Genomic DNA, 57,671 nt, shown 5'->3' on the forward strand with positions numbered 1-57,671 from the left:
CAAAGATCTTATGGTGGTTTTGCCAAGGGTGTTCACCTCTTCCCATTCCGAACAGAGAAGTTAAGCCCCTTATGGCCGATGGTACTGCACTATCATGCGGGAGAGTAGGTAGCTGCCATATTTATTAGGAAAAGCCCTGATGTTCATACATCAGGGCTTTTTTGTTTTTATATCTTCCTACCCGGTGACTGCAACACCCCAAAAAAATAACCCACCGAAAAATTGCTTTCCCGGTGGGCATCTATCTACTTAAAGTAAAAATCAAAAGATTATCTCCGCTTTCTGTCTTTCTTAAAATCATCATACCAGTGGGCAATATTGATGGAGGCGCCCATGGTAAATACTACCTGTTGAAAATAATCATTCATCCTTTCGTAACTGTTCAGATTATCGTTCAGCGGTACGGAAAACAGCAGCTGTGACTGGAACTTGACATATTTATATCCCACGCGGACAGTAAAAGCAGGTTCGTAAAACGCAGTAGGTTTAGCTGCCACATTTTGAAAATCAGCTTTCGCCGTAGCATCATTTGCATAGGCTTTCGGACCCATGTAGGAATCATAAAAATTTACAAAGGAAAAGCGGCTGCTGAAAGCGGCTTCCACAATAGGATGTACAAAACCAATGCTAGGCTGAATAAAGAACTTGGAAAACCGGTTGCTTAAACGGTAATCTTCCCGGTTAACCCCCTGCTCATTACCATAAGGGGCCAATGTTCTGAAGCCACCTGCGCCCCCGCCTGCATACACGTCCAGCACCATTTTTTTCTTAGGGTCCAGTGGTTGAAAAAAGCCAATGGCGCCTTCCACCACACCGCCGCGAAGCGCATGATTGGTGAAGAGGTCATTATCTGTATTGTTGTTATTGTAATCATTATCCGGCGCGTCTATCTTATAGACATACTGTCCGTTGGCCATTATCGCGATATGGTTGGTGACCGCGAAAGCCGCCTGTAGATTGTAGGGAGAGATGCTTGCTTTGAATTCATTTTTCTCCTTCAGCAACGGTGCATTGGCCGCATTGGGAGAATAGATATGCCTGGCACAGGATGTTAGGCCCAATATGCCTGACAGGGCGATGCCTGCGAGATAATGGTGTTTCATAAAGTTGTAGGTTATATCACTGGTTGATGTTAAAATTACTGTTTTTGAAGCATGGTTGATTCCCGCTGGATAAGTTCTACCGGGAAAACAAAGTTTTTGGTGACCTTACTGTTCTCTTCATGGTTGATCAGCTTCACAATTGTCTCCACCGCCTTTTGTCCCATGTTATAGCCCGATTGCTCGATCGTAGTGAGCGAAGGGGAGATAATGCGGGAGGAGAGGTCATTCGAGTATCCTACCACCTTTATTTGCCCTGGAACGGCTATGTTCCGTTTGTTGGCCTCCTGAATGAAAGCAACAGCAGAACTGTCATTGGCCGCAAACAACCCGTCGGGCAGATCACCTTTATCAAATAGTTCCCTCGCGGCCTGACCGGCAGCATCCATGGTAAGGTTATGGATGTATACCAGTTGTTCATCATAAGGGATGTTGTATTTGGCAAGCGCTTCTTTGTATCCTGAAAGCCTTTGCTGGTAAAGATTGCAGGTAAGCAGACCAGAGAAGTGCGCAATCCTTTTACAGCCCTGTTTGATCAGGTGTTCTGTAGCCAGGAAGCCGCCTTTAAAGTCATCCCCGGTGATGCTGTAGCCTGGAAAGTCTACCGGTACACGATCGTAGAATACAAGGGGAATATTATTTTTTATAAAAGGACTGAAGTGGTCGAAGTTGGTGGTGAACATGGAGGCTACTGCCAGCAGGCCATCTACCCTGAGGGAGTAGAAGGTGTGTGCCAGTTCTTTTTCCATGGCCACTGTTTCATCGGATTGGCCGATCACGATGCTAAAGCCGTATTTATGTGCTTCGTGCTGGATACCGCTGATGGCGGTACTTTGGAAGTACATGGAAGTACGGGGTACAATCAGCCCTATGATGTTGGAACGTTTTTTACGCAGGCTGGAAGCTATCCAGTTGGGCACGTAACCCATGTCCATGGCCGTTGCCTGAATTTTCTCCCGGGTTTCCTCGTTGATCAGCGGATTGTTTTGCAAAGCACGTGATACGGTGGAAGCGGATAAGTTCAGTTTTTGAGCAATGTCGTATATCGTTATTTTATTAGTACGCTCTTTCACTTTTGAGGCTGTATTTAAATTAAAGGTAAAGCTATATTAAGCAATTTCCGCAATAATATAAACAGGTGCCCCGGGTGCGTAAAATGAAAAGTCCCCTTCCATCTTCCGGAAGGGGACTTGATAATTTTTCGTATATACTTCTCCGTTATTTAGGGTCCAGTGCTTTAGAAATACGGGCGATGAGGTCCTGGTAGTGATTGCGGGTCATTGCATCACCGGAGCCGGCCGCAGCGCGGAGGTCATTTCTGAGCATGGAGAGTTGTGCACGGGCGATACCGGCAGCATCTGAGCGGGATGCATCAGGCGCGCCAAAACTAGGTATCGGGCTTGGTGCAGCTGGTGCCAGCATACCGGTCAGGTTGTCAACATAAGTACGTTGCAGGTTGCGGCGGTAGTTATCCACTGCCTGGTGTGCATATACTTCTGTGAAGATGGCTTTTTTCAGATCGTTGAGCATCTCCAGTGGCTGATAGGCGGCGGCGCCCTGAGCAGCTTCGGCCGCGCTCAGTTTATTGAGTGTGTTAACAGACACCAGTCTGCCGAGTACAGGTACTTGTGTAGACATGACCAGCGCAGTACCATCACCACCGATGCGGCTGAGCAGGTCCTGGTTAACCAACCATTTAGGCGTGGTAAACAGCTGCTGGGAGAGGAACTGGATAGCTTCTTTCTGCGTGGCTTTTGGAACGTATTCGTATACAGCGCCTTCCTGTTCTACGGTTTTAGGTGTTTCGTAGATACCGCCCACATTTTTGGTAACATGGCCCATATAGCGGCCAAACTGAGATACGATTTCTTTATACAGTTCAGAGAGGTTGGTGTATCCTTCGTTGTTTACACGTGTCCAGGCGAGGAGGTTAGGCATGATGCGCTGCAGGTTTTTGATACCGTAAGTGCTGGCCTTCATGGCATTGTCGCCGAGGTCTTCGTTCTGGGAGCGGGGATCGTTAGGATTGGACTCCGTACCGAACCAATATTTTTTATCCTTCAGTTTTTCCACTGTCATTTTATTGAGGATAGGTGTTTCTGCTTCCGGTGTTTTAGCATCGGACAGCAGCTGATATCCCCATTGGATAGCCCATTTATCATAGAAGTTGATACGTGGGTAGAGATCGGCTCCGGAGATGCCATCACCTGGTTGCGCCACGTAGTTGAAGCGGGCGTAGTCCATGATAGAAGCAGCGTGACCATTCTTTTTCACCCATTCTTTATCGCGCAGTTTTTCCACTGGATAAGTAGAGCTGGAGCCGAAGTTATGACGGAGGCCGAGGGTATGTCCTACTTCATGGGAAGAAACGAAGCGGATGAGATCGCCCATGAGTTCATCGCTGAATTGCATGTTGCGGGCACGGGCGTCGTTAGGGGAGGCCTGTACAAAGTACCAGTTACGCAGCAGTCGCATTACGTTGTGGTACCAGTTGATATGGCTTTCCAGGATTTCGCCGGAGCGGGGATCGTGTACGTGAGGGCCGCTGGCGTTGGGCACATCAGATGGTTTGTACACGATAGCGGAGAAGCGGGCGTCTTCGATGGACCAGGTAGAGTCTTCCGCTTTGGTGGGGGCCATTTTAGCGATGATGGCATTTTTAAAGCCCGCTTCTTCGAAGGCAGACTGCCAGTCATTGACACCCATGATAAGATATTTGCGCCATTTAGCAGGAGTCGCCGGATCAATATAGAACACGATAGGTTTCTGTGGTTCCACGAGTTCACCGCGCTTATATTTCTCCATGTCTTCCGGTTTGGGTTCGAGGCGCCAGCGGGTGATCATCTGGAGTCTTTTTACACCTTGTGGGTCAGCGTCGAAGTCGGTGACACCGGTAGTGAAAAAGCCTACACGCGGATCGAAGTAGCGTGGTTTCATGGGAACAGCGGGGAGCAGTACCATGGAGCTGTTGAGCTCAACGGTAGCGAAGCCTCCTGGTGCTGGCGGGGCGCCTGGCATAGAGGGGCCTCCCATGCGGGAATATGTTTTAACGGTTTTGATTTCGGTGTTCATGGGATAGGACCTTACATCGGAGATGTAGGATTTATCCGGTTGAGCGCCACCGAGTTTCAGCATACTTTTTATGGTGCCATCGAAGAAGAGCACGTCGTTATCACCGGCGATATATTCGGTGAGATCGATTACGCTACCGTTGCCTGATTTAGAGAATGCTTTGATATCGAAGGCAGCTACAATAGGCTGGAGGTTGGAGTTCATCACAGCGGTGAACATGGGCTGTGTAGAGTCTTTCGATACTTCCGAGTAGGAGATATTTTTAAGGAAGATGCGGTTGTTGGGTCCTTTTTCGAAGCGGATCACGTTTTCGCCGATGATGTCTCCGGAGAAGCCCATCATTTGTGCGCGCAGTCCGGCGGCGGATTTAGAGATCCTGTTGACAACGAGGACATCTCTACCGAGGAGGGAGTCAGCTATTTCAAAGAAGTAGCGGTCATCCTGTTTGTATACATTGAACAGTCCGGAATCTGCAGTGGCTTTATCGTTGATAACTTCCGCGAAGGGTTTGACAGCAGGTTTAGGGCCCGGTTTGATCATGGGAGGTTTAGCGGTCGTGTCTTTAGCCGGGGCTGTAGTAGCTGGCGGTGTGGCGTTTTTCTTTTTCCGCTGTGCAGCAGCGGGGGTAGAAACGGATGTGCTGAGGCAGGCGATACCGGCCGCTGCGAGCATCAGTTTCAAGTGGCGTGGTTTGTACATTTGATCGATTGGTTTTTGTGTAACGTTCGTTTTTTTTTAAATGGGATTGCAATTACGTACATAAAGTATTAACTTATGAGGAAAATCCATAAGCGTGGGAAAGGGCGTAGGAATGGAAAAAAGGCGGGTTAAAGGCAGTGACGGAAGTTTGAACAGTAGTTGTCATACCAACCTTTTTATGTAATCATTTATTGTTATAGCATATAATATTTTTATATAGCATTTAACGGAGTGGGCAGAAGATACGCCGCTACAGTGTTGGGTTTGAAGAGGGGATGTATAAAAAAGTGTGCAGGCGGGTAAGCTAAAACCAATTAGCGGAGCCTCAAAGCGTTGACTGGCGCGGGAATAAATAAGTTCTCAGATTTGTAAGATTTCTGTTGGAACATTTGAATTTTTTCTTAAATTGTGCGTCCAACTTTGAAAAAAATTAAACGCTTTCAAATTTTTGGGACAGTAACAAATTAAGAGGACTGCATATTATTGGTTATTTGCTGACGTAAGTGTTCGCTCAAAACAAAAAACAAGTGGTTGAAAAGCCCTGTGGTAGGGCTTTTGTGGTGTAAGGTTAATTTTTGTGGGTTTTTTTGGGCTGCACTTGTTTTTTTGGGCCAACCTTATAACTTTGCGAATCGCTCATTAAAGAGTAAATTAAAGAGTAAATTGAGTGCTGGGAAGCATTCCACAATGAGAATTTGTAAATCGTAACTTCTAACAAACAATAGTTTAATTTTTAACACTAAAATTTCAATCAACATGGCTGAGACTAAAACAACTGTGACTGCAGCTACAGCTAAGGCTTCTTCTCATCAACCTAAAAAGTCGTCCAACCTGTTCGCGGCGTTGGCTGTGCCTATCTGTTTAGTGATAGGATTTCTGTTTTTCTTCTTTGTATTAGGTAATCCAGCCAACTTCCAAGGTAATAATCCAGATGGTCACCCAATTGATTCTGGTATTGGCAAGTGGTTTGGTACTGTTTACAAAGGTGGATTGGTAGTACCGGTATTGATTTCTGTATTGCTCGTTTGTCTGACTTTCGTAATCGAGCGTTTCCTGTATCTGTCTAAAGCTAAAGGTAAGTTCAGCGGTTCTGAGCTGGTACGTAAAGTACAATATCACCTGGCTAACAAAAATGTTGACGCAGCTTTAGCTGAGTGCGACAAACAGAAAGGTTCTGTTGGTAACGTACTGAAAGCTGGTCTGAAAAAGTACAAAGAGATGATGAGCAATTCTGAGCTGGACACAGATCAGAAAATCCTGACCATCAAAAACGAAGTTGAAGAAACTACTGCGCTGGAACTGCCAATGATGGAAAAGAACCTGGTGTTCCTGTCTACCATTGCTTCCGTAGCAACCCTGCTGGGTCTGTTCGGTACAGTATTGGGTATGATTAAAGCGTTCTCTGCGATGTCTTCCGGTGGTGCACCAGACTCTGCACAGCTGGCGTTAGGTATCTCCGAGGCGTTGATCAACACCGCTCTGGGTATCGGTACTTCCGCTATCGCGATCATCATGTATAACTACTTTACTACCAACATCGATGGCATCACTTATGCTATTGACGAGTCCGGCTTTACTTTAACTCAGAGCTTTGCTGCCAACCACAAATAATTTTTTGTGGAATTTAAGCGGTTTTGAATCTATTTAAAGTAAACCATAAAAAAAGTAAAGATGCCTAAAGTTAAAATGCCCAGGAAAAGCACGGCTATTGACATGACAGCAATGTGTGATGTGGCTTTTCTGCTCTTAACTTTCTTTATGCTGGCGACGAAGTTCAAACCGGACGAGCCGGTAACGGTAGTTACCCCGTCTTCTATCAACACTACTCTTTTACCTGATTCTGATGTGTTATTGTTCACAGTAGATAAGGACGGCAGGGTGTTTTTCAGCATGGACGGCCAGCCCAAAAGAAAAAAAATGATCGATGACCTGGACTCACAGTTCAAGCTTGGTCTGAGTGATAAAGAAAAGAAAAGCTTTATCACAGGAGCAAGCGTTGGTACGCCGATCAAGGACCTGAAAAATTACCTGTCTCTTTCTGAAGACGAGCGTAAGAAACAGGGTCTGGATAAAGGAATCCCTACTGATTCCGCTAACAATGAATTAAAGACCTGGATTGAGTATGGCATGGCTGCACAGGAAGGTAGCATCAACAAAGTGAAGTACTGTATCAAAGCAGACAACGCCACTCCTTATCCTAAGATCAAGGAAATTCTGGAAACGTTCAAAAAGCAACACATCCAGAAGCTCAACCTGGTAACAAATCTGAAAGCAGCCCCTCAAGGTACCGCCGCATGGCAGGAAGAGCAGGCTGGTGGTAAGAAAAAAGAGTAGTAAACGGCAGCAATGACTTCCTGACCTGGAAGGCTGCTGATTTAAAAACGAAAAAAAGAGCTACTATGGCAGAAATGGATACCAGCAGTAGTGGTGGTGGGAAGAAACACGGTGGAACGAAATCGAAGAAACAATCTACCCGCGTAGACATGACTCCGATGGTGGACCTGGGTTTTCTTCTGATTACCTTCTTCATGCTTACCACGACTATGAGCAAGCCCAAAACCATGGACTTGATCATGCCAAAAGATACCAAGGATGAGAAGGAGCAGAACAAAGTAAAAGAAAGTACTGCGTTGACCATCCTGTTGGGAAAAGATAACAGAGTATACTATTACGAAGGTTTGGCACAGGACCCGAATGCATCTGCAAATCCTGATTTCTTCAAAGCGACTTCCTTTGCCAACAAAGGTGGTATCCGCGATGAGATCATCAAGAAAAGGGATGAAGTGTCCAAATTCAGGAATGCAAAAGGAGAACCGGAAGATGTGGTAGTCATTATCAAAGCTGATGACGACGCCACCTACGCCAACTTCGTGGACATTCTGGACGAAATGGCGATCAACCGCATACAACGTTATGCAACCGTTGACATCAGCGACCAGGATAAAACATGGATCAAGCAGACAGAAGCTGCTAACGGTGTTAAATAGCTTTTGTGGAATTAATCAAATTTTTGCATCCATATAAAAATTACAATTAACAATGGATTCAGCTAAAGTCTTAAAGTCCGATTTTCTTGATATCCTGTTTGAAGGCAGGAACAAGGAGTATGGGGCTTATGATCTGAGGAGACAGTATAACAAGCGGGTGCGGAATGCCATTCTGGGTACCGTGTCTTTGTTCGTCGTGTTCTTCCTGGCTTATATCATCACCAACTATGTAAAAGCTTCTGAAGGTGAAAACAACAAGAAGCCGGTGATCCAGGAGATCAAGATGGAGGACGTGAAACTTCCGGATGATCCGAAAACACCGCCACCGCCTCCTCCTCCGCCGGCACCACCACCGCCGGTTAAACCTTCAGTGCAGTTCACTCCTCCGGTAATCAAGAAAGATAACGAAGTACCACCGGACGAAGAACCGCCAAAACAGGCAGATATTAAAGAAAAATCCATCAGCACTAAAACTGTGGAAGGTGACCCGAACGGTATCGATGCGGGCCTGCTGGAAGACAGTAAAGGTACTGGTGTGGTAGAAGCGCCTCCTGCTCCTGCAAAAGAAGAGATCTTCACTTTCGTAGAGCAGCCTCCTACCTTCCCTGGTGGTGAGGAAGCGCTGGCCAAATACCTGAGCAAAAACATCCGTTACCCACGCGTTGCGCAGGAAAACGGTATCTCCGGTACTGTATTCGTACAGTTCGTAGTTGACTCAGAAGGTAACATCAAAGATGTGAAAACAGTAGGCGCTGCAAAAGGTGGCGGTCTGGAAGAAGAAGCTGTTCGCGTGGTAAGAACCATGCCTAAATGGAAAGCTGGTAAGCAAAACGGCCGCCAGGTTTCTGTACAGTTCAACCTCCCGATCCGCTTTACACTGCAAGAGTAGTACTGCCCGAGATATTACACAAAAGCCCCGTTTCAAGCTCATTGAAACGGGGCTTTTGATTTTTAGTACCTTTGCCTTTCGTAAAAAAAATTCGTACCGGTATGCTGGGAAAACTAACAGGATTTGATGACACCATTGTTGCAGTCGCCACCGCACCAGGACTTGGCGCTATCGCCGTGATCAGGCTTAGCGGCAGCCAGGCATTTCCCATCTGCAACACCCTCTTTCCCGGTAAAGACCTGCTACAGCAGGCCAGTCACACCCTCCATTTCGGCAGCCTCGTACACAACGGTCACGTGATCGACGAAGTGGTGGTAAGCCTCTATAAAGGGCCCCGTTCCTATACCGGCGAAGATGTCATCGAGATCTCCTGTCACGGTTCCCCCTACATACAGCAACAAATCATAGAAGCCACCATCGCAGCAGGCGCCCGCCTCGCCAAACCCGGTGAGTTCACCCAACGCGCCTTCCTCAACGGAAAACTGGACCTGACACAGGCCGAGTCTGTAGCCGATCTGATCGCCAGCAACTCCGCCGCCTCCCATCAGACAGCCATGCAACAGATGCGCGGCGGCTTCTCTAAAGAACTGCACACCCTCCGCGAACAACTCATCACCTTCTCCGCCCTCATAGAACTGGAGCTGGATTTCAGCCAGGAAGATGTAGAGTTCGCCGACAGGACCCGCCTGTATGAATTGGTGACCAACGCTACCACCACTATCCGGCACCTCATAGACTCCTTCCGTATGGGCAACGTCATTAAAAATGGCGTCAATACTGCTATCGTAGGAAAGCCTAACGCCGGCAAATCCACCCTGCTCAATACCCTCCTCAATGAAAACAGGGCCATCGTCAGCGATATCGCCGGCACTACCCGTGATACTATTGAGGAAGTCCTCAATATCGATGGTATCCTCTTCCGCCTCATCGATACCGCCGGTATCCGCGACAGCGCCGATACCATCGAAACCATCGGTGTACAGAAAACCATGGAGAAAATACGCGAAGCCGGTGTGGTAGTCTACCTCTTCGATGTCAATGAACTGTCCGCCGAAGACATCCGGCAACAGGTTCAGTCGTTTGAAGCAGACAACATCAATTTCCTCCTTGTCGGCAATAAAACCGATGTCACCGGAGAAGCCGCTACCCGCACCAAATTCGACGGATTACCCATACTTTTTATCTCCGCCAAAAATCATGAACATATCCAGGACCTGAAAGATAGACTGGTACAGAAAGTCATGGCCGGCGATATCAATACAGAAGATACCATCATCACCAATGCCCGTCACTATGCAGCATTGCAGGAAGTGCAGCAGTCACTGCTCGACGTAAAAAACGGGATGGACAACGGTTTGCCAGGAGATTTACTGGCACTGGATATACGGCGCAGCCTTCATTATCTTGGTGAGATCACCGGTGAAGTGACGAATGAAGATAGGTTGGATTATATTTTTAGTAAGTTTTGTATCGGGAAGTAAGGTGGCATAAACAACACAAAACATTCATAGCGAAATAGGAGGAAAGCCCCGTCAATGGGGCTTTTTCTATGTCTGGTGGCTTTGCTTTGTTGGGGTTGTTTCGCGTTGTTTTGGGGCATTTTTGTACCTTATTTGTACCTCGAAGCATTGAAATGTTTTCGTAAATTTAAAAGGTGAGATAATGCACCATACAGCACCATACAGCACCACATAGCCCCATGCTGCACCATTACTGAACTGTCAGTGTAAAACATTGGTAGATACAGTTGGTGAAAGACTGCGTAGTCATGGTTATGAAATCGAGCGTAAGACGGCCGGGATGCTTGTCTGCCTTGAAAAATAATGTTTTGTTCTGTGTTACATATGCTACATGAAGGCATACGAAAACGCACATGCATCAGAACAAAATAAGCTGAAGAGACAGCAGCTGGAACAAATCATCAGATTCAGAGACCATATTAGTGCTTTGAATAGGAGCACCAGGAAGAAATAACATATTTTCCGGAACACTCGTGGAGTCAAATTGATAATTAGATTCTTGCCAGTTTATCAAAATAGTTGAAAACTGATTCAGGATCATGCCCAGTTTCTAATGGGCATGGTCCGTTTTTTTTGACGCCTCCCGTAGTGCCAGGTACACAGACCATATTAATGGTTCTATTTTGATAAAAATTAATTCTATATTGACCTCTTTCTAAAAAAAATGCTTGAAAATTACGCTACGTAAAAAACTTTATATAGGTTTGAGAAAGAAGAAAAAGAGCATTAGGAGCAAAAGAAAAGGTGATTCACTTTTTTTTTAAATCGATAGCTAAAACGTTTTACTAAAAGCAGTTTAACATATTTCGTCCAGCGAAAAGCAACCTACAACAATTTACTTCCTAAACTATAAACTCAATCAAGATCAGCAGGAATTGGAAAGATTGGATTGTCTTTAAGTAATCAACCAGAATTTCACTAACAATCAGACTTTTTTTATCAATCAATTTATTATTCGTAGGTATATGCACGTTAAAATGTTTCTATCGTCAAGTGGCGTTGGCGAACAACAAGTGATGTCTTTCAAGCAGGACGCCTTTATTCCGTTTTAATAAATCAAGACAGCTGAACTTTGTTTTTTGTGTTATTGAAATAGCGCAATAGCTACTGCTTTTTCAAAAAAGTACGAAACCAAAAGAATGAGCACAGAATAAACAAAATGACATCCATGTAAATCCAGCTATTATCAGTAGCAGTGATTGAAACGGGTGTGGAAGAATGGTCGTAGATGTAAACGGCCTACGACATAAAGGATTCCAATTCGAAATACTATACCAAAATCAGTTCTATTCAATTGTAAAAATTAAAGAAAATGCAGTCAACCAAAAGATGTCTTTTGCTTTTTATGCTTTTTTGCATAGGAAGCATGTTTGCCTACGGGCAAGGGAAAATGACGGTTTCAGGTACGATCAAGGACGCAACCGGCAACGTTCTTGAAGGAGCCACCGTGAGTGAAAAAGGCACCTCCAATTGGGTGCCGACCGGTAAGGGAGGTAGCTTTACCATCAATGTAAAACCAGATGCAAGACTGGTTGTTTCTTATGTGGGGTTTGTAACCCAGGAATTGCCTGCCACATCTTCTATGCAGATAACACTGGTCCCTAATGTTCGAACTACGGAAGAGGTAGTTGTTACGGCCTTGGGTATCAAAAAACAAGCTAAAGCATTGGGCTATGCGGTGTCTAAAATTGATAACGAGCGGATTATGGCCAGCGGTACACCCTCCAATCCTTTACAGGCACTTTATGGGGCTGCACCTGGCGTGCAGGTGGGAGCTACAGCAGCTGGTCCTACTGCCGGGATGAAAATCAATATTCGTAATGCGGTGTCTTTCGACCAAAATTCCACCACACGTCCGCTGATCGTGGTAGATGGTGTTCCCATTCACGACCAGAATACGCAAATGGGTTACGGCGCTACTGATCGTGATAACGGAACAGGTATCAACGATATCAATCCTGATGACATTGCCTCTATGGAAATTTTGAAAGGGGCTAAAGCATCTGTGCTGTACGGTAGCGAAGGTGCCAACGGTGTGCTGTTGATTACCACCAAAAGCGGTGCTAAAGGCAAAGGACTGGGAGTGTCAGCATCTTTTACCACTTCATGGGACCGCGCAGCGTTCCTGCCTAAATTACAAAATGAATATGGAACAGGTTCCAGCCCCAGCAACTCCAGGAATGACGCTCAGGGATATTATCTTGATGCGAATGGAAAGAGAGCGCTGGCTACTACATTGGGTGATGGTTTTGGTGCAGCTGCATTTGGACCAAAATTCGACCCAAGCGTGAAGCTGTTGTGGTGGGATGGTGTAGAAAGACCATGGGTGGCACAAACCAAGAACATCTATAATGATCTTTATCAAACCGGACATCAAAACACTACCAATGTGGCTTTAAGTGGCGGTAATGATCAGGGACAGATCCGTTTTTCATACACTAATTCAAATATGACCCCCATCAGGCCAGGGTCAAGGTTTGACAAAAATACGTTTAGCCTTAACTCGTCTTACAAGTTAAACAATAACATCACCCTTAAATATACCGGCAACTTTTTTATTTCCAAAAACCTGAATGCTGCCAACCTGAATACTATGAACGGAGAAGGTCAGCAGTCTGAGATTGGAGCATTTAGTGCCGATATCAATGTGGGCTTGTTAAAATCACATTTGCTGACACCTGATGGATATAATTACTTTGCCAACCCAAGCCTGAGGAACTTAATCTCCAATGGCCGGAAGGGAGTAGTAGGTTTTCTCTGGGACCAGCTCGAGAATCAGTCTATTTTCACAAGATTGCATAATATCCAGTCTTTATCTGCTGATATAAAACTCACCAATATATTTAGTGCCACATTAATGGGCGGTCTGGATTACAGTACGGAGAGGAATGAGTATAAAGGTAAATTATTGGACCCCCAGTTAATAGGGCCTAATAGTGGTTTCATGTACAGCGATGTAACAAATACCTACAAGACTACCTACGGGCAGGGCATGTTGAACTTTGATACCAAAATAAATTCTGATTTTGATTTATCTGGTTTTGTGGGTGGGGTAATCAGAAAGAATTACACAGAAGGAAAAGGTGCATCTGTGAATGGTTATGGACAGCTTGTTATTCCTAACTATTTCTCATTTAATAACTTACCATTAGGAATACAGCCTCAGTACCAGTTTACAAACGGACAGGACCTGTTATACAGTTTAATCGGGTCAGCACAGTTGGCATGGAGAAACCAGGTGTATATCGAAGCTCAGGGAAGACAAGACTGGTCATCTATTTTACCTCCGGGGTATAATCATTATTTCTATCCTGGTATAAGTGCAGCATGGATCTTAAGCGAAAGCTTTAAATTGCCGGCAGTATTTGAATATGCCAAAGTAAGGGGGTCATTTGCGACAGTAGGTCGTCCGGGCCCACGCTATTTCAGTAACGTGAACTATACTACCTCTCAAACCGGCGGTGGTTATGTGTTGACGCCTCCGTCTGATCTTCCTCCAATGGATGCCAATGGTAAGCCAAACTTAAAACCTGAGCGTAAACGTGAATTCGAATTAGGCTTTGAAACTTACCTGCTCCCAAACAAAAGAATTGGTGTAGACTTTTCTTATTATAGATCCCATATCTACGACCAGATCATGGCGGTAGCTGCACCTCCGGGCATGGGCGTTAAAAATGTTCGTATGAACGCCGGTGACGTGATGAGCACTGGATGGGAGCTGGCTATTAAAACAAAACCAGTAGTATCGAAGAATTTTGAATGGGATGTAAACCTGACGTTTGCACGCGGTAAAACTGTTGTTGAAAAACTGGATGGTAAACTGCAGTCTCTTACCTTGTGGAATTCTTTCGGTGCAGTAAATACGGTGGCTAACGTGGGCCAGGAATATGGTCAGATTTACCTGACTAAGTCAACCTACACTTATAACAATCCTAATGATGCAAACGATCCAAGCAATGGAAAGAGAGTTGTGAATGCTGCCGGATCAGCCTATGACTATACCAGCACAGCGAAATTGATCGGCAAAACAATTCCTGATGTAACAGGAGGATTTTTCACTTCTTTTGCCTACAAAAATATACGCCTTATTGCAAATATAGATTACCAGTTTGGCGCTACTTTCTTGTCCGGCTCAGAAACTTATATGATGGCTGCCGGCGCGTTAAACGAAACATTGAAATATAGAGATGAGGCACACGGCGGTGCAGCTTACTATTTAGATGCGAGTTCTAAAAAAGTTGCGGGTACAAATCCTAATGGCGGTCCAACCTTCCATGATGGTGTGATATTGGATGGTGTTGGTACTGATGGTAAGCCAAACACAAAAGTGGTGTCGGCTGATAACTATTACTACGATTCTTATTTTTCTAATGGCTTCTTCCCTGAAGACAGGATCTTTAAAAGTGATTACGTAGCACTGCGTAACGTAGCTATCGACTACACTTTGAGCCCGAGGATTGCTCACAAGGTACGTATGAGCAACCTGGTTGTATCGGTTTTTGCAAACAATGTGGGTTACCTCTACAAAGCTGCTCCGAATTCAATACCTGAATCAACTAACGGGACAGGCTGGGGAGTAGGTTCCTATGGAACAACTGCATTGCCCGCTCAGCGTTCAATAGGTATTTCTATCAAAACTAAATTCTAAAAACAACTAAGATGAAATACATCAAATTAAAATCATTTTTCGTACTTACGTTGTTACTATCTTCTGTAGCATGTAAGAAGAAGCTGGAAGATTTATACCAGAATCCTGATGGATATTCAAAAGACATGGCTGATAAGTCAGGGGTAAGCGTTATCTCCGGATTTTTCACATCTCAGTTAACCCAGGGGTTCTTCCTGAGCGGTGATTATGGTTCCGTTTACCACCAGGTGAGAAGTGGACAGCGGGTTATGGCAAATGCCATCCAGGTTTATAACACGACTACGGAAGGGGGGCCTTACGCGCTCAAAGATGTTGAGCATGACTGGGGCACCGGCGGTTTTAACGAATCTATTTTTAACTTTGTTAATACACAATGGATTACGCCCATACTCTGGGCACAACGTGAATACAATAACACACCGCAAGCTAAACGGACCAATTTAGATAGCCTGTACATCACCTTAATGCATGTTTTAAAAGGGTATGCTTACCAGAGAGCAACCGACATGTACGATAAGGTCCCGTACATAGAAACAGGATCGGCAGGCGGACTTGATGGTGTTAAAGCAAAATACCTGGGCCAATCAGATATCTATCCGAAAATAATCAGCGATTTCAAAGCTGCCGACAATGCATTGTCAACGATGACGCTGACTCCTACTCAACAGGCAGCATTCAACCAACAAGACATCCTTTTTGGCGGAAGTATCCTGAAATGGCGTAAGTATGTTAATTCATTAAGATTACGTTGTGCGATGAATGTAAGCGAAGTTACTCCTACGCTTACCCGGCAGGTGCTGACAGAGTTGCAAGGCAAGCCTTTAATGAGCGACTATAACGACGTGGCTGGTGTAGCCGACATAGCTGTTATTGCACTGAATCGTATTTGTAATGAATTAGGTATTACACGTGCTTTCAGGGAAAGAGGGGAGGATTGCCGTGGCGGAAAGAAATTCCTGCAGGACGTGATGTATTGTCAGCCAACTATAGGCAGTAAAGTGATAAACGGACAAACGTTATCCTATTTTAGCGGTGATAATTCCGCAACAGGTTTATCGAATGGTACTGTTGACCCACGTGTTGCTTATATCTTCGCTCCGGACTGGAGTGGCAGATACCTGGGAGTTGATACAAAATGGGATGGCAATACTGATCCAAATAGTTATTTAAATCAGGTTTTGCGTGGCTACTACATCAACGATCCTATTTTGACTGATATTTCAAAAACAACCTTTTATTATGGCGTAAATAAGTCAATCCAATTGGATGCAGCGTCAAAAGCAGATCTGAGCAAACGAGAGTCATTCCTGTTAAATGCACTTCGCAGCGCCGTTGCCAATGGCGATGACCATGATGGGAACATAGGTACAGCAAACAACCTGGTTGCAGAGTACAATGTTCGCCCGCAATTCAACTTTGCACTAAAATATCCAACCATCCATGCGGTTGAAACAGAGCTTTCACTGGCAGAAGCGGCAGTAAGAGGTTTCGGTCAGCTGAATGGTGCTGCCCGCGATCACTACAAGAATGCGATTATCTTATCCTGCAAGTATTGGTATGAACTGAATAACTCAAATCAATATTCCAAGACAACTTTGCCGGCCATGCCAACAACTATGGATGATTCGAGAATCAATGCCAAGCCTGCAATGGAATATAATGCAAGTGTTTATGCGGAGAATGCAGCGCAGAAATTTGATGCTATGTCATCCACTCAACAAGTTCAGGCAATTTTTAATCAGCTTCAGCTGCATTACAACATGATTAACTTTGAAGTGCCATATACTGCTGCCCGCAGATTAATCAGATACCTGGGTACAAATCCGGCTTCCATGTATGACGTATACAAGTGGAAAGAAAGAATGACTTATCCAAGTAGCGTTCAGGCTTCCGATCCAGAGGGTTGGTCCATTATTAGCGCTTCTAATAATCCGGATCTTCCTGTATGGTTTACGGGCCGTACTGCCAAATGGAAGAATGTATTGGAATAAGCATGTGTAGTCTTAAAACACATAAAAAGAGGATGTCCTAAAAATAGAATGTGTAGTGCATTCCAAAGTTTGGACGGCTTTTTTGATTAAGCGGCTTGAGTTCGATATTATATTGGACTCAAGCCGTTTAGTTTTAATTTGGTCCTGAATGATCTTTTCTTGTTCAGATGCTCATTTCAAACGTATTTCTTAACCCAGGTTCATCCACCCAGGACTATTTGTCCGCTAATTTTGCGGCAGAAAAAATGATAATATATGATAGCCCAATATCTCTGGGAGACTGGTTCGGTCATTATAGGTCTGGCGGGCCTTTCTCATATCCGCGCTACGCTGGGTACCAATAAATTGTTTCCCCGCAACGAAAAGCTGATAGAAGACATGAAAAGTTCCCCGTTGCAGATGACAGAACAATTGACGATGTGGAAGTCATGGATAGGGTTTAACGCCACGCATGGTAGTGGCGCCGCTTTTATTGGGATCATCAATTTTTATCTGGCGCTGCACAATTTTTCCCTTTTGATGTCCAGCCAGTTTTTGCTTCTATTAACGCTGCTTACCATGGGGTTTTATGTTTGGGTAGCCCGAAAGTATTGGTTTAAGCCGGTGTTTGTGATAATTACGGTTGCATGGGTGTGTTTTATTGCTTCCTATATTTTGTTGATGATATAAGAGGGGGTAGAAAATACCCCTATTTTGACTGTTGGATCAAGAGTTTTAATTAATTGATTTTGAGTGAGATAAAACTTTGATCTCACTTTGTCTGTACTTTGTTCTGCCTTTTGAGCCCGTTTAATTTGACCCTCCCCACTCACCATTCTATTTTGCGTGGAAACGATTGAGTTTAAGTCAGCCTCAATTTCTACGTATATGAAAAAACTAACTGCCTGCTGTGGTGAACAGCGATCAAATCCCTATGGAATTATTTTTCCACGAATGAAGATGTACAAGCTCTTTAGCCTTGTATTACTCCTGTTAACATTTTCTGCAAGCGCACAGGAACCTCCCGTAGTAGTAAAGGGAGTTGTCGTTTCAGAACAAAATGAGCCGGTGCCTGGCGCCACTGTGATGGAAGACGGGACCTCCAACGGAACAGCCACTGATGTCAATGGACAGTTTACTATCAGGATAACCAGGGACCCATCAGGTCTGATCATCCGGAGTACAGGATTTACAGACTACAAGGTGGCTGTGGGGAGGCAGCAGACCTCGGTGAGGGTGGTATTGACTAGCACCTCCAGGCAACTGCAGGACATCGTGGTGATCGGTTACAGCGCACAGAAGAAAGCCAACCTGATAGGCGCAGTATCCTCTGTCAACACGAAGGATGTCTCCAAAATGGCGGTTACCGGCGTGGCCAGCCTGTTACAGGGGCGCGCCGCTGGTGTGCAGGTGACCAACGGAAGCGGTGACCCCCGATCTTCCGGCACAATAGTGATCAGGGGAGTAGGAAATATCCGTGGCATGTCACCATTATACGTGGTGGATGGTGTGCCGGCTATTGGTAACACCGGCTTTAATCTGAATCCCCGGGATATTGAAAGCATACAGGTGCTCCGGGACGCTTCTTCAGCCGCTATCTATGGCGCAAGAGCAGCTGGTGGGGTTATCCTTGTGACCACCAAAAAAGGTTCCCGGAAAGAAAAGATGAATGTGGATATCTCGATGAACCAAGGGTTCAGCCAGGGTACCTTTTTACCTAAATTATTGGGAACGCCCGATTATAAGCGTGCCTGGGCTGCCATCAAGCCAGGTGCCCCCAACTGGGATGAATCGGTCAATACAGACTGGGTCGACTACCTATACCGCACAGGAAAGGAGCAAAACTATAACGTTTCCATCAGCGGTGGCAGCGCTAAACAAAACTATTATGTCTCCGCCGGATACAGGCGGGCTGACGGCATTATGATCAATTCCTGGTCGGAACGATACAGCCTGCGTGTAAATAGTGACTATGATCTGGGAAAGCGCGTAAAAGTGGGAGAACGATTAAGCTTGTATTCCTATTCAGAGAATCCGCCGGCGATAACCGGTAACCAGGTTGGCGCTTATGCACTGCCGTTCAGATCATCACCGCTGATGCGGATTAAAAATGACGATGGCTCCTGGGGCGGCCTGCCTGCATCCGGGAACTACGACGGGGGAAACTGGGCCGCTGCTGTTAATACAATCGACAGGAGATACAATGCTCCGGAGGTAGAGGGAAGTCTGTATATAGATGTAGAGCCTATAAACGGGTTGCATGTACGTGCCACCGGTGGCGGAAACTTTGTAACCACCATGGCCCGTCAATTTGAGCCTAAATGGTATGTATCCGGGCAGATCAACCAACAGAAGGATAATCTCAGGAAACAAAGCAGTCTGTCGATGGCTTATGTGGGAAACATTGTCGCTTCATACGACAAGAAGATCGGTGACCACGAGTTTAAAGCTTTGGCAGGGATGGAAGGAAGAAGATCTTCCATTGATAATCTTTCCGGCTCCATCTATGCGATCAATTCGGGCTATACTATGCCACTCATTCCCGATGCCTTCCCGGTTGGATTCTCTGAGTCCTCTGCATTGAGTAATGTACCTGCCAACACAAGCGGGCGTTCATCAGATATGGACTATAGTATCTCCCGTATGCTCAGCTATTTCGGAAGAGTAAGTTATACCTACAGAGATAAATATCTTTTCGAGGCCAATCTCCGTCAGGACAGAAGTGACCGGTTTGCCCCGAAATACAGGAAAGGAAATTTCCCTTCTGCGGCAGCTGGCTGGAGGATCTCAGAAGAAAGTTTCCTGAAAAACAGGTTCAGTCAATTATCTGATCTCAAACTGAGAGTTTCTTACGGAAGCCTGGGTAACGATGGCGTGGGCAACTATGTCTACATTCAATCGCTTGCTAACTATGATAAAACACAGTTCAATGAATTACCCGGAACGGCTGCTGTAAACGGCTGGGGCATAGGGCGCCTGGCGAATGAGGTTATCCGTTGGGAAACTGTCACTACCGCTAATATCGGCGCAGATGTTGGACTGTTTAAAAACAAATTGAACCTGACACTGGACTATTACATCCGGGACACTAAAGATATGTTGTATCAGCGCAACCTGCCGCCCAGTTCAGGAATGGCCAACGGCCACATTTCTTCAGATACCTATGTGCTGGATATGAATTTGGGCAAGATGAGGAATAAAGGTTTCGAGGTAACAGTCAACTCCAAAGATAATTTTGGAAAACTGGGGGTGGAACTTGGATTTAATGCCGCGTTCAATCGCAATAAAATATTATCATTTGGAGAGGAAAGCGTGCCCATAGATGCCGGTTCTGCCGGAGAATACAGGGGAACGGTTACCCGTACACAACTGAACTGGCCTGTTTCACAATTTTATGGATTTAAAACAAAAGGGCTGATACCAGATCAGAAGACGATGGATGAGCTGAATGCGAAAGCAAAAAGCTCCGGTGCAGCCTGGTGGTATCCAAATGGAGCAGGAGCATCTGGTCCCGGGGATATCTGGTATGAAGACCTGAATGGTGATAATACGATCAATGACCTTGACAAAACCGTCATCGGTAGCCCGCTGCCTAAAATGACTTATGGCTTTAATATTGGCCTGTCTTACCGGAATTTTGACCTGGCCTGTTTCTTCAACGGCGTATATGGCAACGATGTCTATAATGGGATGAATGGCTACTTCTATAGCATCTTCAATGACTATAATACCACCGCTCAGGTGTTCAACAGTTCCTTTACCTATGGAAATGGCCTGACAGACCAGCCGAGATTCGGATATATGAACAATGGGACCTTCCGGTATGATCCTAACGGGAACTACCAGAGAATCTCGGATTATCATATACAGAAAGGATCGTTCCTGCGGTTACAGAATCTGCAAATCGGTTATAGTCTCCCGGAACATTTATTGAACCGCTTTAAAATAAGGCAGTTCAGGATTTATTACAGCGGACAAAATCTGTTTGTGATATCAAAAGTGAAGAATGCCGATCCCGAAGCTGGTTTTGCCGGCGCTAACTCAAGCGCGCTCGCTCAGGGGATTATATCGGTTGAAGCCTACCCGAGAACAAGAATCCATTCCTTTGGAATTGAAATCGGATTCTGATTCATTTTATCAAGCCAAAAATGATTATTCATGAAACACAATCTTATAAAACTCGCCTTATTCCTCGGTTTAAGTGTATTCGTGTGGGGATGTAACAAGGATTTTGTAGACGAATCCAAACCGTATAATGCATTAAACCCTGATGTTTTCCCTAAGAATATTTTCTGCAAGTAGTTTCGTGTAGCCGTTGGGATGAGGCAGGCGGGGCCAGCCAGAGAAATATAGCTTTCGACAACCCCACTTGATATTATGACTGGAGGTTCAACGTTGTTTTTTAATCATTTTATACAATTTTCTCAGTGCGCTGTAGTACCTGGATTTTATGGTCCCTAATGGAATGTTTAATTCTTTGGCTATTGCTTCCAGAGTATACTCCTGGAAAAAGAATAATTCTATTGGTATTCTCTGTTTCTCTTTCAGGGACGATACTGCTTTTCGTAATCCCATTTCGTCTTTAAACTCCGGCATGACAACCGGTATTATTAATGCATTTTCAATACTCAATAGCTCGTTCTTCTTGTTGTTTTTATTGTTTTTGCGACGAACTGCATCCAGCGCAGTGTTGTGAGCGATCCGATGAAGCCACGTGTATAGGCTGCCTTTCCTGGCATCATATTGCTCCATAGACTTCCAAACTTTTACAAATACATCCTGTAGCGTTTCCTCCGCCAAGTGCGTGTCTTTTACGATAACTAATATTGCCTTAAAAATGGCCCCTGAATATTGGGCGTAATGGGATTTAAATACCTCGTATCTCTCTTTACTTTCAAGGAAAGCAAATGGATGTTGTTCGGATGTGTTAGTCAAGTTTTTCAACGTATTAAGACAACGGGATAAAACAATGAAAAAAGAAGATACCTGGGCTACTTACAATCATCTACATTCGATTGTAACATCTCTTTTGTCTGTTTTTTGCATTGGATCTTCATCTTTGATAACGGTTGATTTCAGGTTTGGTAGTAAAATGATTGGTATTTTCATAATTTAAAATTCTTGTCAATATTTTAAATGGTATACTAGATACGTGATGTTTAATTGGAAAGTTTAATTAGAAGAATTTTTTTTTCAACTTGTAAATGTCTACCTATTAATGGATAAAAGTTGGGATAGAAATGATTAACTAATCGATAACATGTTTTTTGACAGATAAAGCGTATACCATTTTGGTAGAAATCCTAATCAGTTGTTCGAAATAAAAAAGAGAGAGGGGTTTTTTACCCTCTCTCTCTTTTTTATTGTACCATTATTGAAAATGGTTATCCCTTTTTCATCACTCCGGGATATACCATCCCTTCTGCTTCTTTCAATGATATCCCCAATAATTTAGCTACTAACGGCGCAACGTCTGTCAGCTCCATTACCGGAACGGTAATATTCTCTGCGAGTCCTGCGCCGTAGGCTACGAAGCCTGTCTGTATTTCCCGGAAATCGGGGAAATATCCATGTGCGCCACCATTGGCTTTTTTCACAGCTTCTCCTTCCCGGTTACCGGAGAACGCGATACCCTGAACGGCGGTGAGTGCGAGCACGGCGTCGGGATCGGCGCCGGTCTGCGACAGTGCGGGTTGTTCTATCACGCGGAACTGTTTACGGATGCCTTCCGGCAGTTCGTTGAGGATAGTTTTCACCTGCTGCAGTGTTTTGGTATCGTTTTTATCTTTCAGCTTCAGGAAGGTGGAACCGCCGCCGCTATGGAATAAGGCTTTCCAGCTGGCTGGATTTGTTTTGGTACCTGCCAGTCCTTTCTGGGCGAGCCATACGTTGGGCGCCAGGGAGGTATGGATGTCCACGAAGCCATGGTCACCGGTGATGATGACAGCGGTGCTGTCGCTGATGCCGGCTTTTTCTATGGCTTCGAGGATGGTACCGATGCCGTGGTCGGCGGAAGCTACAGCGGTGGCTACGGCATTACCTTCCCGCCCTTCGCGGTGCTGTACTTCATCGGTGCAGGGCAGGTGTACGGTCAGCAGGTTGGGCTTATAGCGGCGGATGAGGTATGCGGCCATGCGGCTGAGTGTTTCGTTCATGCCGAGGTAGCGGAGATTCAGGTCGGTGGACTGTAACTCACCGGTGGCATTGTGCTGTATCTCTTCAAAGAGGCCTTTGGGCGTGGACTGCTCGCTGGTAGGTGCTCTGCGGTCGCCGGGGTTGCTGAGGGAGAATGTCTCCGGGATGTTATAGGTCACCGGAGCGCCTACTGATACCGGCCAGGATACCGAAGCAGATATTAAGCCTGCTTTGCCGACGGCATCCCACAGTGTTTCGGCTTTGATATGGCTGGTCTCTGAATACCAGCGGCCGCTGGCCCCTTCCGGTTCGAAAGGGGTGTTGTAGCAGACGCCATGTTTGGCCGGTTTTACACCGGTGATCAGGGTAGTATGGGATGGATAGGTGATAGTCGGGAAGATGCCTTTTACCCCGGTGGCATGTACGCCTTTCTCTTTGATGCGTTGCATATTGGGTGCGGGCCAGGAGCGGTCGAGATAAAAATCAGGGCGGAACCCGTCGATGCTGATGAGTACCACATATTTAGCCTGTTGCGCCATGGCGCCAACAGATAATAACAGTAATGTATATACGGAAAAGAATAATTTTTTCATGACAACAGCCTTTAATTAGTGAACGGGAAAATTTCTTTAGCATGTTTGTTCTTCACCAGCACGGCATTCATATCGTATTTCATGGTCACCACGCCATTGGTTTTGTCGTAGGTGAAATCATCCATGCCACGGCTCAGCGGGATAAAGGCCGGGATCTGTGCTTTCAGGTGCTCCGGTTTTACGTTCGGATTATTGAGCTGTTCTGTTTGTGAAACAGGGAATTTGATGCCCAGGTCTGTCATGCGTCTGCCTTCTGCCATAAATATTTCCTGGCGAAGACGGTAGAGGATGTATAACAGCTGATCTTCTGTGACAGCAGCGTCGAGATCGTTATCAGTAACCAGCGTGCCGGATACCGTATATACTTTGACGTTACCTGCCTGTCTGTCCAGCACATAGTTGCTGCGCAGGGTGTCGTTGGCATCGAATTTTACTTTTACGGCTTTCAGCGGATAATCGGTGCGATTGCCGCCATTACGTGTTTCTTTTTTATCATCTACCATCACAGACGGACGGTTGGCCACCAGCTGCAACAGCTGTTTCAGCGTGTTGTGGCCTTCGGTAAGGTTACCACCGGCGATCTGTGTTTCTGCAAGGATCAACCAGCCTTCTTCTGCTTTCGCAATGGTAACGGGCTTCTGGTCATTGGCAGCGAGACCGGTATGGAAGTACTTCGGATCGAGGAAATCGAGCCGTGGCAACGGTGCAAACTCATTATTGGTAGAAGAGAAGAGGTATGTCTGCATGTCGTTGGGCACGTTGTTCACCCCGTCATATTTTACCTGGCGGAGCAAAGTGCCATTATTGTTAGTAACTGCTGCGGCAAATTTGGCGGCATTGGCGGCATCTCCGAGTGCATAATAGGCGCGAGCTTTGAGCAGCGTATAGGCGGCGGTTTCTGCAGCATTTTTACTCAGGGCAATGGCCTGGTCCAGTTGACGGACAGCTTTCTGCAGGTGTTCTGCGGATGTAAGCACTGGTCCGCTGGCACTGCCGGGAAGACCGACGAACAATTCACCGCTGAGCATATGTGCATAAGCGCTGCTGAAATACACCTCAGCGGAATCTGCTGCGGTAGCGGCAGGATCGGCGGGCAATACCTTGTTAAGGCCATATTCGGACATTTCCCGCAGGCGCTGTACCTGTATCTGGAGGTTGTTGACATCCAGATCATAATAATCGATCTGGGGAATGTCAAATACTTTACTGCTCAGGGTGCGGTTGTTGTAATAGTTGTCAGACACCAGTTCGGTGGAGACCACCACCTGGTTCATGGTCAGCGCCAGCTGCCGGCGAAGGCCGGTAACCCAGCTGGCGGCGGCATTCGGATTCTCCAGGAATACCGGCTCGGTGACATTCGGATTTAATACGGAACAGCTGTCCATGGCGAGCATACCTGCAAAGAGGACAGCGGTGATATATCTTTTTTTCATGATTGACAGGTTTAGAAGTTTAAACGTAAAGTGCCTAAGAACTGCCGCGGTGCGGAATAAGTGGCATAGGAGATACCGCCGGTGGTGGCGCCTCCCTGGCCCTGCGCACTGCCGCTGATGGTAGCTTCCGGATCAAAGGAGGAAGCGGCGAAATTCAGTGGGTTTACGGCGGAGAAGCTTACGGTGGCATTTTTGATCACTTTGTTGAACATGCCCGGTTTCCAGCTGTAGCTGCAACCAATTACCCTGATCTTCAGGTAATCCGTTTTTTCGGTGAACATGTTCGTGAAGTTCAGCCAGTTGGTACGCTTGTTTTTATCGATTTCTCCCTGTGGAATACCCTCGTTGCTGGCGCCATAGTTAAACCGGAACTGACGGTCGAAAGAGTTGGCATAAGCACCTTTCTGATAGTCGCCATTGACGAAGAAATTAAATTGTTTGTAACGCAGGTTCAGCCCCAGGCTACCGAAGAGATTCGGAATGGTAGTGCCCAGGTTCTGCTGTGCGGTAGTGCTCTGTAATACGCCGTCGGGGCCGAATACACCGTAGTTGCCGCGCAGGAAACCGATAGGATATCCTTCCTGTACAACCGTCTGAATAGTACGGGCACTGAAACCGTTGATGTTAAAAGGAGCCACGCCGCCAGCGCTTTCTACATTATTGTACATGGTGTTGGCGGAGGCATTCAGTCGAAGGGTAAAATCTTTGGTATCTACCGGGATGGCGGTAATGCTCAGTTCCCAGCCACGGTTCAATATCTTGCCGACGTTGTACAACTGTGACAATGCCTGACCGGTGGATGGTGTAGGCGGTACATAGAAGAGCGCATCTTTGGTAACGGCATTATAATAACCTGCTGATATCAACAGCCTGTCTTTCAGAAAACCCAGGTCTATACCGGCTTCCAGCGTTTGTGTCTTTTCTGGTTTCAGGTTGTCGTTGCCAGGTTGACCGAAAAACGCTGCCTGGTCGTTGTTATAACCCTGAAATGCAATCGTTCTTTCATTGGCGAAGGCGGTGGGCAGATTACCTGCTATACCAAAGCCGCCGCGTACTTTAGCGGAAGACAATACCTGCTCAAAGCTTGCAAACCAGGGCTCTGCGCTGGGAATATAAGAGAAGCCTACTTTAGGATAATACTGGATACCGATGTTGCGACCGAAGGCGGGGTTGCCATCACCACGCAGACCGAGGTCAAGGAACAGTTTGTTTTTGAACCCGATGTTTTCCTGTACATAGATACCATAGTTCACTACTTCCAGGTAGTATTCATCACTGGTTTTAGAGGCAGCGTCTTTGATATTTCTGGCGCCATCGCGGATGTTGCTGCCATTGTAGGCGATCTGCTGGTCTTCGTTGCGGAAGAACTGTGTACCCACGGTGGTAACGAAGGAAAACTGATCTGTTTTCCACTCATGCTGCCCGTTCAGTTCCAGCGTAATGCCCAGGTATTTACGGTCGTTGTTGGTAATGCTGCCCTGATCTTTCACCGGATTGCCGGTGGTGAAAGACAGGTATTTGTTGGTGGTGATGACCTGGTTTTTCTGTACACGGTAATCGATACCACCGGTAGCTTTAAACACAAGATTTTTCAGCGGCCGGTATTTGAAAGACTGTGATGTTTGGAAGCGGTTAACCGTGATATCATTGTCTTGCAGCCGTTCTGCTTCGCGGACATAATCTTTCATCCTTTGAAATTCAGTGTCGGAGAGATTGTCGATATCCGGATTGAATTTAGGGCCGGTAATAGCGGAAGCGCCACTCTCGGTAAACCATAATCCCGTATAGCCGCCCTGGTTACCATTGCGGTTACGTTTGTATTTATTGTTGACGTAGGTGAACGAGCTCTCGTAAGTCACCTTTTCTCCCAGGCCAGCCCGGAAACCGGTACTGAAGTCGATTTTGCGGTTGCTATTCTGATTGAATATTTCAGTGCCCTGTGAATTGAGATAATTACCGGAGAAACTGTACCCGAATTTATCCTGACCACCATTGAGGCCGATATGATGTTTCTGGAAGAAACCATTCTGCATCAACAGCTCTTTGGTACGTTTGAAGTGAAGGAAATCGGCGGTGGGTGTTTCAATACCCATCTGTGTTTCAGCGTTGACTGCTACATTACCGGCGCCACCTTTTTTGGTGAAGATCTGGATAACGCCATTGGCCGCATCGGAGCCGTAGAGGGTGGTGGCAGCGCCGCCGTTGATGTATTCTATCTTCTCGATATTTTCCATCGGGATATCAGCGATGGCGCTGATAGCGGCGCCCTGTGCGCTACCGCCGCCCAGTGCTGACACGGTATTGAGGTTGTCCATACGTACACCATCCACGTAGATGATGGGGGTGGAGTTCACGAATGCCGAGTTAACGCCTCTGGCGCGTATGATGGAGGTGGCGCCTGCCTGGCCGCCGGTGAGTTTGATCTGTGCATTGGGCAAACGGGACTGCAACAGCTGGTCCAGCCTTGCTGCCGGTGCATCTTCAATATCCCGTGCGCCGATGCTGACAACGTTGGAAGACAATCTGCGGCGGGCGATGTCTACACCCTGACCTGTCACCACTACTTCATCGAGGCCCAGCCTGTCTTCTTCCAGCTGAATATTTAATCCGGTAGCGTTTTCTCTCTTCAGCACGATTTCCTTCTTCTTAAAACCTACGAAGTAAACGGACAGCGTCACTTCCTCTTTACCAGCCGGGAATCCCAGTGAAAAGCGGCCATCGATGTCTGTCTGCGTGCCGGAGGAGCTGCCTTTGATACTGATGCTGACGCCGGGTAAAGGCTCATGGGTTTTACCGTCGGTAATGCGGCCGCTGATTTTTACCACTTGTTGCTGACCGTTCGGCTGAATCAGGAGGTACTTATCATTCACCTGTACGATGTTGACGGGGAAGGAGCTTAACAGTTCCCTTAACACCACCGCCACGGTTTTGCCGTTGGCCGTATAGTTGACCTTACTTTCAGCAGGGATGGCACTGATATCATACCCGATGGTAAGCGATGATTGTTTTTCAATCATCTGCAATACTTTTTTCATCGGTAGTTCTTTGGCCTGGATGTCCACCCTGATCTTTTCCATCGACTGACCTTCTATGTGCGCGGCGGAAGCCATAGAGGTGGAAAGGAATGCGAAAAAGAGTGCTAGTCTCATTTTTAAGGAAAAAAGAGTTTTGACCGGCTTGACGCAACCGGCGTAAAAATTTCTCATTTTTGTCATGTTTTTAATGTGATTCGTTAAAAATGCTGTGCCCTCCTACAGGCGCAGGGACTAAAACCGGGGGTGTTGGTAGCACTTCCGGTTTTTTTGTTGATTACTGATTAGTGTGCATAAGTTTTAGTGTAAATAATGATTTGTTCATTTTCATGTTTATAGGTGATGCCGGTAAGACCGGCCAATACATCGAGGATATTATGAATGTCTTCCCGCCGGAAACTGATGTTGTAGTGAGCGGTGTCCGCAGGTGTTGCATATAGTTGAATGCGGACCGGATATTGTCGTTGCAGTTCCGCCACCATACCCGTCAGCGTGTACCCGTTAAAGTCCAGCATGGCATGTTGCCATTGGCCTATCAGCGCGGTATCTTCATGGCCTTTTACTGCGAGGCCATTCAGACTGTTGTATTGCAGCGTTTCATTGCCTTCCAGGATATAGTTTTCCCGGGCTGTGGCTACCTGTACTTTCCCGCTGGCAACAGCAACTTTTGTATTTTCTTCACCGGGCCTGGAGCGGATATTAAAAGCCGTGCCCAGTACCGTGGTGGTCAGTTGCCCGTGTTGTACGCTGAAAGGATGTGCAGCGTCAGGGTGTACCACAAAGAAGGCTTCTCCATCCAATATTACCTTTCTGTCATGCTGACCGAAGTGTGCTGTGAGCTGTAGCGTAGTGCCTGCGTTGAGCGTAACGATACTGCTGTCCGGCAGAACGATCTGCCTGGTGGAACCCACGCCTGTCTGCACTATCATGGGATGTGCCGGTTGGTAGTGGGAGTACATCCATCCGCCTAACCCGGCCATCAGCGCTACAGCGGCGGCATACCGCAGCCATTTGCGGCGATAGAGCGGCCTTACGGGCGCTGTCTGACGAGTGATATGTTGTAATATTGACTGTTGCAATATCGCCCGCTCTTCGGGAGATAAGGGAGATTGCGCGGGGTTATGAAGGGTACTGTACCAGTACTCCACCTGCTCCTTCTCTTCAGGAGAGGCATTACCCTGCAGGTATCGTTTCAGCAGCGCTTTTGCGCCGCCCTGATGTTGTTGCGGATGGTCCATACAAGGAGAGAATCTCTCCGGAGGACGGTAAGTACCGCTAATCTGTGTTACGGAATTATTAAGTTGTTATAAGAGGGAATAGCTGCCAGTAAAAGTATAGTGCTGAGATAATGTTCATTTTTGTGCAGGCGTGAACGCAGGATACGCAGTGCCAGTGTGATATTGTTCTTGACGGTTTGTTCGGAAAGAGACATCTTCAGCGCGATGTCTTTCAGGCTGAGATTATCTTCCCGGCTAAGCAGGTAGGGCGTTTTGAGGCGGTCCGGCAGCTGTTCCACTTCCTGCCGGATATGATGTTCCAGCTCTTTCAGGTATAGCCGGGCTTCGGAATTATTTTCCATTTGTCCGTCAGCCGCGGCTTCCAGTAACATATCGTTGTAAATAGTAACCCCTGGTCTGGAAAAGTAATCGATGATGGCATACCGGGCAGCCTGATAAAGGTAGGCGGTAAGGCACCCGTTTTCGCCGGTATACAGGTGTGCACGGTTGTTCCAGCAACTGATGAAAATATCCTGTACAATATCCTGAGCATCTGCCCCTTGTCTTATACGCGATTTCGTATAGGTATAAATTTCCTCCCAGTAGCGATTCACAAAGGTGGTGAAAGCTGTGTGATTCCCCTGCTGAATCAGTAATAACAACCGATGGTCCGTTAGCTTTTCCATATCCGGAAGCAAACTTAGACAGCAGATGTGAACTGAATATTAAGAATGGCTTTTAGTATTCACTAAAAGCCATTCAATAATGTTTTTTGATAATGTCTATTTTATTTTCTCCATGAAATCTTCACTGAGAAATCCTTTTTCTTCCAGTTTCATCTTATCAATTTTTTCCATGCCTTTCTGAAAGTCTTTTTGGTAGGCAGGATCAAACTGCATCGCTTTGTGCCACAGTAATATCTGCGTTTCGTAGAAGGGATTCAGCGCACTTTTGTCTTCAATCGGGGAGATTGTTTTCATGGTGGTTTTGATATGCTGTAATCCTTCCTTTAGCTGTGGTAGGTCCTGCGCGGTTTCATAACAACGGTATGCCAGGCTGTTGTGCGCATTGCGTAAGGCCGCCCGGATGGGCGTATATTCTTCCAGGTAATCCCAAAGCGAGAGTTTCCCCAGTTCGGCAATGGTCTTCCGGCATACGTCCAGCGAAGCTTCCTGCTGACCGGCTTCATAAAGGGCATAACGCTGATGGTCCCATACCTGTGCCCACAGCCACATTTCGGTGCATTGTGCATCTTGCAGCTGTTTTTCTGCTTGTGCCAGCAGGTCCAGCGCCAGCGGATAGTTATTGCTTTCAATCAACAAGCCGGCTTCGCGCATATTGTGGCTAAAATCATCGCGACTGAATTCGTACACATCACCAACAGGCGGCAGCTGGAAGCTGTCATAAGGGAATGTCAGCCAGTATTCCTTTTCTATCTTCTGTGTTTTGGCTGTATCCTGTGCCTGGCGCCAGTATTCAGTGGCCTGTTTGCTGTCGCCCTCCAGGTGATAGCTCCATCCGGTATAATACAACGCCTGATGCACATAATGATCGCGTACTGCTGCCGATTTTTTCACTGCCAGCAGTTGTGTGCGGGCATCGGTATATTGCTGCTGGTGAATCAGGCCAAGACCCAGATTGACCAGTATCATATCCTCATAAAGACGTGCTTTGTGTTTTTGGAGCAGGGTGCTGAAGACAGCCGCATAATGCTCATAAGGGACGAATTTAAGATAGGAGCTGTTGCTCAGGACAACCTGCAGGCAGCGCTGCTCCGTACGCTGCGCCAGTGGCATAAAGCGGATGTTTTCCGCATCGCGTCCGAGCGCCAGGCTGCATACCTTTTCCGTGCGCATGGCCAGCGGCACATATTCCAGCGCTGTGCCATAATCCTGCGAACAAGCTGTTTCACACATGGCCTGCGTTACAAACTGCTTCGGCACAAACTGAAAATCGTAGGAATTGCGCTTAACGGCAATGTCACAGATTTTCTGCGTGAGATATTGCGGTGGCACGCCGTAAATCCGTTCGCTGGCATTCGGCTCGTGGGCCGTGAGTGCACCGATGATGAAGTCCTCATCCCAGAAACATGCCCATACTTTACCAAAGGTATCGTAGTCGAATTCTTCAGGTTTGTCAAAAACAACGTTGATCCGGGACTCCCATCCATACTGTTTTACCTTTTCCTTAAAGTCCGGGTGATCACCGATATGTTTTTTGATGTACTGGTAACTTTGCTGGTTGATAGCTCCCTGGGGGATACGCGGGAAAATATCCATGCCATGTTTCAGGATCAGTTGGCTGAGCCGCTCAATATCGTGCCGGGAGCCATAGCGCCAGCGCTGGCGATCGAACTGTTCTACGATAAAAGGCCATTCCGGCTGTTGTCCGTATTTGGCAACAGCGTAATCGTACACCGCTTTATCCACATTTCGGGCCGGGATACGTTCTATTACATGAATACCCAGATCAATAGCTTGTTGGATATACTCGCTGGTATAATATTTCGACGGTAATACTTTGCCGGATGAATTTCCCAGTACCCCGCCGGCGATCAGCGCGATGTTCATGCGTTCATCCCGGAAGGCTGCAGGTACCAGCGAATAGTTGTACTGATTGTTGCTCACCGCGAGGAAACAGAGGTCATATGTCCTTTTTTCTTCGGGAACATAGGTAAGGTCGATTCCCTGCGGATGCGCATTGAATATAGCATCTGTGAGTAATGCCGGAGGAATGTGCTGGTAGTGACAGGCATCTTCCCTGCTCACAGCCAGCAGGGCTATTTCCGGTGTCACAAGATCTGCTTTGAAATGCTGGAGGATACCACCTTCCACATCATAATCACCCAGATGCCGGTGTTGCATAAGGGTCTGCAGCATATTGCCGCTGCGGTATTGCTCCGGTATAGTAGTGACCTTATGCCACATTTTATTGTGCAGGTTGGGCCCATGCTGTTGTAACGCGTCTGCAAAAAACTGGTCCCAGTAAGTTTGGTCCTTTACGGCAGCCGCGGGCTTACTGGAATCCCAGTTTACCGTAACCGGTTTCCCATAAATGTAGGAGAGGTCAGTATGTTCTGTATAAGGCCGGGCTTTCTGATTTTTGTCATAAGCAGCCCGGTAATACGTGTTGGCCTGTTGTTGATCTCCCTGAAGATGATAAACTAAACCTAATAACCAGTTGTTGGTAAAAATACTTTTGATGGCAATGGACCTTTCAAGATGACTTTTTGCGTCTGCCCATTGTTGCCGGCGAATCAATACTTCTCCTATGATACGCAGGGAGAAGTGTGCTGAAGGGGACTTCTGTACGGCCATTTCCGCCCATTGTATGGCTTTATCATCTGCGCCGGTTATCACAGCGCACAAGGCGGCTTCCTGCATGCAGGTGAACTCGTATGCCACTTTCTCTGGGGTATACGGAATGCCTTTGGCAAAAAGTTCCATCGCCTGCGTATATGCTTTCTGGTCATAAAGCACGTGGCCGGCCTGGTGGTAAGCCCAATAGTAGCCTGGAGATACGGTGGTGGCTTCCTTGAAGCACTGATAGGCCCCTGCGAAATCATCCTGCCCTTGCAGGCTGATTCCCTGGCGGACCAGCTGTATGCCTTTGGGGGTAACGCCGTCCTGTAATACGGGTTGTTTGTCCCGAAGTGCTTCATACAGGCGGAGATAATTGAACCCCATGTTGTCGTGCCAATCCTCGCTGATAGCACTGTAGAACTCAGGCCGGAAAGCGAAAGCGTATTCGTGCCATGCCAACAGGGCGTTGCCGGTATTGTAGGCAGAAAGGTCGTCGTTGCTGTACATGGCCGTAATCAGCGTTTGTGGACCGAAATCAAAACAATGGAGGTTATAAAACCAGGAAAAGAAATAAGGGGCGTTTATATTCCGATGGGGCATGGTATGTACCGCCTCATCATCCTGGCCCATGGCCAGGGCGATGTAGCGCACGGTTTCTGTGCCGCAGGTTTTCTGGAATGAGTCCAGGTTGAGGAAGTCAATGGTACTGTCGCCTGTCACATAATAAGGTGTAGAGGAAGGCACCTGCCCGCGGATGGTCATATTGCCTTTTACCACGAGGAGGTCCCAATAATCGTTCGGCAGCCTCAGGTCACCGTCTATGACAAGGTCTCCGTCACAGAAATAGATGCGGGAACAGTCCTCGAAATAGTCGTGCTCCGTTTCATAATTCTCGGTGGTCCAGTTGGTGTCGGCGGGGTCATGATCGTCATTGTCCCAATAGTCAAATAGGTCCTCTGTACCCAGTCTGTTCAGTACTTCCTGATAGGAGAGCTGTTCCAGCCGGTGTTGGGCTATGAAAGCGCGGTCTTCCGCGTCTTCATCTTTTTCTTCCTCCTTCTCCTCTTCTTCCGTTTCAACGGCCACATCTTCTGCTGCAGGCAGCTGGAAATAGTCTTTCTGTGCGATCAGTGGCGCAAAGGCCGTGGCCAGTATGTCATCGTTCACTTCTGTGAAAGAAGGTTGGATATATACGCGGTGTACATCTCCGAGAGGATCAATAAAGAAGAACCATTTTTCTTCATCATTCATGATCATGCCGAGCATCCAGCAGTGGGAGAGGAGGATTTTCTCCTGCTCAAACCATTCACTCTCGCAACGGTAAATATTCAGGAAGGTCTGGAGCAGATTATATAAGGTGGTGGCATTTTCGGCGTTATCATTATAGGCGTATACGGCGCAGAGGAAATCACCTTTCTCAAAGTAGAAGTATCCTTTTTTGCGCCAGTAGGTCGTAAATGCAGGTGGGAAAAGGAGACCGGACGCAATTTCCATTGCCCGGATATTTTCTTCGGACACGGGATGTAGTGCCTGCACATGTTCCGGCCATTCGGCTTCCACATAGGCGGCCATCGCCAGGATATCGTCGTATAATGAAGCCGGTAGGGTAAAGTCACTTTGTTTCGCTTCTTCTTCAGGCTGATACCCTTTTTTCGTTTTTTCCGTAATGAGCTTATCAGCGGCCTTCAGGCAGTCTTCTACCGTAGCGAAAGTTTTGACTTGTGTTTGTCCTTGTGTACCGGCTTTTCCAAAGGTAACGGTGAGTTCCTGGCCATTGATTTCAATGTCCCAGAACTTGTGTGATTTTTCGTCCTGATAAATAAATTTCTTTTTCATGTAGTGTTTTCATTTCTCTGTTGTGGCAGTTCCCTGACCGCAACTTTCGGGAGGGGTTGGGGCGCTGAACGTATAGGTGTCGGGTTGACAACGAAGCTAAGATAGTATAAGATCATTACATTTGTAGTGTGAGTTCACCCGCAAAAAAAATATCATGACCTGTTTACGTACCCCCTTTTTCAACAGGCTCTTAGCAGCAGCTGTTTTGTTTGTTATTACCGTGTCTTTCCAGCAACCCGTTTCCTTAAAAGCCTTTATCCCCAAAGGATACGAGATTTTAGATACCACTGCCGGGGATCTTAACCGCGATGGCTTATCCGATATGATCATGATCTTACGTAAGAAAGGAGAAGATTCCACCTCCGATGTAGTGGAGCATCCGGAGAAACGGCCGTTGCTGATCCTGCTCGGCCAGCCGGACCACTCCTATAAGCTGGCCGCCCGTAATGACAACGTCGTGTATTGTGTGGACTGTGGCGGGGTGATGGGCGATCCTTTTCAGGGAGTGACCATCAAAAATGGTTATTTCTCTGTGGAGCACTATGGCGGCAGCGCCTGGAGATGGACACGGATCATCACCTTCAGGTATTCTCCTGAAGACAAAAACTGGTACCTGTATAAGGACGGAGGTGACAGTTTTCATGCCTCCCAGCCTGATAGCGTGACCACCAAAGTGCGTACTGTCAAGGATTTTGGTAAGGTGCCGTTTGTGAAATATGATATTTATAAAAGATAAAATATAAAAGACGCTATTCCCTGCCCTTAAAAATATAAAGCTGTGTGTTGGCTTCTGTTAGTCCGTCGGTTTTCCGCGCGCCAAAAAGATAGATCGTTTTTTCCGGCGTCACGAAAATGGAGTGGACATCTTTTTTACTGATTGAATCACTTTCCGGGATCCTATAATGCCAGTTGTAGGCTCCTTGTGTACCGTGTTTCATGATAAACCGCCATGCCCGGGTTGAATCGAGTGTCTGAACTGTTCCGGTAACATAATAGTTACCGTCTCTATCCTGGCTGAAGTCGGTCGGCATGGTACGGGAATCTCTTACGCCTATGAAATTAGGCGGACGTATAAACTGATGCCACAATTGTTTGCCTGTGTTTGCATCCAGTTCAGTCAGTGTTCCTATACTACTTTTCGGATAGTAAGTAACACAGGTCAATACTACGGGGTTTTTCTGCACATTTTGGCGGATGCTGATACCCTCGATATTCCCCGTTCCAGGGTAGTAGTAATTTTCCTGTTTAACATGCCATTTGTAATGATTATCCAGGCTATAGCTGGCAATGCTGACAGCATCTTCCCCATGAACGTCGCTTATAACTGTCCATCCATCTGGAGTACTGATTGATTTTTTGAGCCCGGAGGAAATATTGTACTGGCTTTTGCGAGGGTTCATAAGGCTGATGGATTTATTCGGCCAGTCGATGAGATTGGTCCACAGATCGAAGCTTATGCTGTTATCCCTCATATTTAAGACCAGCTGCCGAATGGCGTTTTCGTGTATTCCTATCAGCGTGCTGACTGGCGGGCCTAGTACAAATCTATCCACCTGGCTTCCTTCAGAAGTCGTTTTAGCGACGAGTGTATTCCCTGTGTCCGGATTTTTACTACCACTGATAATCACATAGCCATCGTTGATTTTCAGCAGTCTGTATGGCATATAATAGACACTTTCGCGATAATCTTTGCTCCATAGCATGTTACCATTGCCATCTACCTTAATCAGTCTTGACCAGCAATTATCCGGAGAATCTGCTCCATGAACACTACCCAGTATGGCAAAACCATTATTGTCGTCATACACCACGGACCTGATACTAAAAAAGTCACCACTGATAAATTCTTTTTCCCATTGATCTTTTAGTCCGGAGGTGGTAGTGGATTTCTGCGGACTGTAATAGACAGTACCGTTGATAATCACATAGGCCCGGAAATAGATAGTGAGGTAAGATTTAACAAAGAGCCCGTCTATACTGGTTTTCGGATCGTTGGTGTAGGATTGGGTTTTGGTGTCATTGATGGTGGGATTACCGGTATAGTTGTAGCAAATTCCGTGTTCACTTGCTTTGTTAATAATCGTAGAATCGCCCACCAGCTGATATCCCTCCGGCATCTTCCAGGACACAAAAATTCTCAGGTGGTAAAAATCAAATGCCCCTATACTATCAATGCTAAGCCGGACATCTTCTGCAGCGGGTGGCAGTATTTTATCTTTCTTACAGGATAAGTTGGCAATAATTGCCAGCAGGGCAAAGGCAACAAAGAGGCTACAATACTTTTTCATACGTACAGGGGATCCAATGATTGATGACCTAAAGCTATCATATTTTGAAGACAATTTAAACCCTTCCATAAGCTTTAAAAAAATGTTATGAACGGCGATGCCCGTCCGGGCTCGTTTTCCTGCTATTTTATCTTGTCCGCATTAAAAGTTATACAGTAAAAAACGGTTTCAAGCATACTTTTCGATAATTTTGCGCCCTCAAGGTTAAAGAAATGTTAACCTGGAAACCATTTTGCTTGTAAAGAGATTGCCTGTGCCCACTGAAAAGAATTAGCACCCAATACTTGTAGCAAGTCTGTTATTCGTCCTTTGTAGCCCGGCCCTCGCTGGGCGTTGCTGTGGCATTTCATCACCTCAGTTGTACCTGTGGCAGCGGGCCGGATTGTTGTTCCCTGAAGTATTGTCTGTACAATCTTAACAACTCCTATCTATGCACGCTAACTACAGGAAACTGTTATGGCTACTGCCATGCGTAGCCCTCTTTACATCCGTTGATGTAATGGCGCAATCGAAAAAGAAACGTAGCTGGCTTTTCGGCAAGAAAACTCCTGCCGTTGTTGCCGATACGACCGCCAAAAAGAAACCCGATACCAAAGGACTGAAGCCTTACAAAGAGGTGATTACGGCCGATGCCATCACTGTTGACGGTCTGTTTAAGGTACACCGGGTGAAGACAGACTATTACTTTGAAATCCCCCTGAAACTGGCTGGCCGGCAGATACTGGTAGTGAACAAATTGTCCAAAGTACCGGAACAGCTCAATGAAGCAGGTGTCAACAAAGGGATGAACTATGCCAATATGGTCATCACTTTTGAAAGAGATACCCTGCTGAATAAAATTTTCCTGCGCAAGCAGAATCCTTTCCTGGAAGTACCCGCCAGCAACGCTATTGCACAGTCAGTGGCCGATAACTTCATCCCTTCCCTGATTGATCAGTTTAAGATAGAAGCTTATAATAAAGACACTACCGCTTTTGTGGTGAATGTCTCCAAACTGTTCGACGGCTCCAACAGCAGTATCAACAACGTTTTTGAGTCATTGGGCCTGCCGGGTTCCCCTATTAAGGACCTGTCCCGCATCCGTGGCATCAAGTCCTTCCAGGATAATATCGTGGCTAAATCGGAGTTGACCGCCAAAATCACCGGCGTGGAAATATCCATCGAAACCACTACCAACCTGGTACTGCTCAGCGAACAGCCGATGAAGGCCCGTTTCGCTGACAGAAGAGTCGGCCTGTTTACCACGCCCCGCTGGTATTTCAGCGATGCACAGCATAAACTGGAGCAAAGAGAACTGATCACCCGTTGGAGACTGGAGCCTAAACCGGAAGATATGCAGCGGTATATGAACGGTGAACTGGTAGAACCCAGGAAGCCTATCATATATTATATCGACGCCAGCACACCTGCCCAATGGCGCCCATATATCAAAGCCGGTATCGAAGACTGGCAGAAAGCTTTCGAAGCTGCCGGATTTAAAAATGCTATTATCGCTAAAGATGCGCCGATCAATGACCCTGACTTTGACGGAGACGACGTCCGCTACTCTGTGGTGACTTACGCCGCTTCTGCCAAAGCTAACGCCATGGGCCCTTCTGTAATAGATCCCCGTTCCGGCGAAATTCTTGAATCAGATATCATCTGGTGGCACAACGTGATGAGCACCCTCCATTCCTGGATTCGTATCCAGACAGGCGCCATCGATCCGCGTGCCCGTGGCAACCACTTCAGTGATTCCCTGATGGGCCATGCTATCCGCTTTGTATCCAGCCATGAAGTAGGCCATACTTTAGGCCTGCAGCATAATATGGGCAGCTCTTTTGCCTTCGATGTGGACTCCCTGCGCTCTCCGGAATTTACCTCCCGCATGGGTGGTACGGCGCCGTCTATCATGGACTACGCCCGTTTTAACTACGTAGCGCAGCCTGGTGATAACGTGACGCAGATCACTCCTGCCATCGGCGTATATGATAAATTCGCCATTGGCTGGGCTTACCGTTATACCGGTAAAAATCCCCATGAAGAACTGCCGGAGCTGAACAAACAGTTACGTGCACACGAAAATGACCCGCTCTACGCTTTCGGTGAACAACAGGATATCCGCGATGCCATTGACCCGCGTGCCCAGATAGAAGACCTCGGTAACGACGCTGTGAAAGCCAGCCGCTATGGTTTGCAGAACCTGAAACGTATTGTGCCGCAAATCCTCAGCTGGACCCGCGAAGAAGGCCAATCCTACGATGAAGCCGGTAAAATGCTCAACAGCGCTATTGGCCAGTGGAACCAATACGGCTATCATGTGATGGCCAATGTGGGAGGTATCTATGTTACACCTACCGTATTCGGTCAGCAACAGAACAGCTATGTGCATGTGCCCAAAAAGAAACAACAGGAAGCGGTAAAATACTTACTGGAAGAGGTGTTTAACACACCGGCATGGCTGTTTAAGAATGAGATCTACGCTAAAAGTTATCCGATCAAAGAGAGTCCCATCGGTAATATGGAATATGGGGCCCTCGTATATGCGAAAGGGTTACAGTCTTATTTCTTCTACGACCTGCTGCGCGATGAGCGCCTGTCCCGCATGATGGAGAATGAAGCGGCTAACGGTTCCGCTGCTTACACCGTAGCTGACCTGATGCAGGACATGCATAACGGCATTTTTGCCAAAACCATCAAAGGCCAACCACTGGATATCTTTGAACGCAACAGCCAGAAAGGCTTTGTGGACGCATTGATCGTGAGCATCGATAAATCTGTTGCCCGTCCGGATGCGAAGAAATTACAAGAGGAGTTTACGCCGGCAGACCTGCACAACTTCTGCTCTTTTGCCTTGCAGCCGCAACAAAAAGAAACAGAACGTGCCTCCCGTAACCTTCAGTATTTTTCTATTCACCGTGTATCTGACGCCGTTAGTGCCAAACGGGGTGAGATGGTACGCCTGCAGCAACTGCTTAATAGCCGTAAAAACAGCAGCGACCGTGCTACCGCTGATCACTATAACGACCTGATCATCCGTATGCAACAAGCGCTGAACAACAAATAATAAATCAATTATCAACCTGTACATCTGTCAACAATGAAGAAAAATCAGATTTTGGCAAAAGTCTTTTGCCTGCTGCTGGCAGCTTGTCTTTCCCCTTTCCTGGCACAGGCGCAGAGCGCCCCGCGCGTCATTAAGGGTAAAGTAGTGGATGCCACTTCCGGCGAGGCCTTGCCGGGGGTATCTGTATATGCCAGCAATAAAACCATCGGTACCGCTACCGGTACGGAGAATGTGATCGAAAACATCAGTATCGGTGCTATCACCGATGAAAAAGGGGAATTCTCCCTGAAGCTGCCAGACTCCCTGTCTGTAAAGCAGCTGACCATCGGTTACATGGGCTACGAAACCAAACTGCTGAGCCTTACCGCCAGCAACCACTACAAAGTGGGCCTGTCTTCCAGCGGTAAAAGCCTGAATGAGTTTGTGTTTACCGGTTACCAGACCATTAAAAAGAATAAGTCTACCGGTGCTATCGATAAGATCAGCATGGACAAGGTGGAAGTTGCCGGTGTGATGAGCGTAGAGCAGATGCTGCAAGGGCAGCTCTCCGGTGTGGCGATCACGCCGCAGTCCGGCGCTCCTGGCCAGGCTGCCAAAATCCGTATCCGTGGTACATCTTCCCTTCAGGGCACACAGGACCCGCTGTGGGTGATTGACGGGCTGCCTATTGAAGGCACCAACCTGCCCAGCGCTGATGACGCCAAGTCTATCGATCAGCTGTATACCACCGCTATCGCCGGTTACAGCCCTTCCGATATCGAAAGCATCACCGTGCTGAAAGATGCGGCGGCTACTGCCATCTACGGCGCCCGCGCCGCCAATGGCGTGATCGTGATCACCACCAAATCCGGTAAGAAAAGCGAACGGATGACCGTTAATTACCGCAACAACTTTACGTTTACACAGAAGCCGGACCTGGGCCGCCTTAACCTGTTGAACAGCGACCAGAAAGTTAATCTGGAACTGGACCTGTTCAAATCAGACTTCACCTTTCTGCCGAACAACGGTAGTGTGTCCAAAATCTTCAACAAATATAATGTAACGCCGGAAGATCTTGCCACTAAAGGTTTTGATGGTATCAACCCTGCTGCCCGTAATGAGATCAATGCCCTGAGAGGTATTAATACCAACTGGAACGACCTGATCTTCCGCAGTGCTTTCACGCAGGAACACAGTGTAAGCGTTTCCGGTGGCGGCGATAAATCTACTTATTACTTTAGCGGCGGTTACTATGACGAAAAAGGCGCTACCATCGGTACAGGCGCTAACCGTTATAACATCACCCTGAAAACAGATTACGACATTACCGACAAACTGAAATTCTCTGCCGGTATATTCGCCAATCAGCGTACACAAACCTCTTTCTATGCCAACCGTGCTGGTAATACCAGTCCGGTGCAGTATTCCCGCCTGGCTAATCCGTATACACCTGTATATGATGCCAATGGCAATTACGTGTATGACCGGAACATCGGCGGCGACAGGAACGTGGTTGACTTCAACCTGCTGGAAGAACGTAAAAATACCAGCAACACACTGAAGACGCAGTCCGTAAACACCAACTTCAAACTGGATTACGAAGTGATCCCCCGCCTGCATATCAGTTCTCAACTGGGTATCCAGTCTGATATCACTACCGGCGAACAGATCGCTTTGGAAAATACTTACCTGATGCGTTTGCTGTCAGACCAGAACATGCGTTTTGATCCTGCTACCGGCACACAGAAAACCATCATCCCTAAAGGTGGTATCATTACCAATACCAATAGGAACATGCAGCAGTATACGCTCAAGACAATGGCGGAGTACAGCTTCAATGTGAATAAAAACCATGATTTTAATTTCATGGTAGGTAATGAGGTAAGAAGGGTAAAAGACAAATACCAGACTGCTACGGGCTACGGTTTTGATCCTAAAACACTGACTACTATTCCGATTAAGTTCCAGAATGATAACGATGCTAAAGATCTGTATACTAACAGGAACACCTATGTGGAGAACGCCTTCGTGTCTTTCTTTGGTACCGGCAGCTATACGCTGAACAACCGTTATACACTGGGTGGTAGCATCCGTTTCGATGGTTCCGACCTGTTTGGCGTAGACCCGAAATACAAATACCTGCCGCTGTGGTCTGTGAGTGGTTTATGGCGTGTGATGGAAGAACCCTTTATGCGGAACGTACGTTTCCTCAATACCCTGAATGTGCGTGCCTCCTATGGTTTGCAGGGTAACGTGGACAAAAATACCTCTCCTTTCGTAATGGGTACTTATGTTAATACACCCATTCTTCCCGGAGATCCTGTACAGATCATCAAAGTGGATGCTCCGCCAAATGCTAAGCTCCGCTGGGAAAAGACTATCAACAAAAATATCGGTATTGACCTGAGCTTCCTGAAAAACAGGATCAGCATCACAGCCGATTATTACGATCGTCATGGTAAAGACCTGATCAACGTATATGCTTTGGCGTTGGAGACCGGTTTCCAGAACATGGCTGTTAACTGGGCAGAGATGCGTAACCGTGGTGTGGAGGTAAGCGTAAGCACCCGTAATATCATCCGTAAGGACTTCCGCTGGACCACCGACTTCAACTTCTCCTATAACAAAAACACCGTATTGCGCGAAACGCTGGCAGACAACTCCTATTTCCCTTCCAGAGAAGGCAATCCAACCGGAACGATCTGGGGTATTGATTATGCCGGTCTTAATGACCATGGTATGATCATGGTGAACCACGATGGCAAAACAATATCTTTGACTGAGCTGTTGAAACTGGGTGATGACTTTGCCGGTGATCCGGACCTGGGTGGTCTGTTCCCTTATTCCGGATTGTCTAATGACCAGCAGCGTGCGCTGATGCGTAACATGGGCAACAGCGATCCGCTGTATACCGGTGGTCTGAACAACAGCTTTACCTATAAGCAGTTTGACCTGTCTATCGGTTTACTGTTTAACCTGGGACAGAAAGTGAAAATACAACCACCATACAATCCGTTCTACTTCGATCGTGGTGCAAACACTACCACCGCTATCCTTGACCGCTGGACTCCTTCCAATCCCAATGGACAATATCCCGGCTTGTTTGGCAGTGGCGCGCAAACACCGGAAGATGTAAGACTGTTGGGCAACTGGCTGAAAGACAAGTACTACCAGTATACAAGCCTGGGAATGTTTATACGCGATGCCGGATATGTGCGTGTACGTAACATCACGCTGGGTTATCGCCTGACGGAAAATGTATGCAGCCGTATCCACCTGAAAGGATTGAAGGTAACCGGTGAAGTGCGCAACCCGTTTGTATTTGGTGCTAACTATGACGGCTATATGGACCCGGAAACAATGGGTAACATCTACGCTCAGCCTATTCCAAAAACATTCACCATTGGTCTGAATGCCACTTTCTAAAACTGTAACACATGCGTAAAGTAATATATACCACCGGATTGATCGCAGCGCTGGCTGCTTTCTCCTCCTGTAAAAAATACCTGGACATCGTGCCGGTAGGGAAGGTCGTTCCCACTACGGTAGAAGATTTCCGCAAAGAACTGGATGCTGCTTATACTCTCGCCAAAGGAGATAAAGGGTTGGCTTCCTATCGCAGCGATGAAATAAAAATGAATGAAACGCGTAGCAGTGACGTGAATCAACTGAAGCCAAATTTTTTCTGGGAAGAAAACGAAGGCGTAAACATTTTCACTTATAACTGGAAAGACTATTATCAGCAGATCTTTTATGCCAACCACCTCATCGATGCGGTAGGTGGCGCTACAGAAGGTACACCGGCGCAGATCAATCAACTGGCAGGGGAAGCTTATCTGGTGAGGGCTTATGCTCACTTCAATCTTGTCAATCTGTTCGGTAAACCTTATAACGAAGCTACAGCCGGTACTGATAAAGCTGTTCCGCTAATTACAAAGATCGATCTGCAGAAAGCTACACCGCGTAATACCGTCAAAGAAGTTTATGATCAGGTGATTTCAGACGTGGAAGCGGGTCTCGCTTTGGTGAACGTAGACCAGTTTGAAACCACTTCTTCCTATCGCTTTTCCAAGCTCTCCGGACTGGCATTAGCGGCGCGGGTATATCTCTATACCCATCAGTGGGATAAATCCCTGACAGCTGCGAAGGCTCTGCTGGAGAAGAAGCCAACACTGGCAGATTTCAACAAAAGCAACAATTTACCTACGTTATATAATTCTGTAGAGTCTATTCAGGCATTTGAACAGAACTATAATGCCATCAGTATTCAGACCGCTTTTGTATCAGACAAACTGTATGCGCTGTATGATCAGACTGGTGATTTGCGTCTGAAAATATTCTATGCTAAAGACGCCAAACAGAATAATACTGTTGCGAAAGTCGGCTTTAGCAATAGCTATCGTCAGTCTTTCCGTGTGGCAGAAATATACCTGATCGCAGCAGAAGCTGCCGCCCAGCTGAATCAGCCTGATCTGGCCCGTAACTACCTGAGTGAGCTGAAGAAGAACCGCCTCACACCGGCGTTCTATCAGACAGAAGTTACCCGTCTGGCTGCCCTCACCGGCGCCGATCTGTTAAAAGAGATACAGGATGAGCGTTTCCGTGAGCTGGCCTTCGAAGGTCACCGCTGGTTTGATTTGCGGAGAACAACACAGCCACAGATTGTACACGCCTTAAAAGCCAGGACAGTGACGCTGCAGGCCGGTGATCCGCGGTATACTATCAAAATACCTACCGAAGCCATCGCCAACAATCCGTTGCTGACAGACTAACGGTAGAAGATATACGGACTTTAAATGAGATGGCCCCCGGTATGTACCGGGGGCTTTTTTATGTATATTTGTTAACATCATGTTTCATCGCTTTCCTCCCATATCCGCTCCTGTTGCCGATCCGTCTTTCCTGACCAGTAACGGCGAGATTTTCGCCAAACTGAAGCAGGAATCAGAAGCCGGTAAACGCACTGTATTCGTGACAGAACATACCCTCATCTTTGTCACCAAAGGTGTGAAGCTGTTACATCTGCCGGAAGAAACGGTCGAAGCGGGTCCGGATACCGTGATATTGCTGAAGAAAGGGATTTATGTCATGGCGGAATACATAGAGGAAGGACTGAACTTTGAAGCGTTGATGTTGTTTTTGCCGGTGAAATTGTTGAAAGGGATTGCCACCGAGCCGTTCTTTCATAGTAGTAAAACACCTTCCACAACGCCTTATACCGTTTTTAACGGCAATGAGCTGGTGCAGGCTTTCAAAGCCCACCTACGCCTGTATTTCGATAAACCTGTATTGTACACCAGTCAACTCTTGGCGTTAAAACAAAGAGAGATATTATTACTGCTGATGAACGGAGAACATCAGCGTGAGGTGGTAGACTTCATCACCGCAGCACTCAGTACCGAACCAGCTGACCTGGATGAGGTGATGCGTACCTATTTATTACAGCCTGTTACCCTGGAGGACCTGGCCAACCTGACGAACCGCAGCCTGGCTACTTTTAAACGCGATTTCCAGCGCATGTACCATATGCCGCCCCGGCAGTGGATCAATGAGCAGCGGTTGCAACATGCCCGGCTGTTGCTGGAGAATACCCGGTTACCGGTAGGGGAGATCGCCGGAAACTGCGGCTACGACAGCACTTCCCATTTTATCCGCATCTTTAAGAAGAAGTTCGGGCATACCCCGCAGGCTATACGAGCCGAAATGACGATTGATTGAGCCATCCGGACTATCCAACCGATAATGCCTTCGATAATTTTGTGTGATAAAATCATATAGCATGAAAATAATATTGATAGGCGGTCACGGTACCATTGGCAAAACAATAGCCGCTGCGCTGGCACCCAGGCACGAAGTGATCATTGCCGGTCGCAATAGTGGTGATATCCGCGTGGACATCACGTCTGAAGAATCCGTCGAAAAAATGTTCCGGGAGCTGAAAACCGTCGATGCCTGTATTTGCACCGCTGGTACCGGCTACTACGGCGATTTTGCTGCCATGCGCCAGCAGCATATGCTGCCCGGTATCCAGGGCAAGTTAATGGGGCAGGTAAACCTGGTCCTGATCGGGAAAGACTACCTCGCAGAAGGAGGCTCTTTTACATTGACATCGGGTGTTGCATCGCAGTTGCCTGCTAAAAACGGCACTTGTGTGGCCATGATCAATGGAGCGGTCAACAGTTTTGTGCTGGGGGCCTCCCAGGAGCTGAAGAGAGACCAGCGCATCAACGTGGTTAGTCCCGGCCTGGTAGAAGACAGCGGGGAGCGTTATGGGGCGCTGTTTCCAGGCTACAACCTGGTTCCTATGCAGCGGGTGGTGAACGCCTATTTACTGAGTGTGGAAGGCGCCGTGAACGGGAGGATTATCGAAGCACATTTTTAATAATCTACCCTTGTGCCCTGAAAAAAGTTGATCGTGGTGACCTGATTGGCTTTCAACGTTAGCATACGGGTGATACATTCCATATACGCCACCGAAAAGGTTACGATCCGGTAATCACCCGGTTTACTGACGATGATGGCCGGACTCTCGCTGAAAATCTTTCTGATGGTATCATTACCAAAGAGCGCAATGACGCCATCCTGTATTACATGTCCATCCATTCTGTCATATACCCTAATCCGGACCATGCTATTGCCACCGGCAACAGCAGTATCCTTTTGGGAAGCAAGGCAATAGGTGCCTTTTATGTTGTAACTACCTGTGGCGGGCGGTTTCCTGAGATAGTGCCGGTTGGCAGTACAGTACCTGCTGGTATGACAGGAAACCAACAGTATGGGCAATAGGGAGATTAACCATTTCATTGTTAAGGGTTATAAAGTTCCATAATGGATATACATCTGAAAGTGATCCCGTTTTTTTCTTCTGTATGCGATTCATGGTAATGGCCATAATACCATGCGGTACATCCCGCAGCGGCAGCTTTATGATAAATACGGCTCATCAGCTGCCGCTCATTTTCCAGATCAGCAGCCAGGTCGCGGCCGGCAGACAGCTCTTTGGCAACAAAGTGCTGTACCACGTCATTATACGTATAAGGCCACGCTTCCTTCGGTGCAATATGGCTGATCACTATATCAATACCTTTCTCACAAGCCGCGGTCAATAAGGGGTCATCATAAACCACTTCTTCATCGGGCCAGTAAGTTTTGCCGGCAGTTCTGTAGAGCCGGTCTACGGAAATACCGCCACCAATGCATAATATCCGCTGCTGTGCTATCTCCAGTACACTATAGTCCTTTACCAGTTGCACGTGCTGCAGACCGAAGGTATGGCCGTTGTCCCAGAACCACTTGTTATCATGATTACCCCTGATGATGTATAATTGGTTCCCACGGCTACGCATAAACTGATCTATTTGTAAAAGTGCCTTCAGATCATCATCTATGGGCTGGAAGCCAAGCCCCCAGTCACCCACCTGAATGAAGATGGTGTTTCCCAGGTTAAATTTCTTAATCCGGGAAAGTAGTTCGGGGTAACCGCCGTGGAGATCGCCAATGATAATCATCCTGTATTATACTAATTTACGATGACATATATTTGCATGGATGACAGCCCTCCAATCCTTCCAACAAGCCATCTACAAATTCTATCCGCTTACTCCGGCAGAATGGGAGGATTTTTCTGCTAAACTCATCATCAAAAAATATAAAAAAGGGGACTTCCTCGCCCGCGAAGGGCAGGTGGAGAATTTCATCTATTTCCTTTATAAAGGCGCTGCCCGCAATTATTTCATCCGGGATGGAAAAGAGTTCACCGTTGACTTTCAGTTTGAAGGAGAGATGGTAACGGCTTATTACTCGCTCATTACCCGGGAACCCAGCACGATTTTTATTGAGCTGCTGGAAGAGGCAGACATTGTAGCCATCCCTTTCCGTTTCTTACAGGAATTTTACAACAAATATCACCATGGAGAACGGATAGGCCGACTGGTGGCGGAATACCAATATGTCAAAAGGTTAAAAAAGGAAATGGAGCTGTTGTCGCTGACGGCGGAAGAACGTTATGTGGCGTTGTTACAGCGTAATCCGGCGCTGGTGCAGCAAATATCCGTGAAGCATCTCTCTTCTTTTCTGGGCATCCAGCCGGAGAGCCTGAGCCGTATCAGGAAGCAGCACGCCAGAAACTAACATACATCATTTGCCAGGGGAGCGGGAAGGTGGACATTTGTACCAGACAAAAACACACCTTTTATATGAAACCTATTATTATTCTCATAACAGTATTTACAGTGGCTTTACTTATATCCAGACCGGTTACCGGCGACTGGCAGCCGATTTTTGCTGGTAATCTGGGCATGTGCTGCATGTTATGCTTCACCGCCCTCGGCCATTTTCTTTTTCCCAAAGGCATGACCATGATGATGCCACCGGTGATACCGTTCAAAACGGCGATGGTGTATATTACCGGCGTGGCCGAAATTATCATGGGTATTTTGTTGATGGTACCTACCCTACGGGAGATGACCGGGTTTCTGATCATCGTCTTTTTTATCCTCATTTTCCCGGCTAATATATATGCAGCCATTAAACATGTAGATCTGGAAAAGGCCAGCTATGACGGGCCGGGACTGAGCTATCTCTGGTTCCGGGTGCCGGAGCAACTGTTGTTCATCGCCTGGGTATATTTTTTCGCTATTGCGGGTTTTTAAACGATCAATAGTATCCGGATTAAGATGCCGGTTTTCTTAATTTATATATAATGTTTTTATATGGTATGTTGCAAAATGGGGGGTAATTTTTTCATCTTTTTTGTAACATTTTAGGGGTTAATTTCATTAAAACTTGTAACAAATTAGGGGTGTTTATGATAAAAATACCTTGGAAAGGGGTAGGGTAAATATTGTGTAAACCTATTCCCATTCCCATTTATCGGCTGCGGAAGGCCGCCAGGCACGCTGTCCATAGGACAGGTGGTGAATCGCTACAATACCGGGGTCTATCTCTACAATCGCTGAGAGTGCGACCAACTTGATATCTTCCTCTAATGGCTCATCTTCACTATGAAACTGCCAGTCGCCGTCTTCATCATGATAAGCATATAAAATAGGTTTGCCTTCCAGTACCTGCCGGGTGGTAAATACGGCCACGTTTTTTTCTTCCTGAAACATAAAATCTGCGTCCCGGTCCAGTAGCGGCTGTTTGCGATGCCAATCCGAATTGAAATCTGGCTCCCACGGGAAGTGTGATTGTTTATCGGGCCATACCAGCTGTAAGGAGGGGAATGATGCATGCTTATAAAAATAACAGCCTGCTGCCGGATAGTAGGGGTAATATGCTGGATCTACCAAGAGAAATTGAACAGGATAATCTTCCAGAAACCCCTTATAGAGGATGCTCGTGGTGAAAGAAGCCCCATTTTTTATCTGGTCGCAGGCATCATTCAGCAGACTTGCCATTAATTCCAATGACAGCCCGAAACAGATTATTTCCGCGTGATTAAAACGCTGATGCAATCCAATAGTATAGGCGAATGCAGGCAGATAATTATCCGCAGGGACCTGCACAATGAAACAGCCGTGTTGATCAATTTTTTCCTGTATGGATTCCCGCGTAAGGGGAGGGCAGTGGTCTCCTGACATGAGGTAAATATATCCATATTATGACAACCAATACCATGACTCCTCCCGGTGGCTACCAAAATTGGCACGGTATGCCTCGTTCTCCTGTAGTATACACTCCAAAAGTACTGTGCCTGTCCGGGAGCGAATGCCCACCACATGGATTCCCTGTGCGTGACAGCGATCAATGAAGAGGGAAAGAGACTCCGGGGATACATGAAACCCTCCATGGGCAATGCCTCTGAATTCTTTTTGCCAGAAAATAATATCGTTTTTTTTCATGAGATAAATTTTGTTACTTGCCTATAGGTGATTGTTGTTTGATCAGAACTTTCCGATCTTCATACTATCCTATAGGTGATTATGAAGAGCAAAATTGATTTGTACGTTATCCAGAAAGTCAAAGAGAAAAGACTTGAGATGAATTTATCTCAGGCTGATTTAGCGCATGAACTCGGAATGTCTGTGGGGTTCATTGGAAAAGTAGAAAGTGCTCAGTATCCTTCACATTATAATATCAAACACCTTAACCTACTGGCCCGTATCCTGCAATGCAGCCCACAGGATTTCCTGCCGAAGAAACCATTACAGGAAAAATAATGTATCCGCTTATTGAGCGCGTTGCCTCACTAAGTTACATAAAAAAACAAGCACTTGCCTATAGGTGAGTGATTGTTTTGTGATTTTTTTTCTTTCAAAACTGTATTTTTATCCCAAACAGTGAACACATGATGAAATGGACTTTACCATTGCTGCTCCTGCTATCGTGGCAGGTACAGGCGGCAACCACGTTAAAAGTATTACAGTTTAATATCTGGCAGGAAGGCACCGTGGTGCCCGGCGGATTTGAAGCGATCGCTGACGAGATCATTCACACCGGCGCAGATATCATCACCTTCAGTGAAGTGCGTAATTACAAGCAGACCCGTTTCTGCGACCGGATCAGGGAAGCACTGGCCAAAAGAGGCCGCACGTTTTACAGTGAGTATAGCTACGACTCCGGCATCCTGTCGGCCTACCCGATTGCACATTTTGAAACCATCAGCCCGGAGAAGGATGATCATGGCTCCGTTTACAAGGCGGTGGTACGGGTAGGCGGTACTAACGTGGCCGTATATACGGCACACCTGGACTACCTGCATGCGGCCAACTACCTGCCCCGTGGTTATCACAGCAGCAGCTGGAAGAAACTGCCCGCGCCGGTGACCAACGTCGACAGTGTCCTGGCAGACAACCGCGCTTCCCTGCGGGATGAAGAAATTGAATTGTTCCTGGCCGATGCCCGCCGCGAAACAGCCAAAGGCAGCGTGGTGATACTGGGCGGCGATTTCAACGAACCATCCCATCGGGACTGGACCGCTGCCACGAAAGACCTGTTTGACCACCACGGTATCATCATTCCCTGGAACGTGACCATGGCCCTGGAAAAAGACGGTTTTACTGATGCTTATCGCCAGGTGTATCCCAATCCGGTAACGCATCCGGGCTTTACTTTCCCGGCAGGTAATACAGCCGTTCCCGTTAGTAAACTGGCATGGTCGCCGGATGCGGATGACAGGGACCGTATCGACTTTGTTTTCTTCCGCCCTGATAAAAGACTGCGCCTGAAAGATGCGGCCATCGTAGGGCCCCTTGCCTCTGTGGTATATGGCGCTATTAAAGACGAAACAACTAAAGACAAATTCATGGCTCCCAAAGGCGTATGGCCCACCGACCACAAAGCCCTGCTGATTACTTTTGAGCTGAAGTAAGATATCTGCTGATACTGATAAATAACAGTGACAATAAAAGAAATATACCGGCAATGCCCAACGCATTGATCAGCGCTTGTGTTATCCCTATCCGGTTCACCTCAATGAACGGGTAGGGATAAAAGCCGGAAGCAGCGCCCCTCGCAAGGATGTACACGAAATAAAGAAGCGGGTACAACAACCATGGCCAGCATTGTTTCCACTCCAACCGCCGTTTGGCGGTATATAAGCCCCAATACAAGAGCGACAATACCGGTATCACCGTGTGCAACAGTTCATCTACCACCCACTGCAAACCCTGCGGCTGCCACAGCCAACGCAATACAGCATTATAAATGATACCAACTACCAGGATATACACGGTAAGCGCCGTTTGTGTACCGGCACGGGAAAAGAAACGAACGGCTGGGTTCAGCCATAGCACGGTATTACAGATGGCCACCAGCAGATTGGTCAGTATCGTGAAATAACTGAAAAAGCGGATGGTCAGTTCCCCCGGAGGCAAGGTCCCGTTCCGGACCATCAGATAATACTGTGCTGTCAAGGCAAACCATCCCAGTAAGGAAAGGATAGCAGGATATATGCGGGATCGTTTTATTTCCATAGTATAAGTATACGGATTTTTTCATATTACCTGATGCGCATACCGGTATCAGAAACGTCCATATCGCTGGCGTTGGTACAGCGCTATGGCTGGTAAAATTACTGACAGGATTGTTGGATGTTCTGTGATCAATGGGAGCATTTCTTTTTGATGGCAGCGGAAAGTTTTCTTTCTTTATACGGCGATAACCCATATGCCTATGGACTACTTTGAGACCCACATTATGAAAGACGCGCAGGAAACAGGATATGTGAACCTGCAAGGGAAAAGACTGGTCACCCTGCCCCCTGGGTATGAAGCCGCAGCACGGCTGCCTTATGTGCATTTTGATGTGAGCGACAACCAACGTTTGCAACATGAAACTGTTATCGGTCAACTGGCTTCGATTCCCCATATTCAAGCCCTGGACATGGCAGAAACCAATATGAAAGAACTGCCGGCCGGTATTATCCGTTTATCAGAACTGCAATATCTCAATCTGTCGGAAAACGGACTGACGGAGCTACCGGGGTTTATCGCTGAGCTTCAACAGCTGAAGGTCCTGAGAATAAATGATAATGAACTGGTCAGGCTGCAGGCGCTGAAACGGCCATTACCCTGTCTGGAAGAACTGCACTTGTTCGGTAATGCATTGACGGAGCTGGCAGCATTCGACCTGTCGGTATTTCCGGCGCTGAAGATATTACACCTGAGCGAAGGCAAGTTTAGCCACCTGCCGGAGTCCATCACCCGGTTAGCGCATCTGGAAACGTTATCAATTAACAATAATAAAAAGCTGGAGATAGATGATACCTGCCTTTTACTGGCAGGCTGTAAATCCCTGAGACGGTTGTCCCTGGCGAGATCCGGCCACTTTTTCCATACTGAAAGTTTAGAACTGCTACAGCAGCTTACTGCGATAGACCTGAAAGGGACCGGCGCCCAATCCTTACCAGATATGCCCAATCTGACAGAGATCGATTGCGACTGGCAACTCCCTGCACCCTTTTATTTTAATATGATAAAAGACCGGGACATGGTGAATTCGCTTCATCTCTCTGATATACAGCCTTACGAGGAAGATGGCGTCCGTACCCTGCCAGCCAATATTGGAGAACTCAAATATCTCAGAAGGCTTACCTGTACCGACTTGCAGCGCCTTCCTGCTTCGTTGGGAAACCTGGGACAACTGAAGTTGCTTGAATTTATAAATGGGCAATATACCAGTCTGCCTGATCTCTCCGGCTTGCAGGGATTGGAAGAAGTGTCCATTTCCGGTACCGGTTTTACAACATTCCCGGAATTCATCTATCAACTACCGGCTCTCAAAACACTGACTATCGAACGTTGCAATGTATCGCCGGACTACGCCCGTGTTGTCCGGCTGCCGGCATTGGAAAAGGTGTCAGCCGATAATATGACAGACGCGGACCTGCAGCATTTTATGCGACCTGTAGAGGGGCGCTATATTGAGGTGTTACTGCCCACCAGTCGTCTGCCGGAGGCTTTTTATGACCTTCCCTGTGTACGGGAATTTGATTTTAATCAACATAAAAATATCGATGTCAACCTGGTGTTGTCAAAGCTACATCGGCTACCCAATCTGCATACGCTGATCTTCAATAAAGTCCGCCCGCTGCCGCTGGCTACCTGTATCAGCTGGTTACAACAGTTACCGCAGCTGAAAAAGGTCACGCTGTATCTCACAGAACAACAAGTACCGCCATCACTGGCAGATTTGACACACCTCACACATATTTACCTGTGCTGGAATGAAGCTGGCTGGGGAATCCCCGACCTGCCGCCTGTGCTGGCCACTATGCGTCCTGGACAATTGGTACTGGAGAAAAAGCCCTTCACAGAGGCGTATATGCATGCTTTCGAAGTACTGCATACCCACAGGATAACAGGAACGGCTGCACGGGAACTGGCTTTCTGCCTGCTGGCGCGCCGTTATGATACGTTGAAAAAGATGCTGCCATGGCCTTTCACACCGGATGGAAAATTACCTGGTGCGCAGGTGTATATCGCCGGTGATACGACCATGTGTACACGAAAAGAATTAAAGGAAATATTGCAGCAACGCGGCGCCACTGTGGCAGGGGAAATAGCTGCCGCCACCCACATCTTCGTGGGACGGAATATCAGCGCTACCGCGATAATACAACTGTCTGAGCGCCTTCTTCCTGTTGTGCTCGAAGATCACCTCAAAGAACAAACAATAAAAGAAGACAGGCCCTTTTTCATGGAAGCAGGAGGGGACGAGCTTGTCAGCCAGGTGACACGTTTAATAAAAACGGAAAACAACCTGATGCTGGCCTTGCACATTATTCGTGGAGGTGGCGCTAACCCTGTATTGCTGGGTTATCTGGCAGCCATCTATCTTTTCCATCATGATAAAAATATTGTAACAGAAGCTAAAGTCCTGTTCAGAAAATTCGCGTCCGCTGCGTTGCAGCATCATATTGACGTTACCTGGAAGCCGGAATACCGCTATAAACGGGAGGATGAATTTGCCCCGGTATACCTGCATCCGGAGCTGGATATGTTTGCTTTTCTGCTGGCCTATATGAGGTGCAGGAGTTTTAATGAAACAGTAACAGGTAACCTCTGGTTGAAGAACATCCCTGATGATGCCGTTACAGACAGCATTCGTGACCTGTATCCTTTGAACATGGTTTCCATAGAAAGCCCGGGTAATGACGCTATAACGCGGCTGCTGGAAAAACTACCCTTGGTGAAATTTCAGAGCCTGGTGATCGAAGCGCCGCTGGAGACGTTACCGCAAGCCGTCTGGGGTATTCCCACATTGTACAGTATCAGATTGGTGCTTAAAGGAAGCCCCGGTTTTACCATTCCGCCGCTGGAACCTGGACGCATGGCTTTTTCCCGCTTGCAGATGGAACTAGGTCATCTGGTAAATCCGGAAAGATTGGCTGCCTGCACGCAGTTGAAGGAGTGCGTTATCATAGATTGTAATCTGTCAACAGCGGATTTCGTAACAGGAATGCCCGGCTTGGAAACGCTGAACATTGCCAATAATAATATGGCTGCGCTTCCTGCTGGCCTCAGACAATGCACGGAGTTGTCCTCCCTTTTCATCATGGGAAACAGCATCACTGAAAAGGATGTCGATACGCTGAAGCTGCCGAAACTGAATACCCTGAACAATTCACCCTACACAAAAACCTATTAAACTCCCTTACCTGAAAAGCCATGGAACACAGACAGATGTACGCCGAACCCGGTATTACAGAACTGAATGATTTAAAGGAAGCCAAAGATTGTCCGCATCCCAAAGTGCGGTTCGTACTGCATAGCAAGCGCCTGAAGAAAATGCCGGATGTGAAAGAAGCCGCGCATATACCATATGTACAGTTCGATCTGGGGTATAATGAAGCGCTCGATCATGCCAGCGCGATAGATGAACTGGCTGTCCTGCCACATCTCAAAGGCCTGGGTATGACGAAAACCAAAATGAGCAAGCTCCCCGACAGCATCGGTGGGCTAACCGGATTAGAAGCCCTGGAAATCACCGGCAATCAACTGAAGGAGCTGCCGGACAGTATTCAGTCACTGAAAGAACTGCGTATCCTGAACCTGCGGACCAACCGGTTTACCACCTTCCCTAAAAATCTGGCTGGCATGTTGAAACTGGAGGAACTGAGCCTGCGCTTCAATGAAATTAAAACCCTGCCTAAAGAGATCGCTGCTTTTCCGGCTTTGCAGCTACTGGACCTTTCTTCTAACAGCATTGCTGTTTTGCCTCCGGCGATTAAAGAGCTGTCGCGGCTGAAGGAGCTGCATATAAAATACAATAAGCTCACCCGGTTGCCCGACGAACTCGGCGAACTTCAGGAACTGGAAGTGGTGGCCCTCAACGGTAATAAGGGGCTGGACTTTGATCAGGCTTTCCGGGTGCTGGCGAACTGTAAAAAGCTGAAACGCCTGCGGTTAAAGGGTTGTGGCCTCAAATCCCTGCCGGATTCCATTGTCCTTCTCGAAGGACTGGAATCCATTGACCTACAGGACAACTACTTCGATGAACTACCGGAAATCCTGTTGCAGTTAAAGCATCTGCGGGAAATTATGAGTCCCAATCCATTGCCGATGCCTTTCTTCATCAACATGATAAAAGATAATCCGGAGTGCACCACGTTCAGCACCAGTAACCTGTTGCCCTATGTGCATAACGGAAAAAAGACGTTGCCGGATGAGATCACACAGTTGCGGCATGTGACGATGATGTGCCTCTATGACCTTGAGGTACTGCCGGCGTCACTGGCGCAGATGACCTGGGTACGGACTTTGGACGTACACGGAGAAGCCTTGCAGGACTGTCCGGACCTTTCCAGCCTGACGGTGCTGGAGGCGCTTTTTTTGTCGGGTGTAACGTTGCCTCAATTGCCCGACTGGGTGTATCGGTTACCCAATCTCCGTAAGCTGATGTTGCCGGAATCTATTTTGACGGTGGACTTTGCACGGCTTGCACAACTGCCACAACTGGAGGAACTGTCCGTACCGGCTATAACGGAGGAGAATACACGTTTATTAAAACAGGCTCCCTGTCTTCGCCGTCTGTGTTTTCCGCACGGTACCCCGCAGCTGCCGGACGCGTTTTTTGAGTTGCCCTTCGTCGATACATTCGATTTTGATGACTACCGGGCGGTTGAGCCGAACACCATCACACCTCAGCTGAAACGGTTACCAAGCCTGAAATCAGTTGATTTTGGCACAAGGGAGCAACCGTTTGATTGGTATATAGCGTGTCTGAAGGACCTGCCAGCATTAAAGGAGGCAACTTTCTATGCAGATTCCCTGCAGCTGCCTGAATCGTTGTTGGAACTGTCTCACCTGGACAGGCTGAATATCCATTTTACACAGGATGCGCTTTATGGCCGTAACTGGGTAGAGAAGAAACCTGAGATTCCGTTGGCATTGGGCCGTGCCAAAGGAGGCCAGATCGTGCTGGAAGACCGGGGGCCGCTGAAGCCCTACCGTGCTGCGTTTGCGCAGCTGGCTACCATGGATGTACAGGATGGCCGCCGGCGGGAAATAATTTTCGGGCTGCTGGCGCACCAATACGAGGCGCTGCATGCACTGCTGCCTTATCCTTTCGATGCAGCTGGCAACATACCCGGTGCGAAAATATATGTTGCAGGTACGCCTACACTGGGAGATAAGAAGTCACTGGCGAAGCTCCTGCAAAACCGCGATGCTGATATAGTAAAAGATGTAAAGGAAGCCACGCATTTATTCCTGGGGCAAAACATCCCGGAGGATACTGTCAGCGGGCTTTTCCGGCAGGACTATCAGTATATACTGGAAGACCACCTCAAAGCCCAGGAAATAAAAGATGACACGCCTTTCCTGATGACGGAAGAGAACCAGGAGCTAACGGAGCAGATTACACGTTTATTGGCAGATCAGCATACCAATAATATTGAGCTGGTGCTGCAAATGATTGAAGGTGGTGGCGCGGGTAAGGTGTTGCTTAGTTATCTGGCGGCTATTCACCTGTTTCATACGGATCTGGTTATCCGTAAACAGTCCAGGACATTGTTCCGCAAATATGCGTCGGCTACATTGCAGCATCATCTTAAATCCTCATGGGAAGCCCGGTTCAAGGACAGGCCGGAAGATGACTGCCGCGTACTGTATCTGCACCCCGAACTGGATGCCTGTGCTTTTGTACTGGCTTTTCAGATGGTGAAAAGGCAGGAGGCTAAAGGTTACCGGGTGAATAGCCTGGTGCTGCGTGACATGCCTGCCAGCGACATCTCCGACGTGCTGGCACATTTCCAGCATGTCAGATCGGTGAACCTTGATTTGGGCGAAACGACTGACCTGCCGCGTCTGGTGGATTATTTGCGGCAACTCCCGCTAACGGACTTGTCTGTCAGAATTACAACGGATGAAATACCGGCGTCACTTTTTACCCTGCCGGTAGAATTACATGTTGGGCGTAAACATGATAGGGAACTGACGATACCCGATCTGACAGGGGTAGAAGTCCGCCTTAAAAAATTCT

Annotated in this window: 36 protein-coding genes and 1 rRNA gene (1 of these 37 running past the window's edge); 22 read left to right on the forward strand and 15 right to left on the reverse strand. The window is 47.2% G+C overall.

Annotation, left to right across the window (positions count from 1 at the left end; all coding sequences use genetic code 11):
* Positions 1-9: 9 nt before the first annotated feature.
* Positions 10-121, forward strand: a 5S ribosomal RNA gene (rrf, locus tag HHL17_RS28400).
* Positions 122-269: 148 nt separating this feature from the next.
* On the opposite strand, the gene HHL17_RS28405 is transcribed toward rrf, so the two are convergent.
* The 3 genes from HHL17_RS28405 to HHL17_RS28415 all read right to left on the reverse strand — a co-directional run bounded on the left by HHL17_RS28405 (position 270) and on the right by HHL17_RS28415 (position 4,844).
* On the reverse strand, positions 270-1,103 hold the full coding sequence (locus HHL17_RS28405) for a hypothetical protein (protein WP_169228250.1): 834 nt from the start codon (positions 1,101-1,103) through the stop codon (positions 270-272).
* A 35-nt stretch (positions 1,104-1,138) separates the two neighbouring features.
* Positions 1,139-2,173, reverse strand: coding sequence for a LacI family DNA-binding transcriptional regulator (locus tag HHL17_RS28410; protein ID WP_169228251.1), 1,035 nt, complete (start codon positions 2,171-2,173; stop codon positions 1,139-1,141).
* 145 nt (positions 2,174-2,318) lie between these two features.
* The gene (locus tag HHL17_RS28415) at positions 2,319-4,844 is read right to left on the reverse strand and encodes a zinc-dependent metalloprotease (protein ID WP_169229104.1); all 2,526 of its coding nucleotides are present in this window, start codon (positions 4,842-4,844) and stop codon (positions 2,319-2,321) included.
* A gap of 804 nt (positions 4,845-5,648) precedes the next feature.
* Between HHL17_RS28415 and HHL17_RS28420 the strand changes: the two genes are divergently transcribed.
* The 9 genes from HHL17_RS28420 (at position 5,649) to HHL17_RS28460 (ending at position 21,013) form a co-directional block, all read left to right on the forward strand.
* Entirely contained in the window at positions 5,649-6,482 is an 834-nt protein-coding gene (locus tag HHL17_RS28420) for a MotA/TolQ/ExbB proton channel family protein (protein WP_317166627.1), read from the forward strand.
* A gap of 60 nt (positions 6,483-6,542) precedes the next feature.
* Positions 6,543-7,205 (forward strand): ExbD/TolR family protein, encoded by a 663-nt coding sequence (locus HHL17_RS28425; protein WP_169228253.1) that lies wholly within the window; start codon positions 6,543-6,545, stop codon positions 7,203-7,205.
* Positions 7,206-7,270: 65 nt separating this feature from the next.
* On the forward strand, positions 7,271-7,858 hold the full coding sequence (locus tag HHL17_RS28430; protein ID WP_169228254.1) for an ExbD/TolR family protein: 588 nt from the start codon (positions 7,271-7,273) through the stop codon (positions 7,856-7,858).
* Between the two features lie 52 nt (positions 7,859-7,910).
* The gene (locus tag HHL17_RS28435) at positions 7,911-8,747 is read left to right on the forward strand and encodes an energy transducer TonB (RefSeq protein WP_169228255.1); all 837 of its coding nucleotides are present in this window, start codon (positions 7,911-7,913) and stop codon (positions 8,745-8,747) included.
* Positions 8,748-8,848: 101 nt separating this feature from the next.
* Positions 8,849-10,228, forward strand: a complete 1,380-nt coding sequence (mnmE, locus tag HHL17_RS28440) for a tRNA uridine-5-carboxymethylaminomethyl(34) synthesis GTPase MnmE (protein WP_169228256.1) — start codon at positions 8,849-8,851, stop codon at positions 10,226-10,228.
* Positions 10,229-11,579: 1,351 nt separating this feature from the next.
* Complete coding sequence (locus tag HHL17_RS28445; RefSeq protein WP_169228257.1) at positions 11,580-14,915, forward strand: SusC/RagA family TonB-linked outer membrane protein; 3,336 nt, start codon at positions 11,580-11,582, stop codon at positions 14,913-14,915.
* A gap of 11 nt (positions 14,916-14,926) precedes the next feature.
* Positions 14,927-16,906: a SusD/RagB family nutrient-binding outer membrane lipoprotein gene (locus tag HHL17_RS28450; protein WP_169228258.1), complete on the forward strand. Its 1,980-nt coding sequence runs from the start codon at positions 14,927-14,929 to the stop codon at positions 16,904-16,906.
* A 255-nt stretch (positions 16,907-17,161) separates the two neighbouring features.
* Positions 17,162-17,575 carry an LIC_13387 family protein gene (locus tag HHL17_RS28455; protein WP_169228259.1) on the forward strand — a complete coding sequence of 138 codons (414 nt, stop codon included), beginning with the start codon at positions 17,162-17,164 and terminating at the stop codon, positions 17,573-17,575.
* A 264-nt stretch (positions 17,576-17,839) separates the two neighbouring features.
* A complete protein-coding gene (locus tag HHL17_RS28460) occupies positions 17,840-21,013 on the forward strand; it encodes a SusC/RagA family TonB-linked outer membrane protein (RefSeq protein WP_169228260.1) in 3,174 nt (1,057 codons plus the stop codon).
* 261 nt (positions 21,014-21,274) lie between these two features.
* On the opposite strand, the gene HHL17_RS28465 is transcribed toward HHL17_RS28460, so the two are convergent.
* From HHL17_RS28465 to HHL17_RS28495, 7 genes are all read right to left on the reverse strand, one after another.
* Entirely contained in the window at positions 21,275-21,820 is a 546-nt protein-coding gene (locus tag HHL17_RS28465; protein WP_169228261.1) for an RNA polymerase sigma factor, read from the reverse strand.
* Between the two features lie 449 nt (positions 21,821-22,269).
* Positions 22,270-23,613, reverse strand: coding sequence for an alkaline phosphatase family protein (locus tag HHL17_RS28470; RefSeq protein ID WP_169228262.1), 1,344 nt, complete (start codon positions 23,611-23,613; stop codon positions 22,270-22,272).
* Positions 23,614-23,624: 11 nt separating this feature from the next.
* Positions 23,625-25,046 carry a tetratricopeptide repeat protein gene (locus tag HHL17_RS28475; RefSeq protein ID WP_169228263.1) on the reverse strand — a complete coding sequence of 474 codons (1,422 nt, stop codon included), beginning with the start codon at positions 25,044-25,046 and terminating at the stop codon, positions 23,625-23,627.
* A gap of 11 nt (positions 25,047-25,057) precedes the next feature.
* On the reverse strand, positions 25,058-28,195 hold the full coding sequence (locus HHL17_RS28480) for a TonB-dependent receptor domain-containing protein (RefSeq protein ID WP_206156210.1): 3,138 nt from the start codon (positions 28,193-28,195) through the stop codon (positions 25,058-25,060).
* 167 nt (positions 28,196-28,362) lie between these two features.
* Complete coding sequence (locus HHL17_RS28485; protein ID WP_169228265.1) at positions 28,363-29,316, reverse strand: FecR family protein; 954 nt, start codon at positions 29,314-29,316, stop codon at positions 28,363-28,365.
* Between the two features lie 47 nt (positions 29,317-29,363).
* On the reverse strand, positions 29,364-29,981 hold the full coding sequence (locus tag HHL17_RS28490) for an RNA polymerase sigma factor (protein WP_169228266.1): 618 nt from the start codon (positions 29,979-29,981) through the stop codon (positions 29,364-29,366).
* Positions 29,982-30,077: 96 nt separating this feature from the next.
* A complete protein-coding gene (locus HHL17_RS28495) occupies positions 30,078-34,433 on the reverse strand; it encodes a WGR domain-containing protein (RefSeq protein ID WP_169228267.1) in 4,356 nt (1,451 codons plus the stop codon).
* Between the two features lie 154 nt (positions 34,434-34,587).
* Here HHL17_RS28495 and HHL17_RS28500 point away from each other — a divergent pair, with 154 nt between their 5' ends.
* Positions 34,588-35,169 (forward strand): hypothetical protein, encoded by a 582-nt coding sequence (locus HHL17_RS28500; protein ID WP_169228268.1) that lies wholly within the window; start codon positions 34,588-34,590, stop codon positions 35,167-35,169.
* A 13-nt stretch (positions 35,170-35,182) separates the two neighbouring features.
* On the opposite strand, the gene HHL17_RS28505 is transcribed toward HHL17_RS28500, so the two are convergent.
* A complete protein-coding gene (locus HHL17_RS28505) occupies positions 35,183-36,721 on the reverse strand; it encodes a hypothetical protein (RefSeq protein WP_169228269.1) in 1,539 nt (512 codons plus the stop codon).
* A 430-nt stretch (positions 36,722-37,151) separates the two neighbouring features.
* Here HHL17_RS28505 and HHL17_RS28510 point away from each other — a divergent pair, with 430 nt between their 5' ends.
* From HHL17_RS28510 to HHL17_RS28530, 5 genes are all read left to right on the forward strand, one after another.
* On the forward strand, positions 37,152-39,767 hold the full coding sequence (locus HHL17_RS28510) for a zinc-dependent metalloprotease (RefSeq protein WP_169228270.1): 2,616 nt from the start codon (positions 37,152-37,154) through the stop codon (positions 39,765-39,767).
* A gap of 51 nt (positions 39,768-39,818) precedes the next feature.
* Complete coding sequence (locus HHL17_RS28515; RefSeq protein WP_169228271.1) at positions 39,819-43,172, forward strand: SusC/RagA family TonB-linked outer membrane protein; 3,354 nt, start codon at positions 39,819-39,821, stop codon at positions 43,170-43,172.
* A gap of 11 nt (positions 43,173-43,183) precedes the next feature.
* Entirely contained in the window at positions 43,184-44,518 is a 1,335-nt protein-coding gene (locus HHL17_RS28520; protein ID WP_169228272.1) for a RagB/SusD family nutrient uptake outer membrane protein, read from the forward strand.
* A gap of 79 nt (positions 44,519-44,597) precedes the next feature.
* Complete coding sequence (locus HHL17_RS28525; protein ID WP_169228273.1) at positions 44,598-45,464, forward strand: AraC family transcriptional regulator; 867 nt, start codon at positions 44,598-44,600, stop codon at positions 45,462-45,464.
* A gap of 61 nt (positions 45,465-45,525) precedes the next feature.
* On the forward strand, positions 45,526-46,128 hold the full coding sequence (locus tag HHL17_RS28530; RefSeq protein WP_169228274.1) for a short chain dehydrogenase: 603 nt from the start codon (positions 45,526-45,528) through the stop codon (positions 46,126-46,128).
* On the opposite strand, the gene HHL17_RS28535 is transcribed toward HHL17_RS28530, so the two are convergent.
* Together HHL17_RS28535 and HHL17_RS28540 are read right to left on the reverse strand one after the other, a co-directional pair.
* Positions 46,125-46,550: a hypothetical protein gene (locus HHL17_RS28535; RefSeq protein WP_169228275.1), complete on the reverse strand. Its 426-nt coding sequence runs from the start codon at positions 46,548-46,550 to the stop codon at positions 46,125-46,127. The genes HHL17_RS28530 and HHL17_RS28535 overlap by 4 nt on opposite strands.
* Before the next feature lie 2 nt (positions 46,551-46,552).
* Positions 46,553-47,254 carry a metallophosphoesterase gene (locus HHL17_RS28540; RefSeq protein WP_169228276.1) on the reverse strand — a complete coding sequence of 234 codons (702 nt, stop codon included), beginning with the start codon at positions 47,252-47,254 and terminating at the stop codon, positions 46,553-46,555.
* A 40-nt stretch (positions 47,255-47,294) separates the two neighbouring features.
* On the opposite strand from HHL17_RS28540, the gene HHL17_RS28545 reads away from it, so the two are divergent.
* Both HHL17_RS28545 and HHL17_RS28550 read left to right on the forward strand, forming a co-directional pair.
* A complete protein-coding gene (locus HHL17_RS28545; RefSeq protein ID WP_169228277.1) occupies positions 47,295-47,876 on the forward strand; it encodes a Crp/Fnr family transcriptional regulator in 582 nt (193 codons plus the stop codon).
* 65 nt (positions 47,877-47,941) lie between these two features.
* Positions 47,942-48,397, forward strand: coding sequence for a DoxX family protein (locus HHL17_RS28550; protein WP_169228278.1), 456 nt, complete (start codon positions 47,942-47,944; stop codon positions 48,395-48,397).
* Between the two features lie 201 nt (positions 48,398-48,598).
* Here the strand turns inward: HHL17_RS28550 and HHL17_RS28555 are convergent, their stop codons facing one another.
* Complete coding sequence (locus HHL17_RS28555) at positions 48,599-49,327, reverse strand: DUF4262 domain-containing protein (RefSeq protein WP_169228279.1); 729 nt, start codon at positions 49,325-49,327, stop codon at positions 48,599-48,601.
* Between the two features lie 342 nt (positions 49,328-49,669).
* Here HHL17_RS28555 and HHL17_RS28560 point away from each other — a divergent pair, with 342 nt between their 5' ends.
* Both HHL17_RS28560 and HHL17_RS28565 read left to right on the forward strand, forming a co-directional pair.
* Positions 49,670-49,906 carry a helix-turn-helix domain-containing protein gene (locus HHL17_RS28560; protein ID WP_169228280.1) on the forward strand — a complete coding sequence of 79 codons (237 nt, stop codon included), beginning with the start codon at positions 49,670-49,672 and terminating at the stop codon, positions 49,904-49,906.
* Positions 49,907-50,034: 128 nt separating this feature from the next.
* The gene (locus tag HHL17_RS28565; protein ID WP_206156211.1) at positions 50,035-51,057 is read left to right on the forward strand and encodes an endonuclease/exonuclease/phosphatase family protein; all 1,023 of its coding nucleotides are present in this window, start codon (positions 50,035-50,037) and stop codon (positions 51,055-51,057) included.
* Here HHL17_RS28565 and HHL17_RS28570 read toward each other — a convergent pair.
* Entirely contained in the window at positions 51,038-51,661 is a 624-nt protein-coding gene (locus tag HHL17_RS28570; protein ID WP_206156212.1) for a Pr6Pr family membrane protein, read from the reverse strand. The genes HHL17_RS28565 and HHL17_RS28570 overlap by 20 nt on opposite strands.
* A 199-nt stretch (positions 51,662-51,860) precedes the next feature.
* On the opposite strand from HHL17_RS28570, the gene HHL17_RS28575 reads away from it, so the two are divergent.
* Together HHL17_RS28575 and HHL17_RS28580 are read left to right on the forward strand one after the other, a co-directional pair.
* Entirely contained in the window at positions 51,861-54,836 is a 2,976-nt protein-coding gene (locus tag HHL17_RS28575) for a leucine-rich repeat domain-containing protein (protein WP_169228281.1), read from the forward strand.
* A 20-nt stretch (positions 54,837-54,856) separates the two neighbouring features.
* Positions 54,857-57,671 carry the 5' portion of a leucine-rich repeat domain-containing protein gene (locus HHL17_RS28580; protein ID WP_169228282.1) on the forward strand. Its footprint extends 287 nt past the window's final position, so 2,815 of the gene's 3,102 nt are visible here — the first part of the coding sequence; it begins with the start codon at positions 54,857-54,859; its stop codon lies off the right edge, out of view.

The organism is Chitinophaga fulva (assembly GCF_012927205.1).
GTDB lineage: Bacteria > Bacteroidota > Bacteroidia > Chitinophagales > Chitinophagaceae > Chitinophaga > Chitinophaga fulva.

What these genes read in the sequence shown, in the direction of transcription:
- HHL17_RS28405 (WP_169228250.1), bottom strand. Translation starts at nt 1,103, where the DNA reads ATGAAACACCATTATCTCGCAGGCATCGCCCTGTCAGGCATATTGGGC.
- HHL17_RS28415 (WP_169229104.1), bottom strand. Translation starts at nt 4,844, where the DNA reads ATGCTCGCAGCGGCCGGTATCGCCTGCCTCAGCACATCCGTTTCTACC.
- HHL17_RS28425 (WP_169228253.1), top strand. Translation starts at nt 6,543, where the DNA reads ATGCCTAAAGTTAAAATGCCCAGGAAAAGCACGGCTATTGACATGACA.
- HHL17_RS28430 (WP_169228254.1), top strand. Translation starts at nt 7,271, where the DNA reads ATGGCAGAAATGGATACCAGCAGTAGTGGTGGTGGGAAGAAACACGGT.
- HHL17_RS28435 (WP_169228255.1), top strand. Translation starts at nt 7,911, where the DNA reads ATGGATTCAGCTAAAGTCTTAAAGTCCGATTTTCTTGATATCCTGTTT.
- mnmE (WP_169228256.1), top strand. Translation starts at nt 8,849, where the DNA reads ATGCTGGGAAAACTAACAGGATTTGATGACACCATTGTTGCAGTCGCC.
- HHL17_RS28445 (WP_169228257.1), top strand. Translation starts at nt 11,580, where the DNA reads ATGCAGTCAACCAAAAGATGTCTTTTGCTTTTTATGCTTTTTTGCATA.
- HHL17_RS28450 (WP_169228258.1), top strand. Translation starts at nt 14,927, where the DNA reads ATGAAATACATCAAATTAAAATCATTTTTCGTACTTACGTTGTTACTA.
- HHL17_RS28455 (WP_169228259.1), top strand. Translation starts at nt 17,162, where the DNA reads ATGATAGCCCAATATCTCTGGGAGACTGGTTCGGTCATTATAGGTCTG.
- HHL17_RS28460 (WP_169228260.1), top strand. Translation starts at nt 17,840, where the DNA reads ATGAAGATGTACAAGCTCTTTAGCCTTGTATTACTCCTGTTAACATTT.
- HHL17_RS28470 (WP_169228262.1), bottom strand. Translation starts at nt 23,613, where the DNA reads ATGAAAAAATTATTCTTTTCCGTATATACATTACTGTTATTATCTGTT.
- HHL17_RS28475 (WP_169228263.1), bottom strand. Translation starts at nt 25,046, where the DNA reads ATGAAAAAAAGATATATCACCGCTGTCCTCTTTGCAGGTATGCTCGCC.
- HHL17_RS28480 (WP_206156210.1), bottom strand. Translation starts at nt 28,195, where the DNA reads ATGAGACTAGCACTCTTTTTCGCATTCCTTTCCACCTCTATGGCTTCC.
- HHL17_RS28485 (WP_169228265.1), bottom strand. Translation starts at nt 29,316, where the DNA reads ATGGACCATCCGCAACAACATCAGGGCGGCGCAAAAGCGCTGCTGAAA.
- HHL17_RS28490 (WP_169228266.1), bottom strand. Translation starts at nt 29,981, where the DNA reads ATGGAAAAGCTAACGGACCATCGGTTGTTATTACTGATTCAGCAGGGG.
- HHL17_RS28495 (WP_169228267.1), bottom strand. Translation starts at nt 34,433, where the DNA reads ATGAAAAAGAAATTTATTTATCAGGACGAAAAATCACACAAGTTCTGG.
- HHL17_RS28500 (WP_169228268.1), top strand. Translation starts at nt 34,588, where the DNA reads ATGACCTGTTTACGTACCCCCTTTTTCAACAGGCTCTTAGCAGCAGCT.
- HHL17_RS28505 (WP_169228269.1), bottom strand. Translation starts at nt 36,721, where the DNA reads ATGAAAAAGTATTGTAGCCTCTTTGTTGCCTTTGCCCTGCTGGCAATT.
- HHL17_RS28510 (WP_169228270.1), top strand. Translation starts at nt 37,152, where the DNA reads ATGCACGCTAACTACAGGAAACTGTTATGGCTACTGCCATGCGTAGCC.
- HHL17_RS28520 (WP_169228272.1), top strand. Translation starts at nt 43,184, where the DNA reads ATGCGTAAAGTAATATATACCACCGGATTGATCGCAGCGCTGGCTGCT.
- HHL17_RS28525 (WP_169228273.1), top strand. Translation starts at nt 44,598, where the DNA reads ATGTTTCATCGCTTTCCTCCCATATCCGCTCCTGTTGCCGATCCGTCT.
- HHL17_RS28530 (WP_169228274.1), top strand. Translation starts at nt 45,526, where the DNA reads ATGAAAATAATATTGATAGGCGGTCACGGTACCATTGGCAAAACAATA.
- HHL17_RS28535 (WP_169228275.1), bottom strand. Translation starts at nt 46,550, where the DNA reads ATGAAATGGTTAATCTCCCTATTGCCCATACTGTTGGTTTCCTGTCAT.
- HHL17_RS28540 (WP_169228276.1), bottom strand. Translation starts at nt 47,254, where the DNA reads ATGATTATCATTGGCGATCTCCACGGCGGTTACCCCGAACTACTTTCC.
- HHL17_RS28545 (WP_169228277.1), top strand. Translation starts at nt 47,295, where the DNA reads ATGACAGCCCTCCAATCCTTCCAACAAGCCATCTACAAATTCTATCCG.
- HHL17_RS28550 (WP_169228278.1), top strand. Translation starts at nt 47,942, where the DNA reads ATGAAACCTATTATTATTCTCATAACAGTATTTACAGTGGCTTTACTT.
- HHL17_RS28555 (WP_169228279.1), bottom strand. Translation starts at nt 49,327, where the DNA reads ATGTCAGGAGACCACTGCCCTCCCCTTACGCGGGAATCCATACAGGAA.
- HHL17_RS28560 (WP_169228280.1), top strand. Translation starts at nt 49,670, where the DNA reads ATGAAGAGCAAAATTGATTTGTACGTTATCCAGAAAGTCAAAGAGAAA.
- HHL17_RS28565 (WP_206156211.1), top strand. Translation starts at nt 50,035, where the DNA reads ATGATGAAATGGACTTTACCATTGCTGCTCCTGCTATCGTGGCAGGTA.
- HHL17_RS28570 (WP_206156212.1), bottom strand. Translation starts at nt 51,661, where the DNA reads ATGGAAATAAAACGATCCCGCATATATCCTGCTATCCTTTCCTTACTG.
- HHL17_RS28575 (WP_169228281.1), top strand. Translation starts at nt 51,861, where the DNA reads ATGGACTACTTTGAGACCCACATTATGAAAGACGCGCAGGAAACAGGA.